We start from the raw sequence: 57,671 nt of genomic DNA, 5'->3' as shown, positions 1-57,671 counted from the left end.
AGGTCACGACCTGACGATTACCACCACGCAGGACACGAGCCAGAGCAGCACATTCCACGAGGAACAGACCACGGGGCTGTTCGCCATGAGCAACGCGGGCGCGCTCGCGAGCTTCGGCAAGGAGGATCAGAAGGAATGGACGAACAGTAGCAGTGTCACGAACAACGGCAGCACGGTCGGCAGTACGGACGGCAGCGTGAGTCTGTCGGCGGGTAACAACCTGCATGTGACGGGCAGCGACGTAATCGCGGCAAAGGACATTACCGGCACGGCGGCGAATGTCATCATTGACTCTGCCACCGACACGGCGCACTACGACGACAGACAGGAAGTCCGCGATACGGGGCTGACTTTCGGGCTCGGCGGCAGCGTAGGCGACGCCATCAACAGCGCCGCGACCGAAGCCGAAGCGGCAAGCAATGACAGCAGCACGGACGCACGCGCGAGCGCGCTGCATTCGATGGCTGGCGTGGGCGACCTCGGTATCGCGGGTACGCAGGTCGCGGGCGTGGGTCAGGCCAAGGGCTCGACGCCGGATATCGGCGTGCAGCTTAATTTCGCGTCGAACAAGTCCACGAACACCTACACGGAGGATTCGACCACGAGCAAGGGCTCGATTGTTACGGCGGGCGGGACGGCTACGTTCGTGGCAACCGGCGATGGCACGGCGGGTTCGGGTAACGTGAATATCGCCGGGTCGGACGTGAGCGCAAATGATGTGGTGCTCGCGGCGGCCAATCAGGTCAATCTGACAAACACGACGAACACGTTCAACAGCGCGAGCACGAATTCATCGAGCGGTTACAGCTTCGGCGGCTCGTATGGAACCAGTGGATGGGGCGGCCAGGCGTCGGTGTCGAATTCGCACGGCGACGCGAACGACACTGAAACGACCGTCAACAATACGCATGTGACTGGCACGAACAGCGTGTCGATTGTGAGCGGCGGCGATACGAACATCATCGGCGCGGACGTGAAAGGCGGCACGGTGTCGGCGGTGGTCGGCGGCAACCTCGACATTGAAAGCGTGCAGGACACGGCGTCAAGTGCCGCGCATCAAAGCAGTTCGGGTTTCAGCGTCTCGGGTAGCCAGCGCAGCGCGAGCGCGAGCGTCACGGCACAGAATGGACATGCCGATTCGTCGTATGCCCAGGTCAACGAGCAGGCAGGCATTGAGGCAGGCGATGGCGGCTTTAACCTCGCCGTGGCCGGTAATACGAACCTGAACGGGGCCGTGATTTCGAGCACGGCTGACGCGTCGAAAAACACGCTGACGACCGGCTCGCTGACGTTCGGGAATATCGACAACTCGTCGCATTACAGCGCCGTGAGCAACGGCATTTCGGCGGGTCTCGGCACGAGCAGCACGCCCGGGGGCAGCACGGGCAAGGCGACGGGCCCGGCATCGGTGGCGGGTGTTCCTGGTGTCTCGCCGATGATTTCGCAGGACGAGAACGGTGACGACAGTTCGGTGACGCGCAGCGCGATCAGCGCGGCTACGATCAACATCACGGATCAGGCCGCACAGACACAGGACGTCTCGACGCTGAGCCGCGACACGACGAACACGAACGGCAATGTCGCGAAAACGCCGGACGTGAACGCTATGCTGTCCGATCAGGCCGATCTCATGCAGGCCGCGCAGGCTGCGGGCCAGGTCGTGGCGCAGGGGATCGGAACGTATGCGGATGCCAAGCGTGACGCGTTGATCGATGCAGCGCAAACGGCTCTCGACAAGGGAGACCTGGCCACGGCTCAGGCGGATGTCGATGCGGCAAAACAATGGCTGGAAGGTGGAAGCTCGCGCGCGGAGTTGCAGATTATCGGCGGCGCGCTGATTGGCGGTCTCGGTGGCGGCAGCGGCTTGACGGCGGCGGGTGGTGCAGCGGGCGCGGGACTTTCCTCATTGCTTGCTGAGCAGATCAGGGCGGCGGGTCAAAGCGTCGCGGATGCCACGGATTCGCAGCTACTCGGCAACCTTGCCGGTAACGTACTGGCCGGTGTCGGTGGCGCACTGGTGGGCGGAACGGCGGGCGCGGCGACGGGTTCGGCCGTCAATCTGTACAACGAGAACAACGATAATGGCAACGAGGACGCGAAGAAGAAGCTGGACTCCCTGTCGCAACAGATCGTCACGGCGTATAACACCGTCCAGCAGTTCCGGCAGAACGTCAGCAACGCTATAAGCTCGACACTCAGCGGAGTAGTCGGGCAGATAGAGGCACAAAACGGGCAGAATCCGCCAGCTGACGCCAATCCGCTTGTGCAGGCGAACGACGGTGGGAATACACCTTCTGGAACGGCGGGCGCGGTTGTTACTCCGCCGGTATTTGTGTGTACTCCAGGGGGAGCGTGCGTAATATCGCCGCCGGTAACCTCGACTGGAATTTCCAGTGGCACGCCGTCTAACGCGACGCTCAATAACGGTGGTGACAGCAACGCACAAGGTAACATCAGTGTCGAATCCGGAGCTCAACCCGATTCGAATGAGGTCAGGGCTGGACAAGGGTTGGCTAGCCTTGGATATGACGTAGACCATCAAGCTACGGCATCGTCGCAAGGCATTCCCGATGTACGAACGGCGGATCTTTCGGTCACTGGGGTCGGTCAAGTTGACGTCTATACGCCTGTAAACACGAATCCAAATAGTATTGTTCGAAATATCGAAGCAAAATTCAATCAAGGCAACGGTGTTGTAGTTCAGGTGGATCTGTCAGAATCTGACATGACATCCATCGCGGCCCGCGTGTTTGGAAAGCCTAACGCACAGAATTTTAATACAATATTTTTTCAAAATTCAGCGGGCGAGATTTTTACATTTTCCCGTTCGAAGTGAGGATGATGATGGCAAAATTTATTTGCGTCTGCAACCACATAATTAATTTAAATAATCTGCCGGATGGCAGTGATTTGAGGCTAATAAGAGAGGATGCATTGGAAGGTATAATTTCTGCTCTAGATGACGGGAAAATCATCAGCGGCGAAACATTTCTCGAATCCCTCCGAGGAAAGGAAACTACGGTTTTCCGTTGCCCCTCGTGCGGTCGGTTGCATTTGGATGAGTCAAATGACGGAAAATTTACTTCCTATGTGAAAGAGCCTAGATAAACTAGGCGATATTAGTTGAGTCGCGGGTGTGATTTCAAGCCACACCCTTACCAATCTCATCTCCATGAAAATCCATAAAGGGCTGGCGGCTCTGCCGCTAACAGCCGCGATATCGCTCGCCCACGCGCAGACGCCGCCCGACCCGGTAGCCGAATAAGACGACGCAGACTGGTATACCTGCTGGAGTAAAAAACGGGTTGACGCACTACAACAATAGTGACACGATGAAATAAAGAGGTGCCGCAATGAATATGAATAAGTCAACGATTTATACGCTCGACGATGATGGCGTGGTTGATGAAGCGGGACCGATGCACAGGCTTAGTGGTGAACTGTCGGAGTGGCTATTTGCTAGTAAATTTTGGGCTAATTTCAATTCAAAAAATGGATCAATATTTGGTCAATTTGAGGAGGATGAGGCAGGGCCGGATATCGCTCGAAAAATTTCTCATGAATTGGCAGAGAAGCTCAAAGAGCTAAACGATGTTGAAGATGTCATATTTGCGTATCGAAAAACTCAGGCTGGTGATAAGGAATATATTCAAGTCACTGCATCGCAGTTAATTCATGAAATTAAGTCGCTTGCTGAGTTTTTGAGAAATCTTGGCAGTCGAATAATAAATTATGGCTTTCTTTGTGGCTTGATAGGAAATAGATAATATAAAAATGAGTAGCATGGAACGAATGGCGAAGAAAGCAAATGCAAAATAAACATGGGCTTTTCGTCGTGCCTCTCGGGTTCTCGCAGTTATGGATAGCCTAATTCAATACATCAATTCAAAGAGGATTAGGTAATGTTCACGTTCATAGTTATCGCAGACCCTATTGGTGTGAGCAATGTGCGCGAATGGATGACACACTTAGGTGAGACGAAGATTGAAAACGGTGAGCGACTTTTGGTTGAAGGTGAACGAGGGATGGCTGATGGATGGATCGCAATTCAAGTGGTTCCGGAAATAGAGTTTGATTATGAGGTGGATGAACTTGCGCGTATCAAGTCGAAAATTCACGATCCAAAGTTCATCCTTGTTGAGGGGCGTAATGAAAAAAAATGCTTCTCAAATGAATTTATATTGTCATTACCTGATGACCAACTAATTTTGGTCGATAACGATCATGGAGTCGTTGATTCTGTCGCAATGATTCAGAAGAAGATTCGATCTGGTGAGGATTGGTTTTACAGCGATAGATAATTTTCTAAATTAAGGGTGCGACTCTCGCGTCACACCCTTCTTAGTCTCTTTCTATGAAAATCCCTAGCAGACGTATTAAAATCAACGGAATTGAAAATATTATCCACAACACTTCCGGGCTGTGGATTACCGCATTATTTGACGGCATCCTAGTTCCGAATCCTGCGCTCACCTTCAGCGAACACAAAGAGGCTTTCTTTTGGTTGGTAGAGAAATTGCTTCAAGATGGGAAGATAAAATTTTGCCCGCCTAATGAATTATGGCGTGAGGGTTATGATATTTGGAATGTCGATATTTCCACAATTATGACGTATCTTCGATCCCATTGGCCGCAATCAGTAAATTCTAAAAATGATATTGCGTTGGCTGATTATTTTTATGCTATCCCATCGATCATTTGGATTGACGATAACGGCGAAATATTGCAACCTTAGATAATCGTGTCTATTTAATAAAAATTATGCATGGGCGTGATTTCGCAGGCCTGCAGGGGCTGACTCTCAGTCACGGCTACGTCACCACGCGGGTGCTGGTTCCGGTGCAGGATCTATCGAAAGGAACGCTGAAATTTGCGCTGATACCGGGCGTCATCCGGCACCTGAAATTTGCGGATGCGAACACGCGAGGCGCGCTCAAGAAAATTCAGGTAGAAGTATGACATCAAAAGATCGGTATGAATTTATAGTATCCAGTATCAACGGCATGGCCCTTGATGCCTTGTGGTTATATACAGAGGACGATAGGTCTACCTTTGATGATCGTAAGACAGTATTTCTTGAATTATTCAAACGCATGTTGGATGACAGAATTATTGTTGCCGGAAAGCGGGAGGGGATAGCGAAATCCTCTGGCGATGCTGTAATGCTGCTCAATGAGCGATTTCCTCTTGGCGAGTCCGAGCTTGATGGTGGTGTTTGGTTTTTCACAGATGCCTGTCCACTAGGGATCGGCTGGCGTAGAGAGGATGGTGTGATTGATTGGGTCTGATACGCCCACATTGAATCAATGTGGATTGGTGACCGTTTCCAAAAATATGTGAAGGGTGTGATTCTCGCCTCACACCCTTCTTAGTCTCTTTCTATGAAAATCCATAAAAGGCTGGCGGCCCTGCCGCTAACGGCCGCGATATCGCTCGCCCATTCGCAGACGCCGCCCGATGCGGCGGCGCGCGCCAATGCCGAACAGCAACAGCAGGTCCAGCAGCGTCGTGACGCGCAGCAGCGAGCGGCCACTGTCGCCGCGCCGGTCGTGCGTTCGGAAGCGCCGAAGGCTGGTGAGTGGCCCGTGCTGCCCGTCGAAACGCCGTGTTTCCGTATTGAGATTTTCGCGGTCGATGTGCCGGATTCGCTACCTGCTGCGACGCGCACCAAAGGCGCGTCCGCGCTGCCGATGGACCCGTTCGCGTTCGTCAATACCTGGCTGCAACACTACAGCGGCCAGTGCGTGGGCAAACGGGGGCTCGACGTGCTCGCGAAGGGTCTGCAAGGGCTGCTTCTCAGTCACGGCTATGTCACCACGCGCGTACTCGTTCCGGTGCAGGATCTATCGAAAGGCGTGCTGAAATTCGCGCTGATACCGGGCGTCATCCGGCATCTGAAATTCGCTGACGCGAACACGCGCGGCACGCTCAAGTCGGCCTTTCCCGCGCGCGACGGCGACGTGCTGAACGTTCGCGCGCTGGAACAGGGACTTGAGCAGTTAAAGCGTGTGCCAAATCAGGACGCAAGCATGGAGCTGGTGCCCGGCACGTCGCCGGGTGAAAGTGACGTGGTCGTGTCCGTCAAGCGGACGAAGCCGTGGTCGCTGGTTGTGTCGGCGGACAACTCTGGCACGCGCGAGACAGGCGGCTATATCGGTAACGTGTCGCTCGCGCTGTATAACCTGCTGGGCCTCAATGACGTGCTGTCGGGCGGTTATAACCAGGATTTGCAGTTCGGCAATCACACGCTCGGAACGCACGGCTGGAACGCGTCCTATGCCGTACCGTGGGGCTACTGGACCGGCACGCTTTACGGTTATACGAACACGTACTATCAGCAGGTCGCAGGCGTCAATCAGACATTCGTATCGAGCGGCAACGCCCAGACCGTAGGGCTCAAGCTGGAGCGTGTCATCTATCGCAGCCAGTCGGACGTGACGGGCGTCGAATTCCAGTTCATCAAGCGTTTTGGCGCGAGCTTCATCGAAGATACGGAGATCGCGCAGCAGTACCGAGACAACACCTTTGTCGAGATGGGCGTGACGAACCGGCATTACTTCGGCGCGTCGCAGTTCGACGGCACGCTCGCGTATCGTCAGGGCGTTGGCGGGTTTGGCGCGCAGGCTGATACGCCTGACGGCCCTACGTACCGTTTCCACATGGCGACGCTCGATGCGAATCTCGTCGCGCTGTTTGCGATAGCGGGGCAAAACTTCCGCTACGTCGGCACGCTGCACGGACAGTACACCGCCGACGAACTGAACTACATTGACGACCTCACGATTGGCAGCCGCTACACGGTGCGAGGTTTCAGCGGCGAAACGATGCTGGCGGCAGAGCGCGGGTTCTACTGGCGCAACGAAGTGCAGTATTCAATCGGGCAGAGTGGGCAGGCGGTCTACGCTGGGCTCGACTACGGGCATGTGTGGGGGCCGTCAGCGCAATATCTCGCAGGCACACAGCTCGCTGGGGCCGTCATCGGCTTCAAGGGGGCAATTCCGTCACGCTTCGCAACTGCCAGTTATGACGTGTTCGCCGGAACGCCCGTCTACAAGCCATCGAATTTCCCGGCATCGCGCGCGACGCTCGGGTTCCAGCTTTCGGCACAGTTTTAGTTGCCTTTCAGCAGCATCGGGCGCCTATGCTACCTACTTTCGACATCGCTTAGTGGCTGGGTGCGGTTGACTCGGTGCTGTTAGGTAATTGCGAACGGGCGGGCCTCAACGTTTCAGGTGATAGTGCTGCGCTATCGGCGCAAAAGGGGCGTTAGATCATCGCCACCTTGCGGTGTGAATTCGTTGACTGTCGGGCTCCCGCCGCTGAGCCCGGATCAGGTGTACATGTTCTGGTACTAATAAGACAGGCGGTCCGGTGGGGTCCATGTTCGCTGGCACAAGATTGTTCGTCGTATGAACAACTTCCAGTTCGTTGGTTGGGAATACCCGTGTCGTGAGCAGGACGGCGGACAGGTTTCTACGTAGAAACCAGAATTGGACGGGCAGTAGCCGCAGGACGGTCCTGTCGAACGGACGTCAGAACAGGTTCAAACGCAAGCATGATAATAACAATTATCATGCTTGAGGACGTTCGCTAACAGCCAAAAAAGCTGCCATGGGGCTGGAGATCCGAGCCTGCAGGGCAGGGCGCGCCGCCCCGGACCGTCGTCAGGCAGCCCGTCGGCCTGCTCACGAACCCGGCTGGCTGCCCCGCCGGGTTTGACGCCACCGGTGCCCCCGCTAGAATCAGTCCGTCGCCGTCCGTCGGCTCACTCCCCAACGTCCATGTCCGCTTCGAAGCCCACCCAGCCGGCACCAGCACCCGAACCCCCGCCCGGACTGAAGCAGCTGCGCGCCGAACTCGGCCAGGTGAACGACCGGCTGGCCGATGCCCGCGCGCGCGAGGCTGCTGCGGCACTGGCCCGGTTCCGCGAGGAGGTCGCGCTGCTCGGCATCACCGAACAGGAGGTACGCCGCGCGCTCGGTTACGACCGGCCCGCGCGGCTGCCCGCGAAATACTATGACCCGGTCACCGGCAGCAAGTGGTCGGGCAAGGGCAAGCGCCCGCGCTGGCTCGTGGGCAAGCGCCTCGAGGACTACGCGATCGACGCGCCTCAGCCACAGGCATGGTGGCCGGGCGAAAAATGACGAGCTTTCTCCCGCGCGGGCCGGGCCGCGCCCGCTACTCACGTATACATATAGGCGATGCGCTGGATGGCTGACCGCTTTGAACTTGTCGCGATTGCATTGCCGGACGGCTGCGCGCCCGAGGCGCTGCCAGCCGCCATTGTGACGTTCGTCGGCACCTGCTGGAACGGGATGAGCCGCGCCCAGTTGCTCTATCGTGCCCGGCGAGTCGGGTTGCATGTTTCGCTACGCAGGCTGAACGACTCCGCCGTTGACGGCGTGCAGCGTCATACACTGCAGTTGACGACGATGATCGGCCAGAAGGGCCCGAGGGACGGAGACGCAAGCGTCGAACTGGTGGCGCACGTGCGTCGGGTCGTGCGCCGTAGCGGCGCGCGTCGGGCGGAGGTGTCGTCGCCGCCGGCGAGGGACACACGGCAGGGCGGGCTTTTCTGACCACGCACGTTGGGAGGGAGGCCCGGCTCGCCGCGTTTCTACTCCGGCTGATGGCGCGACTTGACATCGCGTGCGAGGTGAGAGAATTGAGGCCGGTTCAGTGGTATGAGAATGGTGGATGATTCAATACATTAACGACGCGTTGCTCGCAGCACTCTTTCCGGCCGGAACGGCGTCGGAAGGGCAGGTGCACATTCGCGGCCCGGTCGCGATCGACCAGACCCTGGAAGCAAGCGGCATCGACTTCGACGGCGTGCGGCACGTCGTCTTTTTCGCTGACGTCTTCGCCTATTCGGGTAACGACCACCAGTTGGTTCGCGAGACGGCGGAGGCGTGGAACAACGGGTTTCTTCCGGCCCCGAATTCCCGGTTGGTGAAGTTTCTGCGCGCTGAGGCCGATGCGGAAAGCATGTTTTACCCCGGTGACTGGCCGTTGCCGGATCCGAACATGATCTGGCAGTTCAGTGAAGCGCTGAGTATGGCGCTTCAAGGGCACGCGCTTGCGTACCCGGAAACGTCGCAGTATTTCTACATGCCACAAACGGGCAAACTGGATGCGCTATATAATAGGTTGGCTAGGAAATTCGAGCGCGGCGAAGCGGGGCTGTTCTTTCGCTGTGTGACCCGGCCCGCATCTGACGAAGGAGGTTTTTATGGCTTTGAACGCATCTAGCAAGCTTCGCCCGAAGGTGATAGCGCTGCAGAAGCGCGGCATCGCCCTGATCCTCGAACGCGCAGAGGCAGCTGGCGAGAAGGGTGCATTGTCGGGCGTAGAAGCTCGTGAGACATACCGCGCGACTGTTCGGGTTCGCCCGCGACGAACCGCGGGAGCGGAGAGTTAAGCCGCCGCTTGTGACGAGCGATGAACGACTGATTGACGCCACCTTCGGGTGGCGTTTTCATTTGTGATCCGACGTGGATCCTACCGGCCGATAACAATTCCGCGAGGGCGCCGCGACGGCAAATCTGCCGATTTTGCTGGACACGTACATCCTGTCCGCTGGAAGGCTCGTTGGTCGCCCTCGCGCCGAATTTAGTCCACTATAGCGCGCAACAAGTTTGTCAAATTTAATGTCGCAACGGTGACACTTTTAATGCGGTCTATGAATGAGTAAAGTGTTTCCGCTAACATCGCCTGTTTCCAATACTTGAACGGATCAAAACGAACGATGCGCGGTAAGGCCGTTAAGAAGACCACTAGCCCGCGCTCAGCGCCTTCAACCAAGCGGATTTCGAATCCCACTTCTACTGGCGGTGGCGGCGTCACCTTCGAAGCGAGGGTGCAGGCCGTTAGGCTTCTTATGATGCTCTCCGGCGAGGCCGGCGTCGCTGAGATGATAGAAGGCCGTATTGTCGGCTTGACCTTTCAGGGGCGGATTCATGGTTTTCACACTGACGATCTAATCGTCACGATCCAAGGTCGTGACGGTGCTACATCGCGCGCATTGCTTCAGATGAAACGAAGTATCGCTCCAACCGTCTCGAATACGGCTTTTGTAGAATGCGTTGCTGCTGCGTGGCGTGATTACTCTGGCACGTTATTTTCGCCGGGTTCAGACCGGATCTGTATCGTCTACGACATTGCTAGTGCGGCAAAAATGGAGCCCTTACTAGCGATCCTGGAATGGGCACGGACTTCGCTCTCGCACGAGGAATTCAGCAAAAAGGTTCAAACGGAGCAGTTCAGTAGCAAGAAGAAGCGCGATGCTCTCGCCGCTATTGGGACCATCCTCAGCGACATAGCGCCCGGACCTATTACCAGCGAAGTGCTGTTTCGGTTCGCCCAACATCTTCAGCTTGTTGCTCACGACCTGTCCAGCGCGGGTTCGTCAGAGTCAATGCGTCATGTCGCCCATATTCGCGCGATCGCTACTGCTGCCATTCAAACGGTCGATGCCGCGGCTGTCTGGGCGCGCATTGAGACGACCTGCCTGAAACTCAACGGCGCCGCTGCGACATTGACGCTAGACAATCTTGCGACGAATGTTGACCCTTCGTTGGTCGCGCTTTTCGAAACGTATCGTGCTATCAGTGAACTGAGCGATCCAGCCACCGTATCAGTGCGACCAGAGCTTGCCGAGCTTAAGCGGATCGTGTCGGCAGAGTTTGCCAAGGCAAATGTCCCTGGCTTTGTGCTCAGCGGCTTCCTGCCTGCGGTTACGATCAGCGACGGCGCGTTTCCGATGGCGCAACCCGACTCGGCAAATGTCGTCATATCCCGCAGTCTCGATCACGTCTATGAGCGAATCCGAAGTGGTCGCTATGCTGATGGCCTAAGTGACCTTGCTGTCCTTGAGCAAGACCTTGTCGCGCTGGATCAGCATCAGCAGGGGCGCTGGTATTTCATGCGTGGCGCATGCAGGTGGCAGTTGGGGGAACGCGATGCTGCGACGAAGGACCTCCTGAAGGCATATGAAATCTGTGCCGATGATCCAAGGATTGCGGCAGGTGCAATTCGTGCCAAGACTGCGAGCGGTGACGGCGAGGGCGCGCTCTCGTTAGCTACAGCTGTTCACGCACGGTTTCCGGCGTCTGTGTCTGTTTGGGTCGCGCTCGCGCAGGCTCAACTCGCGTGTGGACGCGTCATAAGCGAAGACAGCGTCCCCGTTGGTGCACTCGACGATGCCGATGTGCTTCAAATTCTCGGCCAAGCCCGTCATCAAGCTGGGCGGATTGAAGAAGCGATCGACTTCACCTCGCGCGCTGCAGACCATGCCGATGCGACGCTGTTTCATAAGACCACAGCACTGTCCTTCGCGTTGGAGCAGGCGACTGTCGACACGTTCAGCGCAACTTTCAGGCTGTTGCCCGATACGATCCAGAATCGGCTCCAACGCGCGGTAAATCGTCTCAGCCCACGGGATGTCCACTTCTGGAATTGGCAGAGTGCCGAAGCGTTGCGTGAAGGCGTCGTGAATCTCGCTTACGCTTATGTGCTGATCGGCGAAACGGAGGAGGTGTTCACGTTAGCAGCGGAAGCTCGGAGTCGCAACGTCTGGCCTGTTCAGGCGTTGCGGGCCGAACTAATCGCGTTGCAGAGAACAGGCCGAGCCGATGATGCGTTGAAGCTTGGTTTGGAGACATCGTCCGAACTTCCGCGTGACGCTCTAGTCGAATTGGGTCAGATCGCGGCCAATCGTGGGGATGCACTTTCGCTTGATCGAGTGCGCAAACAGCTTGATGCGCTCGGCGTTGTCGACCGCATGCTAGCGGAGACATTTCGCTGTTTTGGCCTATTTGTGCTGGCCAATCAGGGATGTCTGCAAGACGCTGCAGCGCAAATCCTGAACGGTCCGGAATTCACCACTATCGCTGGCCTTACGGCGTGCGCCCGCCTGCTCCTTGGAAGCAAGCATACCGAGCGAGCGGGTCAGCTTGTCGCGCGTGCACAAAGCTTACTTACCCCGGATTCTCCGACCAGCGACCGCTATCAAATTGGCGAAGTTCTTTACGAAGCGGGACGCTATAGCGATGCGGCCGACATACTGACGTCGCTGGCTACCCCCGGCCGAATTAGCGAGCTCCACTGTCGGTTGATGCATTGCCTGATACAAGCCGATCGGCGAGTTGAAGGTAAGTGCCTTCTCGACTCGTTCCCAGTTGGATGGGAGGCTGACGGAGACACGAGACGGATCGTGATGGACTTTGGGCAGTTGTGCTCGGACTGGCCTCTCGTGTCGCGTCTTTGCGACCTCGAGCGCGCAGCCAGGCCGACCAATGCCAATGTTTGGATTCTCAGCATCCTCGCTCGCTCGCGCACCGAAAAACTTGATCACGGGCGCGACGAGCTCATGGCCCAAATTCCCGTCAAGCTCGACGGCGATGTCAAGCGAGTCGCCCAGATTGCTGCCCTTGAGATCCGGCACGGCTTCGCAGCGCAGGGGATGACACGCCTTTACGGCCTGCGCCGACAGCACATGGAGAGCCGCGAAGTTGGTTCGTTGTACTTTATGGGCTGCTTGACGCTGGCAGAGCACCTGCCGCAACTCACGGAAGTGTGTTCCTCGGGCGGTCCCGGAACTACGGTGACCTTGGAGGGCCCAACGGGAAGCTTCGTTATTTCCCTCGATCCGGAAGGTACAACCGGTCTGCCTGAAACGAATGAATTCAGGGGGCGTACATCGTCAGAGGCCAAGCTGATCGCTGGGAAGAAGGCTGGAGAGGAGATTGTCATAGACACGGGGTGGGGCGAGCAACGGAAGTTCATGATCAAATCGGTCGAACCCGTTTACCGGCGCCTGCTTGAGATAGCGCGCGAAGGAGTCACGGACGCCCTTATTCCCGACGCGGGCGTGACGGCGATTTCTATTCCGGAAAAGGACGGAAAGCCTGATTTAAGTCCGTTCCACCATCAACTCACGAAAACGAAAGCAGCTGTTTCGCAGACCATGGGCACATATGCCAGTCTCCCATGCACGCTAGGGTGGGTTGCGACGATGCTGGGACGAGATCCAGTTGAAGTTGTAGCCGGATGGGAACGCGGCAGCCCAGCGATGCGAGTCGACAATGGCTTTGCCCGCGACCGTGCGAGGGCTCTCGCACTGCTTGTGACGGGGGGCGGTGGTCCCTTCGTGATTGATTCTGCTTCGTTGGCGGAGCTCGAACGAATGGACGCGTCGCCTGCGCTTGATCAGCTCGATACGTTGCTTTTCACTCCTCACAGTCGTGACATCATTCTCAATTACTTGGAGGCGCGCCGCTCCGATCGATCGGAAGGCACCATGTTTGACGTGAACGGCCAAATTGCATATGTCAAAAATACTGATGCTGAACGATTAGCAGGTATCAGGCGGGCGGAAAGACTGGTTGCAATCGCCGCCTCGTGCTGCAGCGCAGTCCCGGTATTCGGTCCTCCGGACGTTGACAAATGGCCCAACAATCTGCGCGATGTTCTCTCTGTCGAGGAGTATGAAGGGTTGCTGCTCGCAGCTGAGCGTAGAGCAATACTGGTGAGCGTCGATGAACGGTATCGCATGTTCGCCGCCGTTCTTGGAATCGATGCTATTGGTCTGCAGCCACTGATGGTTGCTGCCGTGGAACGTGGAGACCTTGAGCCCGAAGTTTATGCGCAAGCCTGTGTCACTGCACTTGAGCGTAATCGCACATTCGTATCGCTTAGGGCCCCCGACCTGATCGCCGTATTCTTTCAGGGCGCCTCATGGGCGAGGCGTGCTGTGGACCAGTTGTGCATCCAGCTGCGGGCAAGCACGACCGAGATAGGATCGGCTATCACAATGGTCACGGAATTGCTGCGTGGCGTGCTTGAGCATATGCCGTGCGAAGTAGGTGCGTTTAAGGAACTTGCTCTTCTGCTCTTCCGGGCGATTTCGTCGAATCCTGCGTATCCGGCGGGAGCCATGGCTGGGGCGATGCTTGTGTTGAGAGAGCGGGGGATGGTATCGAAGCCGCTAGGGAACTGGCTGATCGGACTGGCCGCCGAAGCTGCAACCGTCCCGGTACCAGCTAACAATTCTGGTTCGTGGTCTGTGAAGGTCCTATACGCGACGGCAGTTCCGCGGTTGTGCGCGGATAGTACCTTGGCCGATCGAGAGGTCCTTCCGTCTGATGCGACGACGCCGAGCGGGGGGGACGTGACGCTAACGCGTTCCCGGGAGAAGGCCCCGTGCGCTGCCGAGTAGACGTTCGCTGTTGGCGTAGGACGCAATAAATCCGTCACCGGCGCCGGATCGACCGGACGGCTTCCTGAGTCGCCGAAGTGACAGTTTTGCTTCCACTCCAGGCGCAATAAAAAAGTCACTTCGCCTCAGTCCGCATTAAATCTGACTACATGAACGCCCCCCTTTGCGCTAGGCCTTCTGACGCTTTGGCAAACAGGATGGGCTGCAGCTCTACATTCGGCCTTGTTGCAGCCTGATTCGCTGCGGGCCCCTATGAAATCCGCAGACTCACGCCTCATTCACTTCGCGAGCTTGTTAGGCTCAGGCAGATTTTCGGGCCTGTCATTAATTTCGTGTTCAAGGCATATGATCTTTTCCAGGAGAACCTATGCCTCGCAAACCGAAGACCCCACCGATCGAACTGCCGGCCATTCCTGCCGAACTGCTGGAACAATTCGGCAACGGCCCGATGACGGCCGAAGCCATCAACGCCGCGACGCTCGCCCTCAAGAAGGCGCTGATCGAACGGGCGCTGGGCGGCGAGATGAATCATCACCTCGGCTACGCGCCCGGCGCTGCCAAACCGGCCAGCGTGACGAACCAGCGCAACGGCAGGGGTGCCAAGACCGTTCTGACTGAAGACGGCCGATCCGTATCGAAGTGCCGCGCGACCGCGACGGCAGCTTCGAGCCGTTGCTGATCCCCAAACACGAACGGCGCTTCACGGGCTTCGACGACAAGATCGTCGCCATGTACGCCCGGGGCATGACCGTGCGCGAGATCCAGGGCTTCCTGCAGGAGCAATACGCCACCGAAGTCTCACCCGAGTTCATCAGCTCGGTCACCGATGAGGTCATGACCGAAGTCACCGCCTGGCAGGCCCGGCCACTTGAGCCGATGTATCCGGTCGTGTTCTTCGACGCGCTGCGCGTGAAGATCCGCGAGGATGCCGTCGTGCGCAACAAGGCCGTCTATCTGGCGCTGGGCATTCTGCCCGATGGCACGCGCGATATCCTGGGCCTGTGGATCGAGAACACCGAGGGCGCCAAGTTCTGGATGAAGGTGTTCAACGACCTGAAAACGCGGGGCGTCAACGACATCCTGATTGCTGTGACCGACGGCCTCAAAGGCATGCCCGAAGCGCTGGCAGCCGTGTTTCCGGCCACCACGCTGCAAACCTGCATCGTCCACCTGATCCGGAACAGCCTCGATTATGCGAGCTGGAAAGACCGCAGATCGCTGGCCGCCGCGATCCGGCCGATCTATACCGCCCCGAGCGCTGAAGCTGCGCAGGCCGAGCTGGAGGCGTTTGCCGAAGGGCCATGGGGGCAGAGATTCCCGACGGTCAGCAGGTCATGGCGCAATGCCTGGGACCGCGTGATTCCGTTCTTTGCGTTTCCGCCAGGTGTGCGCAAGGTGATCTACACGACCAACGCCATCGAGAACATCAACTCGCAGCTTCGCAAGATCATCAAGACCCGAGGCCACTTCCCGACCGATGATGCAGCAACAAAACTGATCTGGCTGGCACTGCGCAACATCACGGCTGACTGGGGGCGTGCCGCCCACGATTGGAAGACAGCGATGAACCAATTCGCTATCCTCTATGCGGATCGATTCGTTCGACCATCCGTCTGAATCTCAACCCCGCCTTGAACACGGAAATTCTGACACCCCCAGATTTTCAGGCTTCGTGAGTCCCAAGTCCTACCTGTTTTGTCATCACACTCGAATGCCGCCGCAACTTTTGACGTTCCATTCCTTTCAGCACAACCTTCCGCCAGACCAAAGAAATCAGGCAGGTTTAACGCTTTCGTAGTCCTTCAGGTAGGGCCGTTGATGCGCCAGCATCGCCCAGATTATTCGGGCGAGCTTGTTGGCCATCGCCACGATGACTACGTTCAACGGACGCCGATCTTTCATCTGCGTTACCCATGGACCCAGCTCCTTCACGCGATAGATGATGCTCCGAGCGCCGTGAACGAGCAAAGTTCTGAGATAGGTGTCACCTCGCTTACTTATTCCCTGCAGCTCGACTTTTCCGCCCGAACCCGTCTGTTTCGGTACGAGACCGAGCCACGCGGCGAACTCGCGGCCGGATCTGAACGCTTTGGCATGCCCCATCGTAGCCACCGCCGCGGTCGCTGTTAGCAAACCTACGCCCGGAATGGCCGCAATTGCTTTGGCAGACGGATCATCTTTCATCCACGCGCGCAAACGGCGCTCGATCTCGCAGATCTGCCGGTCCAGGACATCGAGACCTTTCCATTGTTCACGCAGCGTCTCGATCAGTATCACTGGCAAGCGTCCCGACAATCTTTCCAGAACTCCCACGATCGATTTGTCCAGCGCGGCCCGACCGACGCCCATCACCTCGCCGTATTCAGTGAGCAATCCGCGGAGGCTGTTGATCTGCATCGTGCGGAACTTCACTAGTTGCTGCCGCATACGATGCAATGCGAGCACTGCCTGCTGGGCCTCGGTCTTTACAGCAACTTCCTTGCTCGCCATCTGCGTCGCCATCCAGATTGCGCGCGCATCGGCCGCGTCGTTCTTGTTTCGGATGTTGAACGCCTTGACGAATTTCGCTGGCATCAACTTCACTTTGTGGCCCATTTCGATCAATCGCCGCGCCCAGTGTTGGGATCCGCTGCAGGATTCCATTCCGATGAGACAAGGCTTGCGATTCGCGAAATATTCGAGAAACACCGCCCGTTTGATAGGTCTGTTCACGATCTCGCCGGTTTCCGGATCTGTTTACGCCGATCGGAAATTGAGCCACTTGTAGGGATCGCGCCGACTGAAAACTGAGCCGGGCAATCAACCTATCCTGCTAGTTTTTCAGGCAGGGTGTTTGGGGATGATCCCGATGACCATGATTGGCAAGGTGCGGCGGATGTTCCACCGCCAGAACAAGTCGGTACGCGAGATATCGCGTCTCACAAGCCTGTCGCGCAACACGATTAGCAAATACCTGAACATGGATGCTCAGGAAGAACCGAAGTATCAACGGCGCGCGCAATCGACGACCCGGCTGGCGCCGTTTCACGACGTGCTGGTGCAGGCGCTCAGCGTCGACGCACGACGGCCGAAGAAAGAACGGCGCACCGCCTGGATGCTGTTCCAGGAGATCAAGGCGGCCGGCTACGATGGCTGCTACTCGAGGGTGACCGATTTCATCCGGGCCTGGCGGCAACGCGAAGGCCAGGCGGTTTCGAAGTCGGCGTTTGTGCCGTTGCGATTCGAGCTGGGCGAAGCGTTCCAGTTTGACTGGTCCGAGGAAGGACTGGTTGTCGGCGGCATTTACCGCAAGCTGCAGGTGTCGCACATGAAGCTGTGCGCGTCTCGGGCGTTCTGGCTCGTCGCCTACCCGAGTCAGGGTCACGAGATGCTGTTTGACGCCCATACGCGCTCGTTCGCGGCCTTCGGCGGGGTGGCCCGCCGTGGCGTCTATGAATGAAAGGGACTTCCCCGTCCCGAATCAGGCGCCCATTGCGGGCCACGGCATCAAGGTGCCACGATGGGGTTCTCACGCTCCATCAACTCACTCGAAGGGGAAGTCCATGCCAATCGTAACGCTCGGAATTGATCTGGCCAAGAACGTGTTTGCCCTCCACGGGGTCGGGCCGTCCGGCAAGCCTGAACTGGTTCGCCCGGAAGTCCGCCGTAGCCGGCTGCTGGAGGTTGTGGCGTCCTTGCCGCCTTGCCTCATTGGTATGGAAGCCTGCTCGGGTGCGCACCATTGGGCGCGAGAGTTCCAGAAATTGGGGCATACGGTCCGTCTCATGGCACCCAAGTTCGTCGCGCCGTATCGAATGTCAGGCAAACGCGGGAAGAACGATGCGAATGACGCTGCGGCGATCTGCGAGGCAGTTACCCGTCCCAACATGCGGTTTGTTCCGATCAAGACACTCGACCAGCAAGCTGATCTGTTCTTGCATCGTGCGCGCCAGGGATATATTGAGGAGCGCACAGCGCTGATTAACCGGCTTCGCGGGTTACTGAGTGAACTGGGCATCGTGTTGCCACTTAAGGCCAGCGCAATGCGCAAGGAAGCGCACATGGTGCCTGAGGATTTGCCTGGCTGGTGTAACACGGCGGTCGGAGACATGCTCAGCCACCTTGGCCGACTCGACGAACGCATTGACGAATACGACAAGCATCTTTGCCAAATGGCAAGACGAAACGACAAGGCGCGGCAGTTAATGAAGCTCGCCGGCGTAGGGCCGACAACCGCGACCGCCATAGTGGCCAGCGTTGGCAACGCGCATGATTTCCAGAATTCGAGGCAGTTCTGTGCATGGCTTGGGCTCACCCCCGGCCAGCATAGTTCAGGAGGAAAAGCGAGACTGGGACGTATCACAAAAACTGGCGACAGTTACCTTCGAACCTTGTTGGTCATGGGCGCTCGATCACTGCTCATGAAAGCGGCGGCTCATACCGACCCAGTGAGCCGCTGGGCACTGAAACTGAAAGAGCGACGAGGATTTGGTCGCGCTGTAGTTGCGATAGCGGCCAAGAATGCGCGCATGTGTTGGGCTGCGCTGCGTCTGGGCGATGCATTCAAAATTCCGGCTTGATGTTCGAAACCGCCGGATCTCGTGGGTAGAAGTTCAGCAGTAAAGCCAGCGTCGCGTGATGTGCAGTTGTTGATGAGTAGAGGTTGGACCTGCGCTTAGGAATACTCGATCATATTGTTGGGACGAGAGGCCGATCCTCTATGCCCTTTCTACGACTGGAGTCCTTAGCGCGCGTCTTTCATCAGGGACCGCTGTGTGTTTAGCAGCACTATGTCCGTTTGTAGACACGCCGTCCGCATACCTCGAACTCGTTGCGAGCCGTGCAATCTGTGTCGAAGTTGCGTGCAAAGAACATCCGTGTTTGACTGAGGCTCAGTCCAACGCGGTGGATTCGCGTTTGCGAAATATGGGGAAGTCCTTGTAGACAATATGAAGACGGCGGTCGACAAGGTTCACAAAGGCCGTGGCCGCACCGTCAATTCGCGCTTTGCAGTGATGTGCGCGCACTACCTGTTTGACGCGGACTTCTGCAACGTGGCCAGCGGCTGGGAAAAAGGCGTCGTCGAGAAGAACGTGCAGGACAGCCGCCGGCGTATCTGGATTGAAGCGCGCGAACAGCGATTCGGCAGTTTCGCCGATCTGAATGCGTGGCTGGCGAGCCGGTGTCGGTCGCTGTGGGAGCAGGTGAAGCATCCTGACTATCGGGACCTGAGCGTTGCCGACGTATTCGAGCAGGAGCGCGCCCATCTGATGCCGATGCCGACACCGTTTGACGGTTACGTTGAACGTGCGGCCCGGGTGTCGTCGACGAGCCTGGTAGTCATCGGGCGCAACCGCTACTCGGTGCCATGCGAATTTGCAGGCCAGATGCTCAGCACGAGGCTCTATCCGGGCCGCGTCGTGGTAGTGGGCGATGACGCCGTGGTGGCCGAACACGACCGGCTGGCCGACGAAGGTCTGGTGCGCTACGACTGGCAGCACTACATCCCGCTGATCCAGCGCAAGCCCGGCGCACTGCGCAACGGCGCGCCGTTTCTGGATATGCCCGAGCCGCTGCAACGCCTGCGCCGGGCGCTGCTGCGCGAAACGGGCGGCGAGCGCGTGATGGCGAAAGTTCTGGCGCTGGTCCCGGAAAGCGGCCTGGGCACCGTGCTGATTGCGGTCGAACTGGCACTTGAACAGGCGCCGCCCTCCGGGCGCGTCAGCGTCGAGCATGTGGTGAACGTGCTGTCGCGCATGCGCGGTGTGCAGGTGCCACCGAAGATCGACACGGCGCTACAACTGACGACACCGCCGCTGGCCGACACATCGCGCTACGATGGCCTGCGCCCGGCACTGCAACAGCCGGAGGCCGGTCATGCGTGATCTGATCATCGAACTCAAACAGCTGCGCTTACACGGCATGGCAGCTGGCTGGGGCGAGTTGCTCGAACAGGGTAATGTCGAGGTGGCGTCTTCGCAGTGGCTGCTCGAACGGCTGCTGCAGGCCGAGAGTGCGGATCGGGCCGTGCGTTCGGTCAGCCACCAGATGAACGCGGCGAAGTTCCCCGTACATCGGGACATCGCCGGCTTCGACTTCGAGGGCTCGCCGGTTGATCGCCAACTCGTCATGCAACTGGCCAGCATGACGTTCACCGAAGGCGCACAGAACCTGGTTCTGGTCGGCGGCTCGGGCTCGGGCAAGACGCATCTGGCAACCGCCATCGGCGTGTCCGGAATCATGCATCACGGCAAGCGCGTGCGCTTCTACTCGACAGTGGATCTGGCCAACGCACTGGAGCACGAAAAGGCGCAGGGCCGTGCCGGACGGATCGCGGCGAGTCTGCTCCGCCTTGACCTGGTGATCCTGGACGAACTCGGATATCTGCCGTTCAGCCAGGCCGGCGGGGCGTTGCTGTTCCATCTGCTGAGCCGCCTGTACGAACACACGAGCGTTGCCATCACAACGAATCTGGACTTCGCCGAATGGTCCAGTGTGTTCGGCGACGCGAAGATGACCACGGCGTTGCTGGACCGGCTGACGCATCACTGCCACATCGTGGAGACCGGCAACGAAAGCTATCGATTCCGGCACAGCAGCGCCAGTGCAAAGAAACGCATCCGCACACGTGAAGCGGCACGCAGAGGCGATAGCGCGAGCGCTGCCGAGTCAGCCTGAAGTCGTTTGCCAGCGCAACGCACCCTCATACGCAGGAGGACAACGACCCCGGAAACCCATACACTTATCCACAACCGGTCCTGCTACAGACCGGTCTCCACCCCGGCTCAAAATCCAATCGGCCCGGTGGCTCAAAATTCCGTCGGCGCGGACAGGCGTGGCTGAAGACCAGTGGAGGGAAGGGGCTGCATGTAGTTGTGCCGTTGACGCCCCGACAGGGCTTTGACGCAGTCAAGGCGTTTTCGCAGGCGTTTGTTCGCCACCTCGCGAAGACGATCCCGGAGCGGTTCTCTGCGACCTCGGGACCGGCGAACCGGATCGGCAAGGTCTATGTCGACTATCTGCGCAACGGCATCGGCCAGACGACAGCTGCGGCGTTTTCGGCGCGCGCGCGACCGGGTATGGGGGTGTCGATGCCCGTTTCCTAGGACCAACTTTTCGAGCTGAAAAGCGGCTCGCAGTGGAGCGTCCAGACCGCGCGGGAGTACCTCAGCTTTCAGTCTTTGGACCCGTGGTCTGAATACTGGACCGCGCGCCAGTCGCTCACCGTAGCGACAAAGCGCCTCAAACAGGCACGCGGGCTGTAGTAACAATCGAGCGTTCGTTGCGAAGTGGGCAGCTCAGTTTCAGCAATGCACTGACGGCTGCCTATGCGCAACGCTGATTTGATGCGTACCGAGTACTTATTTAGTCCCCAGTTGACGTTCTCTTGCACACGTCGCGCATGCTGCGGCTGAAAATGGCGGTTGAGATTTCACGGCGAGAGGCGAGGGATGCTCCGGTATTTCATCCACGTAGGCGACAAGACGACCGCAGGCGGCACCGTCATTGATGGCGCCGACTCAACATTCGGGTTCGGCGGACAGGCGCTAGGGGGGGAAGGGTCACAGATCCAATGTCCCGCTTGCAACAGCGTCGGCGTGGGCGTTCCGGTTCAGCCCTATCGCAAACATACGATTCATGGAAAGCAGGCACTATTGAGTGACGATCTTTGCCGATGCAAGTGCGATCCACCCCCTAAGCTGATCGCGTCGCGCACGGACATGGCAATGTCATTCACGACTGATGAGGCTGCGGCCTTGAGCGCGGCGGGAGCCGCAGCTTCGGGCGGCGCGGTGACGTCGGCTGCCGCCTCCGCTTCATCGAGTAGCAGCACGCATCTTTCCAGTGCTGAGGCATTCAAATATGGAGACCCGACCGCGGGCGCGGGCACAGATACCGCCGCGCGGGGCGTGAATGAACAGCAGGAAGCTGACTGCTATGCTGAGTACGAGCGCAATCTGGACGAGTGCAACATGTATCGTGCGATTACGGGCGATCCGTATACGTTGATCGCTTGCAAGCAGAACGCATTCAAGATCTACAATCAGTGTCGAGGTTACTAACTATGGCCGCACCATCGAAGTCGTTTGTTCTGACATTCAACGAAGAACTGCAGCAGTTCGAAATGTGCTCTCTCAGTGACGCGGACCTTGCCGGATTGCGTGAGAACGCGTTGATAGCACCGTGGCCAATCGCATCGATTCCAGGCGGCGAACTCACGGAGAAAGTCGCGACCCGGATCGGCGCTGGCGCGTTAGGAATTCTCTCGATCTATCACCCCGAGGTGAAGCGTCGCCTGAAGGTCAAGCCCGACGATTACCCGCTCCCCTGAACGAGAGGCCACTGGCCGTGGCGTTCGCGAAGGTGTGCGCCGGATACGGCGAGCTCGGCCGTCAGACCGAGGAGCGACGCCAGGCGCTCAAGTGCCGGATCAGCGCTCTCGCATCGCCGCGCAGCTTGTCCATCAGCGACTCAAGGTGCCGTAGTGCCTCGGCGTGCGATGGATTGTTCTGGAGGCATCGGATGTAGGCGTTCGCCGCGTCATCGTACTCGCCGAGTTGTTCGAGGACCGCGCCGTGGTTGAAGGCAGCATCGTCGCTGTGCGGGTTCAATTCAAGGCAGCGCATATACCCGCGCGCGGCTTCTTCAAGCCTGCCGGCGTGCTCGAGCAGAACTGAGCGGTTGTAGTGCACGAGTTCTGCGTCATTGAAGTGTTTCAGCGCCTGTTCGAAGACGACGAGCGCATCGGCGCAACGGTCATCGCTTCTTGAAAGCATGGCCCCGAGATTGTTATACGCGTGATAGTGCGGTTGCGGTGACAGCTCGATGACCTTGCGATATGCGTGCTCGGCGGCGACAGGGTCGTGTTCCTGCAACTGCTCCGCTTTCGCATACCAGTCTGCGGCTTGTTTGGCGCGTTCCTGCAGACGCGCTGGCGAGGTCTCCATCTCGCTCACCACATGCTTAGTGGGCGTGTCTCCGAAGTCCAGAAGCAGTTGACCTGACGTCGCGTCCCACTGCGTCTCGCCGCTTCTCACAGCAATGGCATCGCCTACCGCACTGATCTGCACTCCTGATAGTGGCATGGTCGAAGGAGGGCTCTGCTTCAGGCGAGCCAGAGCGCACAGTATTTTTCGCGCCGGAACGTTCGACGTCCGCAGTTGGAGAGCGGTGCGCAACACCACCACGTCCCTGAAAGAGAATCGGAGCTCGTTCCGGTGCCCACGCGTCGGCATGACGAGCCCACTGTTGATCACGCCTGAAAGCACCCTGCGCGATACGCCGAGAATGGACTGAAGCTCCCGCACGGAATAGCCGTGTGCAGGTCCACGACGCATCACTTTCGCGCCTGCTTTTCCGGGGCGGCCGGAGGAGAGGCTTCCGCGCGTTTGACCGTGCGCGCCCGCTTCGTCGCTGGAAGGCGCGACACTTCCGCCGCGCTGGTGGCCTTGCCAGCCGGCGCCTTCTGCTTTCCGCCGCGCGTGAGGCTGGCCCGCAACGCGTCCATAAGGTCGATGACCTGGCCGCCGGCGGGCGCGGCTTCCTCGGCGGGCGCGACAATCTGCTGGCCTTCGATTTTCGCGTCGATCGCGGCGAGCACGCGCTTTTGTTCGACGTTTTCGTACTGGTCTGGATCGTAGTGATCCGATTCGCCCTGGGCAATGATCTGGAGCGCCAGTTTCCGCTCGCCATCGGACACCGGCACCTGTTCGATGTCGAGTCCTTGAGGGAGCGAACTTCCGCGCCCCATAAAAGCTGCTGGAACACGAGGCCGTCCTCCGTCGCGCGGATCTGGACCATATACGTTTTGCCCTTGTTGTTCCAGCTTGCGAGCGCGCAGCGGCCGCTCGCGAGCAGGGCGCGTTGCAGCAGGCTGTACGGCTTGCCGCCGCGTTTGTCCGGAGCAATGAAATATGCCTTGTCGTAGTAAACGGGATCGATCTCCTTGTCGGGAACGAACGCGAGAATTTCAACGAGATGACTGGGGCTTTCTTCCAGCGCCTTGAGCTCGTCCGGGGTGAATACCACGAACCTGCCTTTCTCGAACTCGTAGCCCTTGTTCATTTCCGCGCGCTCGACCTTCTTTCCGGTGGCCTTTGACACGTACCGCTGCTCGACGCGTGAGCCATCGGGCGCAAGCATATTGAACCGGACGGTTGCTGAGCTCTCGGTGGCGCTGTACAGCCGGACCGGTATCGAGACGAGACCGAAGCTCAACGACAGGGAGGCGATGGAGCGGGCGGTGGCCATGATCATTCCTCGCAGTGCGACGCGCACACCACGGGTTCTGCATCGTCGCGCTTTCAGGGTAGCAGGCTCGGAGAGCCTCCGTCCGATTTTCCCTCGCAGCACAAACCGTGCCGTCGGCGGTGTTTTGTGGTGTGCCTCACCGTGCGAAAATGCAGGGCGAATTCCACTGAGGAAACGACATGTCGATGGACCCGACCGAGATCGAGCTGGCCACCCTCCAGGCTGAAAAGAGCAGGCTGCTCTTCGAGTTGCGCGCGGCCCACCAGATCATCCGCAACGCCTTGAGCGTCATGACGACGGACGAGCAGATACGGTGGGCCGAAATGAACGCGCGCGACGGCGTTGACGGCGATGGCGCGACGAGGGCCGTGGAGCGCGACGCGCTACTGGCCAGTCCGCGGATGGCAATCGGCTCCGCATGAGCGCGACCTTTTCACCGACTCCCGAGCAGGAACAGGTGGTGGAGCTTGCGCGCCGTGGCGGTGACCTCAAGATCAAGGCGTACGCTGGAGCGGGCAAGACTTCAACGCTAAATCTGGTGGCCGAACGGTTTGGCGCGCGGCGTGGCATCTACCTCGCATTTAACCGGGATATCGCCGCGGCTGCCGCGCGGAAGTTTCCACCCCACGTACCAGCGCGGACGATGCACGCGCAGGCGTGGGCCGCGGCCGATTCGGCGCTCAAACGCCGCAGCAGTCTGGAAGCCGAGCCGCCGCATATCCTGGCAGCACGGTTCGGGATCGGATCGGTGCAGGTGCGGTCCGTGACCGGCAGGGCGATCGAACTCACGCCGTTTGAAACTGGACGGATGATCACCGACGCGCTCGGGCGCTTTTGCCGTTCATCCGAGCTTCAGCCCATCGCAACGCATATCGTCGTCGACGAGAAGATCGACATTGGTGACGCCGCTCAGCTACAGACCTGGCTTCTCCCGTTCGTGCAGCGACTTTGGGTGGAGTGCGCTGGCCCTCGTGCGGGAGCCGCCGTTTCGCCCGATGTGGTTCTCAAGCTATGGGCGCTGTCGAAGCCATGCATTGAGACGGATTACATCCTGTTCGATGAAGCCCAGGACAGCGACGGGGTAATGCTCTCGGTACTCGAGCGCCAGCGGCACGCGCAGGTGATCTACGTCGGCGATCCATACCAGCAGATCTACGAGTGGCGGGGCGCGGTGAACGCGATGGCGCAGATCGATGCGCCTGAATGCGCGCTCACGGAGTCGTTCCGCTTCGGGCCGACGTTCGCGGCGCTCGCCAGCCGTCTGCTTGTTCGTCTCGGAGAGCGCACGCCGCTGCGCGGGCAGGGCTCGATCGGCTCAATCCTGGTCGAAGATCCGGCGATCGCGCCTCCGGTTGACGCCGTACTTTGCCGCAAAAACGTGACGGCAATCTGGCAGCTGGCCGCAGGGCTGGAAGCGGGTGACCGGCCCGCGATCCGCATGAGCGCGGTGGAAATCGCAGCGTTCGCGGATGGCGCGGACCAGTTGCTGGCCGGGCATCGCACGTTCCGGCCTGCGGCGTTCTCGCTGTTTGAGAACTGGGCGGAGGTGCAGGCCTTTTCGCGCACCCCGTTCGGCCAGGATCTGCAGCCAATCGTGCGGATCGTTGACGAGCTCGGCACGGGCTACCTGCGCGCGCTCGCGCAGCGGTGTGCGCCGGAGCAACAGGCCGACTATGTGGTGTCAACCGTCCACCGTGCGAAGGGCCTCGAGTGGAAGCGGGTGAGAGTGGCGAACGATTTCCGGTTTCGAGGCGCCGACGGGAGTCCGGTGCCCGATGACGACGAAATCCGGTTGCTCTATGTGGCGATTACGCGCGCGCAGCATGTCCTGGACATTTCGGCCATGCGCGATGACCTGGTGCGGCTTGTCAGCCGTGGCCACTGACGCGACGGACGCGGGCAAAACTTGACACGGCAAATAGCCGGATAGGATGGGCTCACGTGCGCTCAGGAGGCAGGTCGGAAACGATTGTGAAATGAAAGGGCCGGAGGCGTCGATCCGCTGTGGCCTTCCACACCAGTCAGAGTGTAATTAGCGCCATATCTCTGCGAACATCTCAACGTCGAAGCAACGAACTTTGCACGTGCACAACACTGAATATTCGCCCAAGCGCACGGACATAACAAACGCCTTTCCAGTCATTTCCGACCTGAAAGAATTCGGGGCGGTTCTGGTGCTATTTTTACTATCTTCACGGTCTGCGGCCGTCAATTACAAGAGGCAAGAGTTTTCGTATCGGAAAATTATTCTACTTTGCTACAATAAGAAGGTAAGCGGCAAGCAAAAATGGGGGCGCAAGAAGTATGAAGGAACATGGCGATAGAACAATACCTCGCGAGGTACCGGGCGGGACGCTTTCAGAGACGTTAAGGCGATTGCGCACCGACGCCCGATTGACCTTGCTGCAGTTGAGCGAACGCACTGCGATTTCGGTATCGACGCTGTCAAAAATCGAAAACGGGCAGCTCTCGCCGACGTACGAAAAGATTGCTGCACTTGCGATTGGTCTGGACGTCAACGTCAGTGATCTTTTCAGCCAGGCTCCCAAGCCTGTGCCATTGGGGCGCCGGAGCATTACCAGCGCGGGCGGCGGCGTCGTTCACGAGACGGAACAATATGTGTATGAGGTTCTGAACGCTGATCTGGCAGGTAAGCGATTCGTTCCGCTCGTCACGACGATCAAGGCGCATAGCATCGGCGAATTTCGAGATCTTCTGCGGCACGACGGTGAAGAATTCATCTATGTTCTGGAAGGTACCGTCATAGTTAATACCGAGTTTTATTCGCCCAGTACGTTAAATAAGGGCGACGCGATGTATTTTGACAGCACAATGGGGCACGCGTGCCTATCCGGTAGTGATCAGGATGCAAAGGTCCTATGGGTTTGCTCGCATGTCACATTGAGATAATTTGCAGTGCAAAATAAGCGACTGCGGACGTGCCGTCGCTTATTTCATTGATCAACTTGGAATAGTGGCCGTCAAAGCAGGCTTACCTGACGGTCTTGAGCGGCGTCCATTTGCCGTTCGCGACCTGATAGACTGTCGTGGAGGGTTGAGCCAGTGCGCCGGAAGCGGTAAAGCGAATGTCTCCGGTCATCCCTTTGTAGGTTTGCGCGCGCAATTTGGGTAAATAGTCAACGGGCCTCGTCGAATTGGCCGCCTGCATTGCCTTAATCGCGGTCCAGGTAGCATCGTACGCGAACGGAGAGTAAGACAGCATCGGCGTACCGTATTTCTGTTGGTATCGGGCTTCGAAGTTCTTGCCGCCGGGCATGGCATCGATGGGCGCACCATATTCCCACGCCGTAGCGCCGTTCGCGTCGGCACCGGCGATGTCGAGGAAAGTCGGCTCGACTACTCCTCCTCCGCCGACGAACTGCGCTCGCATACCCAACTGTTTCATTTTCTTTTTGACTAGGCCCGCCTGCGGATTAAGTCCTGCAAAAAACAGCAGGTCAGCGTTTTCTCCTTTGATATGTGTGAGCTGAGCGCTGAAATCGACAGCTTTGTCGTTAGTGAATTCACGCGCGACGATCGTACCGCCTGCAGCCGTGACTGCCTTCACGAACTCGTCCGCTTCGCCTTGTCCGAACGCCGTGCGGTCATCGATCACGGCAATGCGCTTCGCCTTGGTCACTTCGACTGCGTAGCGGCCAGCGGCACCAGCATTCTGGGCGTCTGTTGCAATGATGCTAAAAATAAATGGACTGCCTTGCGCCGTGATCGTCGGATTTGTTGCGCCCGGCGTGATCATCGGAATATGGGCATTCGAATAGATTTTCGATGCCGGGATCGTCGTTCCAGAGTTGAAGTGGCCGATAACGACCGAGACGCCCTCATCGACCAGTTGCTGTGCGACCTGCACGCCCGTTCTTGGGTCCGCCTGATCGTCTGCTGATTGCACAACAAGCTTGAGCGGCTTTCCGCCGATCAAGATATTGGAGGCATTGGCTTCTGCGACGGCAAGCTTAACGGCATTTTCAATGTCTTTGCCGTATGCCGCGTTATTGCCAGTAAGTGGTACCGCGACACCAATGCGCGTGACATCGTCAGCATGCGACGTTCCACTCATTGCCAGACTTATCGTTGCCAGCGCGGTGAAAATAACGCTTTTCTTCAGAATAGACATAAATAGCTCCATTTTTACTTCGACAGATTTGTGCCGGGGATCATGTCTCGACGCGAACAGGCCGATGCCTGTCTTGTACCGGCTATGGGAAGTGCAGAGTTAGACAGTAGCTGTGTCGTCGTAGGCAAGCGATGCCGCGGCGAGATCTTCGAGCGCTGTGCCGACCGCCTTGAAAACGGTGATTTCCTGAGGGTTCTGCCGCCCAGGGTGCTCGGCACGACAAAGTTGCGCAAGCGTCGCACGGGTCAGCGCCCTGTCAAATGCCCCGGATTGCATCGGTGACAACAGATCACCCGCTTTCATCAGCGCTTCGTCAGTATCGACGAACACTGACGTTCCGACGTAACAATCGTCGTCTGATTCACGCATCGTCGGCGTGAAGCCGCCAATGAGATCGAGGTGCGTGCCGGGGCGCAGCCATGCGCCCCTGATGAGCGGCTGCGTGGAGAGCGTCGCACACGAAATGATGTCGGCGTTGCCTGCAGCACTCTCCAGATCGTCAGCAAGCTTCGCGGAAAAGCCACGTGCATTGAGCTTATCTACCAGTAACTCAGAGTTGCGCGCGTCGACATCCCATACTGAGATGCTTCTGATCGGCCGCACTGCGGTGTATGCATCCGGGATCAGCGAGCCTACTCGCCCTGCTCCAACCAGGAGCAGATTGCTCGAATCATTTCGACTCAGGAAACTGGCCGCCAGTGCAGACGCCGCAGCGGTGCGTCGGGACGTGATGACGTCTCCGTCGAGCATGGCAAGCGGCGCTCCGGTCGTTGCGTCGAGAAGAATAAATGTGGAGTGAAGTCCCGGTAACGAACGACGGCTGTTAGCTGGAAATATCGAGACAGTCTTGATACCGATGCGGCCGCCCGCCTGCCAAGCCGGCATCAATAGCAGTGTTCCCGATGGCTCCCCGTGTTCTCCCTCTATCGAATGACTGTGACGTAGGGGTACGGAACAGCCGCTAACAAACATGCTGTTTATCGCAGCAATCAGCTTGTCAAATGGAAGCCGGCTGGCAGTATGGTTTGAATCAAGAGTCAACACGTCAAAAATGCTCCATAAGGAGGGGCGGGTTTATGCAGTGATCGCGACTTTGAATTTCCGTGATGCAAATCTGGATGGCGAAAACGGCGCGAGATTAATGTCCGGTTGCTTGCCTTGAATGGCCTGGGTTATCAGGCGCCCAGTCTGTGGCCCGAGTGTGAGTCCAAGATGCCCGTGCCCGAAGGCGAGAAAGCAGTTTGCATGACGCGTCGATGCTCCAATCACGGGAACCGAATCCGGCATCGATGGCCGGAATCCAAGCCACCGTGATTGAACCGGCAGTTGCGCCAGTTCTGGTGCGATGCGCCGGATGGTGGTCAGGGTGCGATCAATATTGCGGTAGCGCGGCGGAGCATTCAGTCCGGCAAATTCGACGCTACTTGTCATCCGCAGCCCACTATCAAGCTGGGAAAGGACCACGGATTTTTCATGCCACAAGAGCGGTGCGTGAAGTAGATCGCGAGGTCCGGTGTCGAGCATGACGTGATATCCCCGCTCAGTGTCGAGCGGCACCGCTTCGCCGACTGCTTTGGCGAGATTCTTCGACCACGCTCCACCTGCGATGACGAATACATCACCCTCAAGCGCGCGGGTGGTTGTGCGCGCGGCAGTAATGCGGTCATTGGAAAATTCGAATCCGTTGCAGGTGTCATGGACAAATTCCACGCCTTGCGCCGTACATGCCAGGGCGATACGCGCAAGATATTCGCCGGGATTCTTTATTTGAAGGCAGTCGGTAAACAACGTGGCCTTCGCGAATACTTGCTTGAATCCGGGGGCAAGCGCGTCGATATCCGAACGGGTGAGCGCTTGCATCGACACGCCCATGTCCGCGAGAACTGCGAGTTCGTTGGACTGCCGCTGATACGCGTCTATTGATTGATATGCCTTGATCCATCCGGTCTCCGCGAGCAGATCAGTTGCCCGGCACGCGGTAGCCAATTCGATATGCGCACTAACCGCAGTCTGCAAAATAGTGCGCATGGCGTTGGTGGAGCGATCGAACGGCTCGCGAGCGCTTGAGCGGGCAAAGCGAACCAGCCAGGGAGCGAGTGCGGGAAGGTAGCGCCAGCGGATCTGAAGCGGACTGCTCTGCGATAGCAGGAGCGATGGTAACTGCCGCAGTAATGCCGGTGTTGCGAGCGGGAGCGTTTCGCAGACCGCTATTACCCCCGCATTGCCAAAGCTGGCCCGTCGGCTCTCAACCTCCGGGTCGATGACGCGAACGTGATAGCCGGCACGACGTGCAAAAAAAGCACAGCTGAGGCCGACGATACCGGCACCGATGATGACTACGGTTTTGGGATGCTGCATCGCGTAGATCCGTGGATTCCAGGGTTGGGTCTTCGCGAGCAATGTACTCCAATTTTTCTCTTTTGCGAAATTATTTATCGCATACGAAAATTATTTGTGGAGGTGGTGGCGTTGGGCAATCTGTCTTATGAAAGCTGCTTCTCAGCTTTGAGGATCGATACGCCGTACCTCGTGCGCGTAAAAGTCGGACACGTACAGCCGGCCGTCCGGACCTTGCATGGGTGATTCGGCGAAGTGCAGTCCAGTATGAGCAACGGTGGTATCGGTCATGAAGTCTTTCGGACATCGGTTGACGCGGTGCGCTCAGAACATCTTGCTGATGGCGGGCACGCTGAGCACTGCGACGTAGTAGCCCATGAACTGCACGCCTGCATTGAACGCGAACAGGCGCGCGAGCAGGCCGCCGACGAGACCAACCGTCAGAATCACAGCGAGTCCCAGAAGTTGCCCCTCCCAGACACTGATGACGACGATCAGCCCCGCGAAGGTCGCGATGATCGCCTCGTGACTGAGCTTGCGTGCCACGAACGACGCCGCGCGATGTGCGTAATTCATCGCGAGCGGATAGGCCACGAGCGCGGCGATCGCAATTGACAGCAGCCCATACTAGAAGAATTGCGCGCCGGAAAGCAGCGTATGGAGATTGTCGATATGGCCCGTCGCGGCATCAACGGTAAAGCGCGGCGGCGCGTTGAACAGCGGCGCCGCGGGCCCGGCGGCGACTGGGCTCAGTGGCAAGCCGAACGCGATCAGCGGAATCAGCGCCTCGGCGATATAAGTGGCCTCCGTCACGCCGTTACGCGCGGCGATCACGGTCGTGAGCCGCTGATACGCATGACGAATGCGCGCGCCGACGAGTTCGCCCATCACCACAGTCATCGCCACCGGACTGAAAACGAAGGTCGCGCTGGAGACTGCTGCGGTAGCCACTGTCCACGCCGTCTGCTGGCGGTCGAGCACCTTGAGCGGATTCGGGAAGTAGCCGCTCCAGCCTTTGACGTCAGGCGCGAGCGAAAACTCGGCCGGGCCTGTGCGACGCATCTGCGTGCGTCCGGCGGGCGCGAGTATCAGGAATAGATCCGCGACCAGCGGCCCGATGGCGATGCCGAGGAAATAGCTCACGCTCAGCTTTACGCCATACCGGCCCGTGAGCGCCTGTAAGCCGAGGATCAGCAGCACGAACGGCACGAGCAGCGCGACGCTCGCCCAGCGCCCTGCGGAAAGCCACGCAATGCCGATGGCCGCGCACAGAAAGACCCATGGTGCTGCTTTCGCGATGACGCTGCCGAACGGCGCGAGCAGCACGGCGAACAGCACCGCGAGCGGCAGCGCCACGAACGCCGCGACGAGTGCGCCGGAAATCATCTTGCGCAGCGCGATATGCGGCACGCCGAGCGCGCGCAGCAGTGTGGCCTGCTGGAGCAGCGGTGCGGCCATCGTGTCACCGGGAATGCCGAGCAAGGCGGTCGGGATCGCATGGGTCATGTGTTTCGAGACCGCGCCCGCGAGAAAGAATGTGAAGACGCCGGCGGGCGGCACACCAAGCAGCGCGACGAGCAGGGTGAGCGGCGCAATGGTGGTGGTTTCGTCGGTGCCCGAGATGAGGCCCACGCCCGCGAAAACGAGCGCGCCGATCAGACCCATTGCGGCGGTCACGAACCACGGATTCTGGAGCAGTGTCATCATCGCGCTCCCGGTTGGAGGTGAGTGGCGTGCGCATCCTGCGCCGCCCGCGCTTCATACGCGGTGAACAAATCGAGCAGGCCGAGTTCGGCCAGCTCCGCGCGGGTGCTGTTGTTCAGGTCCGCGAGCGTGCCCAGTCCGCCAGGCTCCGCAGCGAGTTGAGCAAGCACGCGCAGGCGCTCGGTGTCGTCGGAGGCGCGCTCGACCACGACGCGCTTGGGCTTGAACAGCCGCGCGCAGAGTGCGCCGGCGAGCAGGCAGCCCCCAAGGCCGACCAGCATGCCGTCGGCGCGCGCGATGGCGGCATCGTGGATGAAAGAGGCGAGCACGGCGTGGCCCGCCTCGAAAGCCACGAGGCTGATCGCGATGCCGAGCACGACCGAACACGCGAGATGGCGCACGTCGACCGTATCACCCCAGACTTCGATGAGTGTGCTGGTGCCGTCCGCGGATAGATGCGCCGACGCTGGCGCGCCGGTTTGCCTGTCGTGTTTCATGTGTCTCCTCCAGTACTGGAGTGGATATATTGGCTTGAGTGGGTAGGCGGCGAGCGCTACAGTGCGCTCTCCGCTGCCAGACGCGCGGCGCGTGCCTGCCATGCGCGCGACGTGCGTGACGCATTCGGCCTGCCGAGCGCAGCGCAGATCCAGGCGCCAGTCTCGACCAGTGCGGCGAGATCGACACCCGTTTCGATGCCCAGCCCTTCGCAGAGCCAGACCAGGTCCTCGGTCGCGACGTTGCCGCTCGCGCCCGGCGAATACGGACAACCGCCCAGCCCGCCCACCGACGCGTCGAACACCGACACGCCGGATTCAAGCGCTGCGTAGACGTTCGAAGCGGCCATGCCCCAGGTGTCGTGGAAGTGCCCGGCGAGCCGCTCGAGCGGCACATCGTGCGCGCATGCCGCGATCAGTCGCTGCGTCTTCAGCGGCGTGCCCGTGCCGATCGTATCGCCGAGACTGATCTCGTGGCAGCCCATCCGATAGAGCTGCGCCGCTACCGAGGCGACGGCCTCGGGCGCGATCTCGCCTTCGAACGGACAGCCGAGCACACAGGAAACGTAGCCGCGCACCGGTATTCCCGCTTGACGCGCATGTTCGATCACGGGCTCGAAGCGCATGAGGCTTTCGTCGATAGAGCAGTTGATGTTCTTGCGCGAAAACGACTCCGAGGCCGCCGCGAACACCGCGATCTCGCTGACGCGCGCGCCGAGCGCCGCGTCGAGTCCCTGTGCGTTGGGCACCAGCGCCGAGTACGTGACGCCCTTGCGCCGCTCGATGCCGCCCAGTACCTGGGCGCCGTCGGCCATCTGAGGAACCCAGCGCGGCGAGACGAACGCGGCCGCCTCGATATGCGCGAGGCCTGCGTTGGCGAGCCGCTCGATCAAGGCGATCTTGTCGGCCGTAGCGACCAACGCCGCCTCGTTCTGCAGGCCGTCGCGCGGGCCGACCTCGACGATGCGCACCGATGCGGGTAAGGCGGCCGAGGTGCCGTCCTCACGCATCGCGCGGCCCCGCGAGCTGCGCAATCGCGAAGTCGGTGCGCACGTCCTTCGCTTCAATCATCTTCTTCACGACCCAGTCGATGTCGGTACCGCTTGCACCTGCGACCAGCGCGATATTGCGCGCGTGCAGCGCCATGTGACCGCGCTGGATGCCCTCGGTCGCGAGCGCACGCAGCGCGCCCATGTTCTGCGCGAGTCCGACTGCGGCGGCGATTTCGCCGAGTTCCTGCGCCGAGCGCACGCCCATGATCTTGAGCGCGAGGCGCGCGAGCGGGTGAGTCTTCGTCGCGCCGCCGACTAGCCCGACCGGCATCGGCAGCTCGATGGTACCGACGAGATCGCCGTTCTGCGCCTTCTCCCACGTCGTGAGTGAGGTATAGCGTCCGCTGCGGCTCGCGAACGCGTGGGCGCCGGCCTCGACGGCGCGCCAGTCGTTGCCGGTCGCCACGATCACGGGATCGATGCCGTTCATGATGCCCTTGTTGTGCGTGGCCGCGCGGTACGGGTCGGTGGCTGCGAACAGATACGCGTCGATCACGCCGTCGATTACTTCCTCGCCCGAGTATTCCTTCGTCGCGAGCGTCTGCGGCGCGTAGCGCACCTGGGCGCGCGCGACGCGCAGATCGGCGAGATTCGAGAGGATGCGCAGTCGCACCTTGCCGCCTGTAATGGCTTCGATGCGTGGCGCGACCGTCTCGGCCATCGTGTTGACCGTGTTTGCGCCCATCGCGTCGCGCACATCGACGATCAGATGCGCGACCACCATCGCTCCGCGCGGCGTGTCGGGGAACACGTGTACCTCGATGTCGCGGCAGCCACCGCCCAGACCGATCAGTACCTTGTCGCGTGCATTCGCGAGTTCGAGCAGCTCGTCCTTGTGCTTGAGGATCGACAGGCGTGCACCATACGGGTCGCTCACATTCACTACCTGGACCTGGGCGCGCATAAGCGGCCCGGTGCTCGACGTGACGAAGCCGCCCGACTCGCGTGCGAGCTTCGCCATGAACGATGCAGCCGCAACGATCGACGGTTCTTCGACCGCCATCGGCACGATCACGTCCTGGCCGTTGATCTGGAAATGACCGGCCACGGCGAGCGGCAATTCAAAGGTGCCGATCACGTTTTCGATCATGCCGTTGGCGGTCTCGATGGGCAGTGCGCCGGGCTTCGCGAGCTGTGCATATTCGCGGTCGTCGAGTCCCAGCGTCTGGCCCAGATGCGCGAGACGCTGTTCGGGCGATAGCGAGCGGAAGTTCGGAAGTGCCGAGGAAATCGTCATGGTTCGTCCTTAGGTGATGCGCCGCCGCGCGAAGGTGTCCGCGCTTGCGGCTGTCTGTGGATGGACGAATAATAGGCACACTGTACCCATTTAGAAGGCACAGTTCGGCGCGACAGTCCATCAACTGTACCTAGAACAGTTTCTAACTATCCGGAGCAACAACGATGAATCTGCGCGCGAAAGGCAGTCGCTCAGGCTCTATGGCGGACAATCTCGCCAGACAGATCGAGGAGGGTCTGCTGGCGCCGGGCGCGAAACTGCCTTCCATCAGGGAATACGCTGATGCGAACGGCTGCTCGAAGAACACGGTGATTAGCGCGTTCGAACTGCTTACGGCAAACGGCCTGATCGAGCCGCGGCGCGGGTCGGGTTTCTTCGTCACGCGCCGCGCACCGGTCGTGAGCGAAGTGGATGAATCGACCTCACTCGACCGTGCCATGGATATCGTCTGGCTCATGCGTGAGCAGTTGCAGGTGAAGCCCGACGTGCTCAATCTGGGCGAAGGCTTTCCCCCGATCGACTGGCTAGAAGAGACGCGTCTAGACCAGTATCACCAGCGCGTGGTGCGCACCGGCGTGGCCTCGCTGTTTCGCTACGGCAGCCGATTTGGCTACCTGCCGCTGCGCCAGTCCTTGCAGCAAAAGCTGGCGGGCTACGAGATCGGCGCGCCCGCCACGCAGATTGTCCTCACGCACGGCGCGAACCAGGCAATGGATCTTGTGCTGCGCTATTTCGTGCAGCCCGGCGATACGGTGCTGGTCGACGATCCCGGATATTACCCGCTGTTCGGCAAGCTCAAGCTCAGTGGTGCGAATATTGTCGGCGTGCCGCGTGAAATCGACGGCCCCAATGTACTGAAGCTGGAGGAACTCATCGTCGCGTTGCGGCCCAAGCTGTTTTTCACGCAGTCCGTGAGCCACAATCCGACTGCGACCGACACGAGTGCGGCGAAAGCGCATCGCATCCTGCAACTGGCCGAAGCGCACGATCTCATGATCGTGGAGGACGATGCGCTTGCCGATTTGCGCCCGCGCTCGCTCACGCGCATCGCGACGCTCGACCAGCTTAGGCGCACTATTTATATCGGCAGCTTTTCCAAGTCGGTCTCGGCGGCTTTGCGCGTGGGCTTTCTCGCATGTAATGCGGCGCTGGCCAGTGATCTCGCTGACATCAAGATGCTCACCCACGTCAGTAGTTCGGAGTACTGTGAACGCACGATCGACGCCATTGTCAGCGACGGACACTTTCTGCGCCACACCAATCATCTCCAGGAAAAGTTGCGACGTGCCACCGACGCGGCGATTCATACGCTGCGCAGGATCGGCGCGACGATTTATCGAGAGAGCGAGCAGAGCCTGTATTTGTGGGCGGCGCTGCCCGGCTGGGACGATTCGATGAAACTCGCCAAGGCGATTTTCGAACAAGGCGTGATTCTCGCTCCCGGTGCCGTATTTTCACCGAATCTGGCGGGGCCGTCGCCCTGGTGCCGTTTCAATGTCGGCTATCTCGCCGACAAGCGCCTGAGCCGCGCACTCGCTTCTGTTCTTTAGACACCAAGGTGAAAGGGGTTTGTGCCAATCCAGTAATATGCTGAAACTAAATGTTGTAATGCTCCGCGCGCTGCTATGAACGCTATTCTATGGGCGTTCGGCTACCAAGTGCGTCGGACGCGAAGATCAAAATCGGATTCACGGTTCATTCCGCGAGTTCCATAATTTTCGTACCCAGTCCCGCATCATCAAAGACTCCAGCCAGCGATCGATCGTGTCATTGCCATCGCGACCGATTATCGCGTAAGGCTTTGGTCCAAGTTCGCAGACGAACGCGAGCGATTCGTCTTCACCGGCCCTTCGACGCCAGGATGCAAAGCCATATCTCCACCACTCAAGAAACAGATCGACCCAGATTCGATGTGGTTCAAAAGAAATCTCAATCTGAACCTGCTCGCGACTGGCGACCCGGCCGTGGAGAGCCCAGGAGTTATCGAGTATCCTGTGAATTAGGGCGTGATTCTCATCGGATACCGGCCAGGCGAATTCACGACCGACGAGGTAGTGCGAAAGATCAGCAAGCAACCTCAGATTGGGGCGTTCATCAAGTAGATCCAGGGTGAAATGAAGATCAGTCGTCATCCTGTCCCGATGCGTTTCAATGTAGACAGGGAAGTCGACCTGTTCTGCGAGCCGCTGCCATCCATCGAGGATCTTGATGCATTCCTTGATGTTACGCAGGCGAACATCCGGCTGGATATCGAGGTGATGGAGTCCGAACTCGGTGGCGATTTCCAGAACCGGTTGAAGATCGTCAACCGTGGCTGGAAAGCATTGTCCTTCTGCATCGAGCCCGAATTGGGCACGTAGTTCGGCGAGTCGCCGGTAGTCTTCGCGATTCGTGCAGTGTGCGCTTACACCGTCGAAGCCGGCGTCCGCAATCATCTGCACGTTCTCTTCGAGCGAGCGCTCCCACCCATCTGTATTCCGGCGCTCCATGGCCCACAGGGACTGGAAGACGAGGAGTTGCTGGCTCATAGCTTTTCCGCGACGAGGAGCGAGCGCAGCTTGACCGTCCGGTCCATCAGCGCCATGGGCGATACTCGTAGTTGTTTCGCGATCAGTTCCTGCGAAACCCTGATGTCTTTAGCGATATCGGACAACGAGCCCACGCCGCTCGCTCCCACCAGAACTCCGTCGGCAGAGATCGCAAAGTAGATGTGTGACGATTGTCCAATCTCCCGTATGACCGTGCTGGCCCCCAGCGAAGGTACGCCAGCAATCTGCACCGTTATATCGTAATGGTCAGACCAAAACCATGGCACGTCGAGTACAGTTTCATGATGTCCTAACATGTTTAACGCTGCGATGCGCGCGTGGTCGTTAGCATTCTTCCAGCACTCCAGGCGCATGTGCTGCTCGAACAAAGCGTGGTGGAATGAACAGGCGTCGCCCGCGGCAAAGATCGATTCGTCCTTGGTGCGCAAGTGTGCATCAACAACAATTCCGTCCGAAATATCAAGGCCTGCCTCAGCCGCTAGCGCGGTGTTAGGCGTAACACCAATGCCAACGACGACCGCGTCGCACGTGATCAACTCCCCATCGTTCAGTTCCACGCCACGAACAGCTCGGTCGCCGACGAATCGGACGATGCCTGTGCCGAAGCGGAAATCAACGCCCATCGATCGGTGCAGGGTGACAATCCGCTCTGCTACTGGTCCTGGCACTGCTCGCATGAGCGCACGCGGCGCGGCTTCGAGCACCAGGACTTCACAGCCCATCGCAATGGCAGATGCCGCGACCTCAAGCCCTATGAAGCCGGCCCCTATGATCGCTATACGCTTTCCGGTGACTAGCGTTCGCGAGATTGCTTCAGCGTCAAGCTCTGTGCGCAAGGTGTGCACGCCTTCCAGGGTACAACCGGGGACGCGAAGCATGCGGGGCGTAGCGCCTGTCGCAAGAAGGAGCTTCGAGAATTCAACGGTCTGGTCATCGTCCAGGCGAACCGTCTTCCGGAGACGGTCAAGAGCGACAACACTTGTTCCTACGCGAGTCTCGATACATTGATCTCTGTAGAATGACTCGCCATACAGGCAACACTCAGCTGTACTGGACTGTCTGGTAAGAACCGACTTCGAAAGAGGAGGCCGCTCGTAAGGTAGTGCTCGCTCGCTACCAATTAGTGTTATCTCTCCACTCCATCCATTTGCTCTCAGAGCGTGCGCGGCTCGCGCACCACACTGTCCTCCTCCTACAATAACCATCCTTTCAACGCGACTCATCGTGGGTCTCCAATAACTGTCAGGTTGCGTTCAGGCGCCGCTTTTTCTTCTCGAAACGTTCGCGCATTAGCCGGTCTCCTTCTGGCGAGCCATCGTGCCAGGAGCCGAATAGCTGGTCGAGCGGGAAGGTTCCATTGTCGCTATAGTTGACTTCGAAATACTTATGATGCAGATAGTGAGCATAGGCGTGACTGCTCATGGCGGAACGATCGGTTATTTTGAGCTGGTCAAATCCGATGTGCCCGACAATTGCGCCGAAGCCGGCGATGTGAACGAGATACACCGCGATGAACGGATGCGACGGGATTATCAGACACCATAGGGCAACGCCAAAGTACAGCATTGACTCAACCGGGTGCATGGACATGGACGACCACGGCGATGGATTGGTCGAATTGTGATGAACCGAGTGAACAAAGCGATAGAGTGGGCTCCAATGCAGAATTCGATGAATCGCAAAAAAGTGGACTTCATGAAGCGCTGGTGCAAGCAGTACCAGGCACGCCAGATAGACTGGGTGATCAATCCACGATACGTGGGGCACGAAACCGTTTGAGAACGACCAAAGAGCGAAGATTTCTATTGCGGTTCCGATCGGAACGCTAATAAAAAGGCTACGAATAAAATTGTCAATATTCTGATTCCTAAACCAGAATACATCCGATGGCTGTTCGGAAGGAAATTTACCGTTGTACTTGAATCGATTTTCCTGAATGCGCAACACGTAATATCGCAATTCAAACGCACTGTAAAACAGGAATATTCCGACCCAGTTCGCAACGAGAAGCCTGATCGTCCATGTCCAGTCAAGCACCCGCATGGCGCTCATGCCCGGAAGCACAAAATTCCACCAAAGTGCAGCTGTCAGCAAGAAGAACAGGTTCCATGGCCAGATGTATCCTTTGATCCATCCTGCGACCCGTGAAACGCTTTGAGGCCGAGTCCAGAGCGGAGCCGAGTCTAGGGGGGTGTTCGGTGCCCAGTCGCCGCGTTTGTTGCGTTTTCCAAATTGCAGGTCGTCCATATGGCTTACCATCCGTAACGATACTTATAGTTCGATAAATACGACGTCGTTCTCGACACGTGCCCGATACGTTTTCAGGTTTTTGCACGGCGGCATGCGCACGGTTTCACCAGTTCTGTAGTCGAATTCCCCCTGGTGCTTGGGGCACTCGACAACAAAATCCATTACGAAGCCATCGGCGAGGTGTACGGCTTCGTGCGTACACAGACCATCCGTACAGTAGAACTCATCGTCAGGACCTCGGTAGACAGCGAATGTGCGTCCCGCATGGTCGAACCGTTTGACATCTTCCTGTTCAAGATCTTCTGCGCTACAGACGCGAACCCATTCGGTCATGTTCGTCTCCTTTCTGATTCGATACGTATAACTTCAACGCCATGAATGTACTCAATCTGGTTTCCTGAACCTCGATCGCGAAATTCCAGAGTTCTTCGAGTCATTTTTTACGGCGGCGTCTATCCGAGCATGCTTTCTTTCTCTGGTTTTTCGAGCGTGGTTTGACATTCAGCCGTGACCGTGAGGGAAATATCGATATGGGCTTTCGCCCATATCGCCCACCGAAAGACCAGTGGCAAGCTCCGGCAGGTGGAGATGCCGGATATTTAGTAACCTATGAAGCCGAATTTGACATCGCGACGGGATATGCAAGTCGTAGATCTTGGGCCAGTCCGCTTGCATTCCCTGATACAAGTCTTCTAGCGATACGATCCCGCATACTGCTGAACCACGGCGAGATTCTCGCGCGTGACGAAGCTAGGGCCGGAACTTACAGTGGAGCCGGTATAGACGGGCTTAAGACCATACTTGTCGAGCCGTGCGGCGACCTTCTTCTCGCTCTTAAGTGCGGCAACGATATGTGCCGGATCGTTGGTCTTGTCACGCACAGCAATCGCCATTGCGGCCACCGACAGATAACCCTGCAAATACGGCTGTTGATCGATTGCAAAGGCGATCTGCCCGGACTGGATCGCCTTGAGAATATCGGGCGAGAGATCGAAGGTCGCGAGGTAGAGCTTGCCGGCCTTGCCTGCGTCATTTACCCCACGCAGCACGCCCATAGCCTGATCGGGGCCGAGTGCCAGAATCGCCTGCGTATCGGGATGCGAGCGCAGATACGCGGCCACTTTGCTCTGGATTATGGTCGGGTCTTCGCCACTGTCCATCGTCGACTTCTTGTAGTCTGCACCTATGGCGTCGGCAAAACCCTTGCAGCGATCCCACAGCGCCTGAATATCGGCGCCGTGGTTGACGCACAGGAAGTTGTGGATGCCGGCGGCTTTCGCGCGCTCGCCTGCAGCCTTGCCGGCCTCATACTCGGGCTGGCCAACATGCAGGATCGCGCCGAGTTTCATGCCGTCGGCAGGGCCGCCGTTGATCGTGATTAATGGAATGTGTTTGGCTTTCACGCCGCCCAGGCCTTTCTGGATCATCTCGAAGTTCGGCACGGTCGTGATCACGCCCGCGTAGTTGCGCGCGGCGGCCTGTTCGAGAATGCGAACCATGTCGCCGGTGTCGCCCGTGGGCGGATTGCGGTAATCGACTGGCACGTTGAAGTCTTCGCTTGCGTCACGCATGCCGTTCTTGACAGTGTTCCACCAGACGTTCGAGTCCGAGCCGTGGCTGACCATCACGAAACGCTCTTGCGCCATTGCGGTGGTCGGACTGAAAACGCCTATTGCACTGATGAGTGCGACGGTCGCTATTGCTGAGAGCGCGGCGAGGGCGCGCCGGGCCTGGCCTGAACCGTTCGTGTCCATGATGCTGTCTCCTGTTGATTTATCGTGTGCCGTCATTGTGCGAATGACGAATAGAATGTAGTTGAAGGAGATCCATCGCCCAATCGATAAATTGAGGAAGTTTCATCAGTTTCCTCGATCACGAGGTATGCATGACAGCGAGAAGAAAGCCGACCATAGGGGACGTTGCGAAAGCCGCGGGGGTCAGCTATGCCACAGTTGAACGCGTGTTGAACGGGCGGGGTGGGGTATCGCGTGCCAAGGAGGCAAGCGTGTTAGAGGCGGCACGCACCCTCAAGATCGATCGGGCGCTGCATGAGGTCTCGGTGCGATGGCTGCGCATCGCAATCGTCACCCAAAGTCCAGCCGCTGCGTCTCCATATTATGCTGCGCTGCAACATGGATTCGAACTTGCGCAAAAGTCATTCGAGACGAATCGCGTGCTATGTGCAGTTACGTTCTTCGAAGACCTTGAACCGCATTCGGTCGCGAGGGTCATTGAGCGTGCTGCGCAGAAGGCCGATGCAATGATTGTTGTGGCTTACGAGCATCCACTCGTGGTCGATGCGGTTTCGCGCATTGCCAAAAGGATGCCGGTGGTGACGCTAGCGAGCGATCTGCCGGATAGTGGGCGCATGGCATATGTCGGTATCGATAACCGTTGCGCGGGGCGTATCGCAGGCGAATTGATGGGGCGCTTCGTCGGTCGCGAAGGTGGCCAGGTTATCGTGATCGCGGGACTGCGTACATACTTAGGCCACGAGGAGCGCGATGGCGCGTTCCGCTCGGTGCTGCGTCGACGCTTTCCCGCATGCGACGTAGTCGCGACGGTTGAAAGCCGCGAAGATGCGCGTTCGACTGAGCGACTTACACGCGATGCAATTGCAAAATATCCCGAACTGCGTGGTATCTATAATCTTTCTGTTGGAGATGAAGGCGTGGCGAGCGCACTCAAAGCGACGAAGCGCACCCAGCAGACAGTGTTGGTCGGCCATGAACTCACGGCCGTGAGCCGCGCGCTGCTGATTGACGGCGTGATGGACGCGGTGCTCGATCAAAGTCCGTTCGTAGAGGCCGTGCGCGCGGTCGAAGTCATATTGGGTTACTATAAGCGGGGCACGCCGTCGGGGCTGCCTTTGCAGACGCCCATTTCCATCTATATGCGCGAAAATCTACCGGTTGTTCTCTGATGAACTGCGTTTAGCTGGCGCAGAGATTGTTTGTGCTCACGACGCTGATCTATCGCAATCAAGCGGCAGGGTTAGCCCAGTGGGGCGAGGTTCCGTCATTAGCCCGTGTCCAGACGGATGGGGCACCAGTCGTCGCTCTGGAGCGCTGGCAGCTATTCGATGGGGGCGCGGTTGGATCTTCGCGCGTTCGTTTCAGGGGCATTGGCCGCCGTATCGAGCCACGTGATGTCTACTTTCCATTCTTCGTGGCTCATGAAATCTGCAAGCTTTCTTCGCAGCATTTTCTCCCACGCCACTGCGAACCTTGAAGGTGCGCTTTCGCGCAAAGTGGTTATCGCTACCGTCGAACGAATTGCAGGGCGTCCTATATTGATCGCGATAAAGTCGCCGCGCGCAACCTCGTCGCGAATCGCCACATAAGTCAGTATCGAATGCCCGACGCCGTCCTTGACGAGCTGTTTCGTCAACGCCACGCTATCGACCTCTAACGCGATGCGTAAGCGGACCCCATTTTGTACTGCGGCATGCTCGATCAAGCGGCGGTTACTATGGGGCAAACCCGGCAAAATCAGCGGAATTGCAGCGAGATCGCGGATTTGCAACTGCCGCTTGGCCAAAGTCGATCCGGGCGGAGCAATCAAAATCATCGGTTCGCTGAATAGCGGTTTCACTTCGAACGCATCAAGCGGCGGCTGGTTGTAGACAACCGCCATATCTACCCGACGGTCGGCCACCCATTCCTGAAGTGAACTGCTTTGGCCTTCGCGGATATGCAGGGAGACGCGCGGAAAGGCCGCGCGGAACTCGCGAATGAGCTCAGCGCCAATCAGCGCGCCCAATGTGGGCGGAAGCCCGACCGCCAGATAGCCGCGATCCTCATCGGGGCTGGCCCGCACGTGGTCACCCGTGTCACTCATCATCTGGGTGATCATTTCCGCGCGCTCCAGCAACCGTGCCCCTGCGGCAGTCAATCGCACGCCACGCCCATGCCGGATCAGCAAGGGCACACTCATTTCCTCTTCGAGCTTCGCAATCTGACGACTTAACGCTGGTTGCGCGATATACAACTCCGACGCGGCCCGGCTGAAACTGCCTGCCCGCGCGACGTGGATGAAGCTCTTCAGTTCGCGAATGTCCATCGTGAGCCGTCCTATGCCGTAGTGGCATAGCTTTGTATATTTACAAGGTCTTTGTCAAGCCCTGGCGTCTCTCCTATGCTTCTGGAACAAGACGGAGCCAAAGATTCATACGCTGTCGCTCAGGCGCAGCCGGGCAACCCAATTCAAATCGTCAGCCCTAAGGGTTGCAGGAGACAAAATGAAGCGTCTAAGGCAGTTGCATGTCCAGGTACTGATTGGCCTTCTTGCGGCCATCGTATTGGGGACGCTCAAGCCCGACTGGGCCATCGCGATGAAACCGCTGGGTACGGGCTTTATTGCACTCCTCAAGATGATGCTGGCGCCGATCATCTTCTGCACGCTCGTGCAGGGTATGGCGCACGTCAAAGATCTGAAAACGCTGGGGCGCATGGGCGTCAAGTCACTGGTCTATTTCGAAGTCGTCAGCACCCTCGCCATGATCGTTGGCTTCGTGATGGTCAACGTCTTCGCGCCGGGCGCCGGCCTGCACGCAACCAACATTGCGGAAAGTGCAGATGCCCTTAAAAGCACGGCGGATGCCGGCCATATTTCTGCCGTCTCCTATCTGTTGAGCCTGATTCCGCACACGCTCGTCGACGCGTTCGCCAAGGGCGATATTGTCCAGGTGCTCATTATTTCGATTCTCGCCGGGCTCGCGCTCAATGTCTCGGTAGGAGCCGATTCGGTACTGCTGCGTGGTATCGACGAAGCGCAAACCGTCCTGTTTCGCATGCTCGCGTTCATCATGCGGCTCGCTCCGCTTGGGGCGTTCGGCGCGATGACTGCTGCGATTGGCAGTTATGGCGGCGGCACGTTGTTGTATCTCGCGAAGGTGATCGTCGTTTATTACGCGGCGTGCGCGATCTTCGTGTTCGGTGTGCTGGGCGCCATCTGCTGGTCGATCGGGCTGTCGTTTGTCGGCGTGTTACGCCTGATTCGCGACGAGATTCTGCTGACCTTTGGCACCGCGTCGAGCGAAGTGGTCTTTCCGCGTCTCGTTGAAAAGCTCAAACGCGCGGGCTGCGACGAGCTCGTTGTCGGATTCGTGTTACCTGCGGGCTATAGCTTCAATCTCGACGGTACGGCGATTTATATGGCGATTGCCATCGGCTTCATCGCGCAGGCAACCGACACACCTTTCTCGCTCATGCAACAACTCGGACTGCTGGCAGTGTTGAGCCTGACGTCGAAGGGCGGCACCACGGTGGCGGGCGGCGCGTTCGTAAAACTCGCAGCGACCTTGCAGTCGATGCGCACCTTGCCGATTGGCGGGCTGGGTTTGCTCTTCGGTATCGACCGGATCATGGCAACGGCCAACGCACTGACCAATATCGTCGGCAATACGATCGCCGTCTTTACGGTGGCCCGTTGGGAAGGGCTGTTCGATGCGTCGGCATTCGAACGCGAAACGGGACACGCGCCGCGCCTCAAGCAACGTTCGCGTCAGTCGGGAACGAGCGAGCGCGTCGTTCGACATCAATAAATTCTTATTCGAAGGTGAGTTTCATGGCACGCATTTCCGCTCCCGATCCGGACACGATGACCGCCGAGCAACGCGCGGTCTACGAGGAGATTGCCAACGGCCCGCGCAAAGGCGTGCGCGGCCCGCTCGCGGTCTGGCTGCATCGTCCGCAACTCGCCAATTGTGCGCAGGCGCTGGGTCGCTACTGCCGCTACGACAGTAGCTTGCCGGCTCGGCTTTCGGAGCTTGTGATTCTCTCGATGGGGCGGCATTGGCTGGCGGAATACGAGTGGGCGGCGCACAAGCCGTTCGCGCTGGAGGCCGGCCTGTCCATCGAGGTTATCGATGCGATTCGCGATGGCGTGCCGCCGCCCTTCGCCAGCGAGGACGAAGCCTTGGTTCACGCGTTCGTGATCCAGTTGCACGAAAACCATCGCATCGAAGACGCGCTGTACGCCGATCTCGTGAGCGCATTGGGCGAACAGGCGGTGGTGGATCTGGTGGGAATCGCCGGCTACTACACGCTGATCTCCATGACGATCAAGGTCTTTGAAGTGCCGCCGCCGGCTGGCGTGGCACCGGAACTTCCTCAAGTCTAAGGTAGGGAACGAAAGTGGAATCAACTCATAGCACTGTTCAGAACGTCAACGCAGGACGTCTGCAAGGAAAGGTCGCCATTGTGACGGGCGCGGGTTGCGTGGGCCCGGGCTGGGGCAACGGTCGAGCGGTGGCCGTGCTGTTCGCGCAGGCGGGGGCGAAGATCTTCGCTGTCGACAAGAACGTTGAGGCCATGGAAGAGACGATCCGGCGCGTCAAGGAGGCAGGCGGCGAGATTGTTGCGTACGGTTGCGACGTGACGGATTCGAGCGCTGTCGAAGAGATGGTGGCTGTTTGCAAGGCGACGTACGGCCGGATCGACGTACTGGTGAATAACGTGGGCGGTTCCGCGGCCGGTGGACCCGTTTCGTTATCCGAAGAAGCGTGGGACAAACAGATCGCCTTCAACCTGAAGAGTGTGTTCCTGACCTGCAAGCACGTATTGCCTGTGATGGAAGAGCAGGGTAGCGGTTCGATCGTTAATACGGCGTCGACCTCGGGCATTCGTTTCACCGGTTCCGCGCAGGTTGCCTATGCCGCGTGCAAGGCTGGCGTGATCCAGCTCTCGAAGGTGGTCGCGGTCGAGTACGCGAAGAAGGGCATCCGCGTGAACACAGTGGTGCCTGGCCAGTTGCACACGCCGATGGTCGAAGTGCGGCTGGCTGGCCAGCGCACGGGTGGCAATGTCGACAAGTTGCTGGAAAGCCGTGTCGCGCGCATTCCGCTGGGCTTCATGGGCGACGGCCGGGACACGGCAAACGCGGCACTGTATCTGGCATCCGACGAGTCGCGTTTCGTGACGGCCACGGAAATTGTGGTGGACGGCGGCATGACCGCGCGGTGTGATTGATGTCGCACGTCGAGCTTGATAACGCGCGGTGGGACTGCCATACCCACATCTACGGGCCCTGGGATGCATTCCCGCTGCCCGCCGACGCGGTCTACCGGCCGGGCGCCGCCCCAATGTCCAGCCTGCTCGACGTTCACCGCGAGCTCGGCATCTCGCGCGGCGTCCTGGTGCAGGCGGCGTGCTATCAGAGTGACCATTCGGCGCTTCTCGATGCAATCGTCCAGACCGGTGGGCGTTATCGCGGTGTCGCGCTGCTGGACGGATCGGAAACTGATGACCAGTTGCACGCGCTGCACGAAGGGGGCGTTCGCGGAATCCGCTTCAACTTCATGGGGCATCTTGCGGCCGAGGTTGATCTCGGCCGGCTGAGATCGCAGGCTGAGCGCGTCGGGGAACTGGGCTGGCACGTCTTGCTACACGGCCGGCTCGCGCAGGTGCTGCCCGTGCTGAACGAATGGCGCTCGCTGGAGACGGTGCTCGTTGTCGATCACATGGGGCGTCCCGACGGCGTGGACAGCAACGACAGCGTACAGCGCGAGCAGCTCTGGGCCCTGCATGCGCATCTGCAAAACGAACGTCGCTGGATCAAGCTGTCGGGCGTTGACCGCATGATGAGTAATTCCGCCCACCCGTGGCCGGATGCGGTCCCGCTGGTGCGCGATCTGCTTGCCGCCGCTCCTGATCGAGCCATCTGGGGCAGTGACTGGCCGCATCCCAACATTCAGGGCGATGTGCCGGACGACGCAAAATTGCTCGCGTTCATCGAATCGGTGTGCAGCAACCCGGAAGCGGCGCATGACGTCCTCGTCCGCAATCCGCTTCGCTTGTATGGCTGACTGTCACGATCATCATGCGCACGACGACAATGATTCAGGAGACGACGTACAACGCGGAAAGCGCAGCTTGTAGAAAGGCTGCGTGGCGGTTCATTCCGCTGCTCGCGTTGGCGTATTTCATCAATTATCTCGATCGCACCAATGTCGGCTTTGCCGCATTGACGATGAACCGGGACTTGGGACTCACGGCGTCGCAGTTCGGTTTTGCTGCTGGCATATTCTACGTCGGTTATTGCGTCTTCGAAGTGCCGAGCAATCTTGCGCTCTACAAGTTCGGCGCAAGACGGTGGCTCGCACGCATCATGATTACGTGGGGCGTTTTCGCCGCCGCCACGAGTCTCGCGCGCGGTCCGGCGAGCTACGCCGCATTGCGGATGCTCGCGGGGATAGGCGAGGCCGGATTCTTTCCGGGCGTGATCTTCTATCTCACGCTCTGGTTTCCGCCGCAGTACAGGACGCGCATGATGGCGTGGTTTCTGTCAGCAGTGCCGCTTTCCTCGGTGTTCAGCGGCCCGTTGTCCATTGCCATGCTCAAACTCGACGGCGCGCTGAATCTTCACGGCTGGCAGTGGCTTTTCATTCTCCAGGGCTTGCCGGCCTGCGTACTGGGTCTGCTTTGCCTCTACGTGCTTACCGATTCGCCGGAGAAGGCGCGCTGGCTGTCGCCGCAGGAGCGTGAAGCGCTGTGCGCGGCCATCGCGCGCGGCAGCGCCCGGAATGCGGAACGGCATTTTGGCAACGCCTTGAAAGACTGGCGAGTCTGGATGCTCACGGCCATCCTGTTCAGCTACATCATCGGCATTTTGGGCATCGGTGTCTGGCTGCCCACGATTCTGAAAGCACATCACCTGTCCGATTTTCAGATCGGTCTCCTTTCTGCACTGCCTTATATCGTCGGCAGCGTGGCCATGCTGATCTGGGGCCGCGTCCTCGCGCGTTCGCAACGCTATGTGAAGCACCTCGCATGGACCTGCGGCATCGCGGCGGTCGGTTTCTTTTGCTCGGTGGCGTCCGGGTCCCTCGTTCCGGCGTTGCTCGGCATCACGGTCGCCGTGATCGGCTTGTCCTCGGTGCGAACGTGTTTCTACAGTGTGCCCTCGACGTTTCTTGGCCGGGAAGCTGCAGCGGGAGGGCTTGCGGTGATCAACGCGGTCGGCAGTCTGGGTGGATTGATCGGACCTTATATGGTCGGCTGGTTGCGCGACGTCACGGGCTCTTTCAACGCGGGATTGATCGGCATGGGCGCCATGCTCGCAGTGGCCACGGTGCTCACGATCGTACTCAGTGTATTGACGCAGGAGAAAAAAGCATGAACGACGTATGGCAGCCCAGCCTGCGAACCCCTGATCCCGCTGTGCGGATTCTCGACCCGCGCTTCGAACATTACCGTCTGGCGCATGCTCGAGTTGAGCGGCTATGGACCGGCTGCCGATGGGCCGAAGGACCGGTCTGGTTCGGTGACGCCGGCGCGCTCTACTGGACAGACCTGCCCAACGAGCGGATCCTGCGTTGGGACGAGGCGAGCGGGCAGGTCGCGACATGGCGCTATCCGTCCGACAAGGCCAACGGTTTGACTCGCGATCGCGAGGGGCGCCTCATCGCATGCGAACACGGCGCCCGACGCGTCACTCGTACCGAGTACGACGGGAGCATCACGGTGATCGCAGACAGGTACGACGGCAAGCCGCTCAACTCGCCCAACGACGTCGTCGTGGCGAGCGATGGCGCGGTCTGGTTCACGGACCCGCCGTTTGGTCTTGTCAGCGACTACATGGGGCAGGTGTCCACGCCGGACCTGCCGGCGAACATCTATCGCGTCGATCCGCAGAGCGGTGTCGTCGAGTGTGTGATGGGCGATGTCGAAGGGCCGAACGGCCTGGCGTTTTCTCCCGATGAGCGGACGTTGTATGTCGTTGCGTCCCGTGCGCGGCCGCGCACGATCATGGCGTTCGACGTGCACGAGCGCCGGGTGCTGAAGAACGGCCGCGTGTTAATCGATGCGCAGGACGGCACGCCCGACGGCTTCCGGGTAGATGTCGACGGAAACCTCTGGTGTGGTTGGGGAACCGGCAGCGATGAGCTGGACGGCGTGCGCATTTTTGCACCGGACGGCAAGGCGATCGGCCACGTCGCGCTTCCCGAACGCTGCGCGAATCTGTGTTTCGGAGGGCGTCACAAGAATCGCCTCTTCATGGCGTCGACTTCGTCGCTCTATGCCTTGTATGTGAATACAAGGGGGGCAGTGTAGTTTCTGCGCGGTTTCGTTGTAGCTTCAATCGACAATAAGTCAAATACTCAAGGAGACAGTGTTTATGACACTCAGTAAGTTATACGTATCAATGTGCGCGGCCGCATTGCTGGTCCCCGCCGTCGTCAGCCAGGCCGCGAATGCAGCCGATGTGCATGTGCTCGCGACCGGCGCGCTTTCCGCCTCATTCAAGCAACTCGTGCCAGCCTTCGAGAAGCAGACCGGCGATCACCTGATCATCTCCTGGGGGCCGTCCTATGGTGCGTCGACCGATGCGTTGCCGATGCGCATCGAACACGGCGAGCCGATGGATGTGTGCTTCATGATCGGCGCGGCGCTCGACAATCAGATTAAAAACGGCGTGTTCGCTCCCGAAACGAAGGCCGATATCGCTGAGTCGGGCGTGGGCGTCGCGGTGCGCCCCGGACTGGCGGTCCCTGACGTGAGTACCGTGGACAAGCTAAGGGCCGTGCTTCTCGCCGCTCATTCCGTTGCGTTCTCCGAAGGGGCTAGCGGGACCTACATCACAGGTACGCTGTTCACCAAACTGGGCATTGCAGACCAGATGAAGGAAAAGAGCGTCCTGATCAAGGGTAAGGAGCTGGTCGGTAACGCATTGGCGCGTGGCGATGCCGATGTTGGGCTTCAGCAGATCAGCGAGCTTCGTGCGATTCCGGCGATTCAATACGCGGGCCCGCTGCCGCCCGAAGTGCAGAAGGTCAGCGTGATTTCTGCCGCTATCGCGAAGAACGCCGCGCAGCGCGCCGAGGCGCAGAAGTTCGTCGATTTCGTGAAGAGCCATGAATCGCAGGCTGTCATCGAAAGCACGGGGCTCGGGATCCCGGCGTCGAAATAAGCGCTTTGCTGCTGAAATGAATGTTCAGACAACACTGTTAAAACCATGCCATTGACTATCTCCAGACAACGCATCACCCGCCTCGTGGCGGCGGTGATGCTGGCCAGTGCAGTGGGTGCTGCGCAGGCGAATCAGGTGAGTGATCGCGCGACGTTTCTCGTCAAATACGACGGCGTGCAGATCGAAACCATCGCCCAGGGAAAAGGCCCCGTGATTGTTCTGCTCCCGTCGCTCGGTCGGGGTGCGGAAGATTTTGACGTCGTTGCCGCGCTACTCGCCAGTGATGGCTTTCGCGTACTTCGTCCTCAACCGCGCGGTATTGGCGAAAGCAAGGGGCCGATGAGCGACATCGACATGCATGCGTTTGCCGCCGATGTCGCCGCCGTTCTCGACCATGAAAAAACCGGTCCCGTCGTGGTCGTCGGTCATGCGTGGGGCAGCCAGCCCGCGCGAATGCTCGCGGTCGACCGGCCGGATCTCGTGCGAGGCCTGGTGATGGCCGCCGCTTCAGCGGGCAAGTTGCCGCCCGGCTCGAAAGAGAAGCCGTATGGGCATTTGCGTGACGCAATCGACGGGTCTGGCGACTTGAGTCTGCCGCAGGCGCAGCGCCTGGAGTATCTGCGTCAGGCCTTCTTTGCGCCGGGCCACGATCCTCATGCCTGGCTGAACGGTTGGTATCCGGACACCCACCGCGCGGAAGCGCACGCGCGAGACGTGACGCCGGTCGATGCCTACTTCGCGGGCGGCAACGTGCCGATCCTCGACTTGCAAGGCCAATACGATGCAGTTGTCGTTCGCGGGGTGTTCAAGACGATGTTGCCCGAGCGCGTATCGGTGGAAGTCGTTCCGGACGCCGGACATGCGATGGCGCCCGAACAGCCGCGTGCCATGAGTGATGCGATCGCGCGGTTCGCCCATCGTGTCTATGCAAATTAATCGAAAGGAATTGCCTGAGATGAGTACGTTTGTAAAAGTTTCGAAGCAGGGTGGAGCGGCGTTGATCGCGTTGGCTGTCGCGTCGTTCGCGTTTGCGAACGGTAGTCCGGCGGCGGTGCAGGACACGGTCATTCTGCATGGCGACGTGCGCACGGAGGTGTTCAGCCAGGGTAAGGGGCCGACTATCGTCATCCTGCCTTCGTTGGGACGGTCTGCGCGCGATTACGATCAGGTCGCACAGATGCTCGCGGACGACGGGTTCCGCGTCCTGCGGCCCGAGCCGCGCGGAATCGGCAAAAGCGAAGGGCCGATGGAGAACCTCAACATGCACGACTTCGCGGCTGATGTCGCCGCCGTGATCGAGCAGGAGCATGCGGGTCCCGTTGTCGTGGTGGGGCATGCCTGGGGTAATTTCCCGGCGCGTCAATTGGCGGTCGACCGTCCGGAACTGGTGAAAGGTGTCGTGCTTGTTTCGGCGTCGGCGGGGAAGGTGCCGCCGGGATCGAAAGAGAAGCCCATCAGTGCGGAAATGCGCAAGGCGATTGACGGCGCGGGCGACCTTTCCTTGCCTGAATCGACGCGTCTTGCTTACCTGAAGGAGGCGTTCTTTGCGCCGGGCAACGATCCGCGTGTCTGGCTGGATGGCTGGCATCAGGCCACGCATGATGCCGAGTCGCACGCGCGCGAGACAACGCCGGTAGACGACTATTTCGCAGCTGGCAGCGCACCCATTCTTGATCTCCAGGGAGAAGCCGATCCGGTTGCGCCGCGGCGTTTCTCGCAGGTCCTGAAGTCAATGGTGGGCGATCGTGTCACCGTGGTTGTGGTTCCGCACGCTGGCCATGCGTTCGCACCGGAACAGCCGAAGGCGATGGCGGACGCGATTGCGGCGTTTTCTCGGAAACAGTTCGCGCAATAACTGGCGAGTGCGTTGCCTGAGATCAGCTCATATCTGAACATCTCAATCCGCGCTTCTGGTACCTAGGTTCCACGAATCGCGAGGAGGAGCTAGCGGGTAGTAGGCGGGTTTCACCCACGTCGGCTCGCGTTCCGCGTCTTCGTGAGTCGTTCGCCCGGCTGTGCCGGGCATTTTTTCGTCTACGCGGGCTTGATGTTCCACAGCGACCAGGGCGGTCAATATGGTAAGCATCTGATTTGTACCGTTCCCCGCCTTGCGTAGAAGATGCAATCATCGGCTGCGACGGACACGAGTGACCGACTCTGTCCACAAACAGCGAGAATGGACACAGTGACTCAGACAGTCGAGTTACCCGCGAGGCGCCAGAATCGACGGCATCCATTGGAATGGAAACGATCGGTCGTCGAGCAGACGTTTGAACCCGGCGCCTCGGTCGCCCGGGTCGCCCGCGACAACCACGTCAATGCCAATCAGGTGTGGGCCTGGCGCAAACTGTACGCTCAGGGTCTGTTGGTCGAAGATGCGCAGACGGAGACCATGTTGCCTGTCGTTGTAGATGGTCAGTCCGATCGACCGGCCGGCCATGCGCTGGAGGCGACGGACGTGCCGATACCTCCGGTGGCTACAAACGGCAGCATTCAGCTTCAGCATGGCAATACTTCGGTCCGGATAGAAGGCGTGCCCGACGCGACGATATTGCGTCTGGTCCTCGAGCGGATTCTCCGATGATCGGTATGCCGGCAAACACACGGATCTGGATCGCAGCTGGCGTCACTGACATGCGCTCCGGCTTCAATTCGCTTGCTGCAAAGGTACAGACGGTGCTTGAGAAGGATCCCTTCGGCGGGCATGTTTTTATCTTCAGGGGACGTCGTGGTGATCTTCTGAAGGCGTTGTACTGGAGCGATGGTGGCCTATGTTTATTTGCGAAGCGTCTTGAGAAGGGGCGTTTTGCATGGCCTCGTGCCGACGCTGGCGTCGTGGCGCTGACCACCGCTCAGCTCTCGCTCCTGCTCGAGGGGTTTGACTGGCGACAACCGGTCGAGGCAGCACGCCCGCGTAGTGCTTTGTAAACGTCTGTTACCCGATGATCCGCATGCGGCAGAAGGTCGTAAACTATGGCCATGGATCTGACCGATGCCGACCTGCCCGACGACGTTGATGCGCTGAAGGCGCTGGTGCGCGCACATGCGGCGTCGGCTCATGCAAACGCGCGGCGGGTCGTTGAATTGCAGGACCAACTCAGCTCCCGCGTGATCGAGATCGAACATCTGAAGCTGATGCTCGCCAAACTGCGCCGCATGCAGTTCGGTCGCAAGTCAGAGAAACTCGATTGTCAGATCGAACAGCTTGAACTGCGGCTTGAGGATCTGCAGGCCGACGAAGGTGCGGCTGCCCAGGCTGACGCAAAGAAGGCGCAGCAACGTCGTGAGATTGCCTGTCGCAAACCGCTGCCCGATCACCTCGAACGCGAAGAGCGTGTGTATCAACCCATCGAGGAACACTGCCCGGGATGCGGCGGCGTGCTCAAACAGCTGGGCGAAGACGTATCCGAGCAGCTCGAATACGTACGCGCACACTTCCGCGTGATCCGTCATCGTCGTCCCAAATTCGCCTGTTCGTGCTGCGACTGTATCGTGCAGGCCGCAGCGCCAAGCCGCCCGATCGATCGCGGCCTGCCGGGTCCGGCTTTGCTCGCCCACATCACGACATCGAAGTTCGCGTACCACATTCCGTTCTATCGCCAGTCCGTCATGTACGCGCGCGACGGCGTTGAGATCGAACCGGGCACCATGGGCCACTGGCTGGGCAGTCTGACATGGCTGCTCAACCCTCTGGTCGATGCGGTGCGCCGCCACGCGCTTGGTGGCACCAAGGTTCACGCCGACGACACCCCGCTGCCGGTGCTTGCGCCGGGCAATGGCAGAACAAAGACCGGCCGGCTCTGGGTGTATGTGCGCGATGGTCGGCCCAGTGGTTCGGAGGAAGCGCCGGCGGTCTGGTTTGCCTATTCACCGGATCGTCGCGGCGAACATCCACAGCGTCACCTTGCCAACTTCACGGGCGTACTGCAGGCAGACGCCTTCGCCGGTTATGCGGATCTGTACCTGGGCGGTCAGATTCACGAAGCAGCGTGCATGGCGCATGCACGTCGAAAGTTACATGATCTGCATGCTGTTCGGGCATCGCCAATCACCAGCGAGGCACTTGAGCGCATCGGCGCACTCTATCGCATCGAAGAGCACATCCGCGGCAAGCCGCCTGAAGAACGACAGCGCGTTCGCCAGGAGAGGGCTGTGCCGCTGCTTGAAGACATGAAGCGGTGGTTCGAGGCGACGCTTCTCACACTCTCCGCGAAATCGGATACCACCAAAGCGATCCAGTATTCTCTGAATCGCTGGCCGGCGCTGGTTTATTACTGCAGCAACGGTCAGGCCGAGATTGACAATCTGATTGCCGAGCGCGCATTGCGCGGTGTAGCAATCGGAAGGCGGAATTTTTTATTTGCCGGTGCGGACTCAGGCGGCGAACGTGCGGCTGCGATGTACAGTCTGATCGGTTCTGCCCGCCTGAACGGCATTGATCCCGAAGCCTACCTGCATTACATCATCGAGCGCATTGCCGATCATCCGGCGAATCGAATCGATGAACTGCTACCCTGGAACGTCGCTCCTCTGCTGCCCGCCGCCTCACACATCGATCCCGTTCGCTAGCCGCCGACCGTCTCGCGCGTCAACACAATTTGCGACGGTGCAGATCGAATGCTTACTCAATATGCCCGCCGGAAGTTCCATCAACGGTTGTGGCGCTATCGAATCAGGCAGAGCATGAGTCGGCGTGGAAATTGTTGGGATACTCAGTCTAAGATCCCTTCCGAACGTCGGACCGATCTGACAAGTGTTGGGACCGGCCGAACTGCCTTGGTGTTGCACTTGCGGTCCTTTCGGGGAGAGCTACGGCTATTCCAAAGGAGCAGTCCGGTGCCGCCGAGGCGATGCGAGCGGTCTGCGTTGCTAGGCGCATCGCGGTGAAGGCGAAGATGCAGCCTATCAACCAGTTACGGGCCTTGCTCGTGAGCGCCCCCCACGAAGTCCGTGAGCGCCTTCTGAAAGCGAAGGCTGCAGAATGCGTTGAGGGTTGCGCCCGACTTCGCTCGTTGGGCAAAATGAACCGCGCCGGGTTTGTCGGAGACCGCCGAGTTTGGCGCTACGCCGCGCGAGCGGGGAGCGCCAGGTTCCGATTGTAGACTTCCTCTGCTTCTGCCGGCGATACGTACCCAAGCGGGCTGAGCAGCCGATGGTGGTTGTACCAGTGAACCCATTCGAGCGTTGCAAGTTCGACATCCTGGAGCGTACGCCATGCGCGCCGATGCACGACTTCGGCCTTGTACAGTCCATTGATCGTCTCGGCCAGCGCATTGTCGTACGAATCGCCAACACTTCCGGCCGACGGTTGCACGCCAGCATCCACCAAACGTTCGGTGTACCGAATGCTGAGATATTGCGACCCGTGATCGCTATGATGGATGAGCCCGGGCGCCGGCTGGCGATCGTGTAACGCCTGGTTCAGCGCGTCCAGCACGAAGTCAGTTCGCATCGAGGCTGACACGCGCCAACCGACAATACGCCGCGCAAACACGTCGGTCACGAAGCCACATACACAAAGCCAGACCATGTCCAGCAATAGGTAAAATCCGCGACCCACAGCGCGTTGGGCCGATCGGCCCGGAACTGACGCTTGACCCGGTCCAGCGGGCACGGCACCGCATCGTCGCGCTGCGTTGTCCTGATCCGGCGCCCACGCCGCACACCTTCGAGGCCCATCGCGTTCATCAGGCGCGCAACCATGCAGCGCGCGACCTTCACGCCATCGCGCAGCAACTGGCGCCAGACCTTGCGCACACCATACACGCCAAAGTTCTCGTCCCACACCGCCCGGATGAGGACCTTCAGTTGAGCATCGCGACGCGCTCGCGCTGGCCATTGCTCCGGATCGCTGCGCCGTCCGGCGTGCCGGTAATACGTCGACGGCGCGATCGGCAGCAGGCGGCAGATCGGCTCGACACCGTAGACGTCGCGATGCTCGTCGATGAACGCAATCATGGCTTTGATCGGCGGTCGAGCTCCGCCTGCGCGAAATACGCCGAGGCCTTGCGAAGAATCTCGTTGGCCGTGCGCAATTCGCGGTTCTCGCGCTCCAGTTCCTTCAGGCGCGCCAGCTCGGAAGTCGTCGCCCCCGATCGTTGGCCACGATCACGCTCAGCCTGAATGATCCAGTTGCGAAGCGTCTCACGCGACATCCCCATCTTCGAGGCGATCGAGCGGATCGCCGCCCCCTGCGTCTCATATTCGTGTTGGTGCTCGAAGACCATCCGGACCGCCCGCTCACGAACCTCATCCGAATACCGCGTCCCGGTGGGCTTCCTTACCTTGCTTTCGTTTTCCATACTTCAAATCTCCTGTTACAGCCAAGATCCAAAGTCTCCTACATTTCCGGGGCGGTTCAAAATGCCAATGTTGCAAACGCTCACGACCACACTACGTTTGCTGGCGAAATGTTGGCTGACGCTGGCAGAGGAGCTCAAAGCACTCGACGCCATGCTTGACAGCCTGACCAGTCAGTATGCAGGGCGAATTCGGACTGACTGACTTCCACCGCAGTCAACCGAAATCGCCGGTCGATTACGATCGCCGCGACGCGG

44 protein-coding genes, 10 pseudogenes and 1 other annotated feature (1 of these 55 running past the window's edge) are annotated in these 57,671 nt (G+C 59.2%); of the genes and pseudogenes, 37 read left to right on the top strand and 17 right to left on the bottom strand.

The window, feature by feature from the left end; genetic code table 11:
- From U4Y88_RS29180 to U4Y88_RS29125, 12 genes and pseudogenes are all read left to right on the top strand, one after another.
- Positions 1-2,836, top strand: the 3' portion of a protein-coding gene (locus tag U4Y88_RS29180) for a hemagglutinin repeat-containing protein (protein ID WP_321788086.1). It extends 5,684 nt beyond the left edge of the window; only the last 2,836 of its 8,520 coding nucleotides appear in the window; the start codon falls outside the window, past its left edge; the stop codon is at positions 2,834-2,836.
- A gap of 517 nt (positions 2,837-3,353) precedes the next feature.
- The gene (locus U4Y88_RS29175) at positions 3,354-3,767 is read left to right on the top strand and encodes a hypothetical protein (RefSeq protein ID WP_321788084.1); all 414 of its coding nucleotides are present in this window, start codon (positions 3,354-3,356) and stop codon (positions 3,765-3,767) included.
- Positions 3,768-3,902: 135 nt separating this feature from the next.
- Entirely contained in the window at positions 3,903-4,301 is a 399-nt protein-coding gene (locus tag U4Y88_RS29170) for a hypothetical protein (RefSeq protein WP_321788082.1), read from the top strand.
- A 53-nt stretch (positions 4,302-4,354) separates the two neighbouring features.
- Positions 4,355-4,735: a hypothetical protein gene (locus U4Y88_RS29165; protein WP_321788080.1), complete on the top strand. Its 381-nt coding sequence runs from the start codon at positions 4,355-4,357 to the stop codon at positions 4,733-4,735.
- Between the two features lie 47 nt (positions 4,736-4,782).
- Positions 4,783-4,938 (top strand): annotated as a pseudogene (locus U4Y88_RS29160) (POTRA domain-containing protein); the annotation flags it as partial.
- A gap of 17 nt (positions 4,939-4,955) precedes the next feature.
- Positions 4,956-5,288, top strand: a complete 333-nt coding sequence (locus tag U4Y88_RS29155) for a hypothetical protein (RefSeq protein ID WP_321788076.1) — start codon at positions 4,956-4,958, stop codon at positions 5,286-5,288.
- Positions 5,289-5,381: 93 nt separating this feature from the next.
- Positions 5,382-7,115 (top strand): ShlB/FhaC/HecB family hemolysin secretion/activation protein, encoded by a 1,734-nt coding sequence (locus U4Y88_RS29150; RefSeq protein ID WP_321788074.1) that lies wholly within the window; start codon positions 5,382-5,384, stop codon positions 7,113-7,115.
- Positions 7,116-7,781: 666 nt separating this feature from the next.
- Positions 7,782-8,144: an H-NS family nucleoid-associated regulatory protein gene (locus tag U4Y88_RS29145; RefSeq protein WP_321788072.1), complete on the top strand. Its 363-nt coding sequence runs from the start codon at positions 7,782-7,784 to the stop codon at positions 8,142-8,144.
- Positions 8,145-8,210: 66 nt separating this feature from the next.
- The gene (locus U4Y88_RS29140; RefSeq protein ID WP_321788070.1) at positions 8,211-8,579 is read left to right on the top strand and encodes a hypothetical protein; all 369 of its coding nucleotides are present in this window, start codon (positions 8,211-8,213) and stop codon (positions 8,577-8,579) included.
- Between the two features lie 118 nt (positions 8,580-8,697).
- Positions 8,698-9,252, top strand: a complete 555-nt coding sequence (locus tag U4Y88_RS29135; protein WP_321788068.1) for a hypothetical protein — start codon at positions 8,698-8,700, stop codon at positions 9,250-9,252.
- Positions 9,253-9,880: 628 nt separating this feature from the next.
- Complete coding sequence (locus U4Y88_RS29130; RefSeq protein WP_321788066.1) at positions 9,881-14,218, top strand: PIN domain-containing protein; 4,338 nt, start codon at positions 9,881-9,883, stop codon at positions 14,216-14,218.
- Between the two features lie 367 nt (positions 14,219-14,585).
- A pseudogene (locus U4Y88_RS29125) lies at positions 14,586-15,835 on the top strand (IS256 family transposase).
- 156 nt (positions 15,836-15,991) lie between these two features.
- On the opposite strand, the pseudogene U4Y88_RS29120 reads toward U4Y88_RS29125, so the two are convergent.
- Positions 15,992-16,951: pseudogene (locus U4Y88_RS29120) on the bottom strand (IS110 family transposase); the annotation flags it as partial.
- A gap of 115 nt (positions 16,952-17,066) precedes the next feature.
- On the opposite strand from U4Y88_RS29120, the pseudogene istA reads away from it, so the two are divergent.
- From istA to U4Y88_RS29085, 8 genes and pseudogenes are all read left to right on the top strand, one after another.
- Positions 17,067-17,654: pseudogene (gene istA, locus U4Y88_RS29115) on the top strand (IS21 family transposase); the annotation flags it as partial.
- A gap of 106 nt (positions 17,655-17,760) precedes the next feature.
- On the top strand, positions 17,761-18,777 hold the full coding sequence (locus tag U4Y88_RS29110; RefSeq protein WP_321788064.1) for an IS110 family transposase: 1,017 nt from the start codon (positions 17,761-17,763) through the stop codon (positions 18,775-18,777).
- Positions 18,778-19,110: 333 nt separating this feature from the next.
- Positions 19,111-20,082, top strand: a pseudogene (locus U4Y88_RS29105) (Mu transposase domain-containing protein); the annotation flags it as partial.
- Entirely contained in the window at positions 20,075-20,875 is an 801-nt protein-coding gene (gene istB, locus U4Y88_RS29100; protein ID WP_321788062.1) for an IS21-like element helper ATPase IstB, read from the top strand. The pseudogene U4Y88_RS29105 and the gene istB, both read left to right, overlap by 8 nt.
- Positions 20,872-21,462, top strand: a pseudogene (locus tag U4Y88_RS29095) (DNA primase small subunit domain-containing protein). Before istB ends, U4Y88_RS29095 begins: the two are co-directional and overlap by 4 nt.
- Positions 21,463-21,648: 186 nt before the next feature.
- Positions 21,649-21,870 (top strand): annotated as a pseudogene (locus U4Y88_RS37800) (PAAR domain-containing protein); the annotation flags it as partial.
- A 54-nt stretch (positions 21,871-21,924) separates the two neighbouring features.
- On the top strand, positions 21,925-22,260 hold the full coding sequence (locus U4Y88_RS29090; protein WP_321788060.1) for a hypothetical protein: 336 nt from the start codon (positions 21,925-21,927) through the stop codon (positions 22,258-22,260).
- Between the two features lie 2 nt (positions 22,261-22,262).
- Positions 22,263-22,529, top strand: a complete 267-nt coding sequence (locus U4Y88_RS29085) for a hypothetical protein (RefSeq protein ID WP_321788058.1) — start codon at positions 22,263-22,265, stop codon at positions 22,527-22,529.
- 61 nt (positions 22,530-22,590) lie between these two features.
- Here U4Y88_RS29085 and U4Y88_RS29080 read toward each other — a convergent pair whose 3' ends face one another.
- Together U4Y88_RS29080 and U4Y88_RS29075 are read right to left on the bottom strand one after the other, a co-directional pair.
- A complete protein-coding gene (locus tag U4Y88_RS29080) occupies positions 22,591-23,535 on the bottom strand; it encodes a tetratricopeptide repeat protein (protein ID WP_321788056.1) in 945 nt (314 codons plus the stop codon).
- Positions 23,535-24,448: pseudogene (locus tag U4Y88_RS29075) on the bottom strand (Ku protein). Before U4Y88_RS29075 ends, U4Y88_RS29080 begins: the two are co-directional and overlap by 1 nt.
- A gap of 179 nt (positions 24,449-24,627) precedes the next feature.
- Here U4Y88_RS29075 and U4Y88_RS29070 point away from each other — a divergent pair.
- The 3 genes from U4Y88_RS29070 (at position 24,628) to U4Y88_RS29060 (ending at position 27,358) form a co-directional block, all read left to right on the top strand.
- Positions 24,628-24,870 carry a hypothetical protein gene (locus tag U4Y88_RS29070; protein WP_321788053.1) on the top strand — a complete coding sequence of 81 codons (243 nt, stop codon included), beginning with the start codon at positions 24,628-24,630 and terminating at the stop codon, positions 24,868-24,870.
- On the top strand, positions 24,867-26,333 hold the full coding sequence (locus U4Y88_RS29065; RefSeq protein ID WP_321788051.1) for a UvrD-helicase domain-containing protein: 1,467 nt from the start codon (positions 24,867-24,869) through the stop codon (positions 26,331-26,333). Before U4Y88_RS29070 ends, U4Y88_RS29065 begins: the two co-directional genes overlap by 4 nt.
- 419 nt (positions 26,334-26,752) lie before the next feature.
- Complete coding sequence (locus U4Y88_RS29060; RefSeq protein WP_321788049.1) at positions 26,753-27,358, top strand: XRE family transcriptional regulator; 606 nt, start codon at positions 26,753-26,755, stop codon at positions 27,356-27,358.
- Positions 27,359-27,440: 82 nt separating this feature from the next.
- On the opposite strand, the gene U4Y88_RS29055 is transcribed toward U4Y88_RS29060, so the two are convergent.
- The 7 genes and pseudogenes from U4Y88_RS29055 to U4Y88_RS29025 form a co-directional block, all read right to left on the bottom strand.
- A complete protein-coding gene (locus tag U4Y88_RS29055) occupies positions 27,441-28,580 on the bottom strand; it encodes a branched-chain amino acid ABC transporter substrate-binding protein (RefSeq protein WP_321788047.1) in 1,140 nt (379 codons plus the stop codon).
- A 99-nt stretch (positions 28,581-28,679) separates the two neighbouring features.
- Positions 28,680-29,624, bottom strand: coding sequence for an ornithine cyclodeaminase family protein (locus U4Y88_RS29050; RefSeq protein WP_321788046.1), 945 nt, complete (start codon positions 29,622-29,624; stop codon positions 28,680-28,682).
- Positions 29,625-29,654: 30 nt separating this feature from the next.
- Complete coding sequence (locus tag U4Y88_RS29045; protein WP_321788044.1) at positions 29,655-30,938, bottom strand: FAD-binding oxidoreductase; 1,284 nt, start codon at positions 30,936-30,938, stop codon at positions 29,655-29,657.
- Positions 30,939-31,241: 303 nt separating this feature from the next.
- Positions 31,242-32,624: pseudogene (locus tag U4Y88_RS29040) on the bottom strand (tripartite tricarboxylate transporter permease).
- Positions 32,621-33,118 (bottom strand): hypothetical protein, encoded by a 498-nt coding sequence (locus U4Y88_RS29035; protein ID WP_321788042.1) that lies wholly within the window; start codon positions 33,116-33,118, stop codon positions 32,621-32,623. The pseudogene U4Y88_RS29040 and the gene U4Y88_RS29035 overlap by 4 nt, the downstream one beginning before the upstream one ends.
- A gap of 56 nt (positions 33,119-33,174) precedes the next feature.
- Positions 33,175-34,125: a hydroxymethylglutaryl-CoA lyase gene (locus U4Y88_RS29030; RefSeq protein ID WP_321788040.1), complete on the bottom strand. Its 951-nt coding sequence runs from the start codon at positions 34,123-34,125 to the stop codon at positions 33,175-33,177.
- Positions 34,118-35,404 carry a hydroxymethylglutaryl-CoA reductase, degradative gene (locus U4Y88_RS29025; RefSeq protein WP_321788038.1) on the bottom strand — a complete coding sequence of 429 codons (1,287 nt, stop codon included), beginning with the start codon at positions 35,402-35,404 and terminating at the stop codon, positions 34,118-34,120. Before U4Y88_RS29025 ends, U4Y88_RS29030 begins: the two co-directional genes overlap by 8 nt.
- A 164-nt stretch (positions 35,405-35,568) precedes the next feature.
- On the opposite strand from U4Y88_RS29025, the gene U4Y88_RS29020 reads away from it, so the two are divergent.
- Positions 35,569-36,954 carry a PLP-dependent aminotransferase family protein gene (locus tag U4Y88_RS29020; RefSeq protein WP_321788037.1) on the top strand — a complete coding sequence of 462 codons (1,386 nt, stop codon included), beginning with the start codon at positions 35,569-35,571 and terminating at the stop codon, positions 36,952-36,954.
- A 138-nt stretch (positions 36,955-37,092) separates the two neighbouring features.
- Here U4Y88_RS29020 and U4Y88_RS29015 read toward each other — a convergent pair whose 3' ends face one another.
- From U4Y88_RS29015 to U4Y88_RS28995, 5 genes are all read right to left on the bottom strand, one after another.
- Positions 37,093-37,932 (bottom strand): sugar phosphate isomerase/epimerase, encoded by an 840-nt coding sequence (locus U4Y88_RS29015; RefSeq protein ID WP_321788035.1) that lies wholly within the window; start codon positions 37,930-37,932, stop codon positions 37,093-37,095.
- Positions 37,929-39,158 carry an NAD(P)/FAD-dependent oxidoreductase gene (locus U4Y88_RS29010; RefSeq protein ID WP_321788363.1) on the bottom strand — a complete coding sequence of 410 codons (1,230 nt, stop codon included), beginning with the start codon at positions 39,156-39,158 and terminating at the stop codon, positions 37,929-37,931. The genes U4Y88_RS29015 and U4Y88_RS29010 overlap by 4 nt, the downstream gene beginning before the upstream one ends.
- A gap of 37 nt (positions 39,159-39,195) precedes the next feature.
- A complete protein-coding gene (locus tag U4Y88_RS29005) occupies positions 39,196-40,200 on the bottom strand; it encodes a sterol desaturase family protein (protein WP_321788033.1) in 1,005 nt (334 codons plus the stop codon).
- Positions 40,201-40,224: 24 nt separating this feature from the next.
- Positions 40,225-40,536, bottom strand: coding sequence for a MocE family 2Fe-2S type ferredoxin (locus tag U4Y88_RS29000; RefSeq protein WP_321788031.1), 312 nt, complete (start codon positions 40,534-40,536; stop codon positions 40,225-40,227).
- Between the two features lie 359 nt (positions 40,537-40,895).
- Positions 40,896-41,957 carry a sugar ABC transporter substrate-binding protein gene (locus tag U4Y88_RS28995; RefSeq protein WP_321788029.1) on the bottom strand — a complete coding sequence of 354 codons (1,062 nt, stop codon included), beginning with the start codon at positions 41,955-41,957 and terminating at the stop codon, positions 40,896-40,898.
- A 131-nt stretch (positions 41,958-42,088) separates the two neighbouring features.
- Here U4Y88_RS28995 and U4Y88_RS28990 point away from each other — a divergent pair, with 131 nt between their 5' ends.
- Positions 42,089-43,126, top strand: coding sequence for a LacI family DNA-binding transcriptional regulator (locus U4Y88_RS28990; RefSeq protein WP_321788027.1), 1,038 nt, complete (start codon positions 42,089-42,091; stop codon positions 43,124-43,126).
- 152 nt (positions 43,127-43,278) lie between these two features.
- Here the strand turns inward: U4Y88_RS28990 and U4Y88_RS28985 are convergent, their stop codons facing one another.
- On the bottom strand, positions 43,279-44,265 hold the full coding sequence (locus U4Y88_RS28985; protein WP_321788025.1) for a LysR family transcriptional regulator: 987 nt from the start codon (positions 44,263-44,265) through the stop codon (positions 43,279-43,281).
- A 178-nt stretch (positions 44,266-44,443) separates the two neighbouring features.
- Between U4Y88_RS28985 and U4Y88_RS28980 the strand changes: the two genes are divergently transcribed.
- The 12 genes from U4Y88_RS28980 to tnpC all read left to right on the top strand — a co-directional run bounded on the left by U4Y88_RS28980 (position 44,444) and on the right by tnpC (position 55,683).
- Positions 44,444-45,748 carry a cation:dicarboxylate symporter family transporter gene (locus U4Y88_RS28980; RefSeq protein ID WP_321788023.1) on the top strand — a complete coding sequence of 435 codons (1,305 nt, stop codon included), beginning with the start codon at positions 44,444-44,446 and terminating at the stop codon, positions 45,746-45,748.
- Positions 45,749-45,771: 23 nt separating this feature from the next.
- On the top strand, positions 45,772-46,326 hold the full coding sequence (locus U4Y88_RS28975) for a carboxymuconolactone decarboxylase family protein (RefSeq protein ID WP_321788021.1): 555 nt from the start codon (positions 45,772-45,774) through the stop codon (positions 46,324-46,326).
- 14 nt (positions 46,327-46,340) lie between these two features.
- Entirely contained in the window at positions 46,341-47,174 is an 834-nt protein-coding gene (locus U4Y88_RS28970; protein ID WP_321788019.1) for an SDR family NAD(P)-dependent oxidoreductase, read from the top strand.
- A complete protein-coding gene (locus tag U4Y88_RS28965; RefSeq protein WP_321788017.1) occupies positions 47,174-48,010 on the top strand; it encodes an amidohydrolase family protein in 837 nt (278 codons plus the stop codon). The genes U4Y88_RS28970 and U4Y88_RS28965 overlap by 1 nt, the downstream gene beginning before the upstream one ends.
- Before the next feature lie 14 nt (positions 48,011-48,024).
- On the top strand, positions 48,025-49,323 hold the full coding sequence (locus tag U4Y88_RS28960) for an MFS transporter (RefSeq protein WP_321788015.1): 1,299 nt from the start codon (positions 48,025-48,027) through the stop codon (positions 49,321-49,323).
- Entirely contained in the window at positions 49,320-50,258 is a 939-nt protein-coding gene (locus tag U4Y88_RS28955) for an SMP-30/gluconolactonase/LRE family protein (protein WP_321788013.1), read from the top strand. Before U4Y88_RS28960 ends, U4Y88_RS28955 begins: the two co-directional genes overlap by 4 nt.
- 64 nt (positions 50,259-50,322) lie before the next feature.
- Positions 50,323-51,114, top strand: coding sequence for a substrate-binding domain-containing protein (locus U4Y88_RS28950; protein ID WP_321788011.1), 792 nt, complete (start codon positions 50,323-50,325; stop codon positions 51,112-51,114).
- A 45-nt stretch (positions 51,115-51,159) separates the two neighbouring features.
- On the top strand, positions 51,160-52,050 hold the full coding sequence (locus tag U4Y88_RS28945; RefSeq protein ID WP_321788010.1) for an alpha/beta hydrolase: 891 nt from the start codon (positions 51,160-51,162) through the stop codon (positions 52,048-52,050).
- Between the two features lie 19 nt (positions 52,051-52,069).
- Entirely contained in the window at positions 52,070-52,969 is a 900-nt protein-coding gene (locus tag U4Y88_RS28940; protein WP_321788008.1) for an alpha/beta hydrolase, read from the top strand.
- Between the two features lie 264 nt (positions 52,970-53,233).
- Positions 53,234-53,698 (top strand): IS66-like element accessory protein TnpA, encoded by a 465-nt coding sequence (gene tnpA / locus U4Y88_RS28935; protein ID WP_321788006.1) that lies wholly within the window; start codon positions 53,234-53,236, stop codon positions 53,696-53,698.
- Entirely contained in the window at positions 53,695-54,042 is a 348-nt protein-coding gene (tnpB, locus tag U4Y88_RS28930) for an IS66 family insertion sequence element accessory protein TnpB (RefSeq protein WP_321788004.1), read from the top strand. The genes tnpA and tnpB overlap by 4 nt, the downstream gene beginning before the upstream one ends.
- A 51-nt stretch (positions 54,043-54,093) precedes the next feature.
- The gene (tnpC, locus tag U4Y88_RS28925; RefSeq protein ID WP_321788002.1) at positions 54,094-55,683 is read left to right on the top strand and encodes an IS66 family transposase; all 1,590 of its coding nucleotides are present in this window, start codon (positions 54,094-54,096) and stop codon (positions 55,681-55,683) included.
- Positions 55,684-56,176: 493 nt separating this feature from the next.
- Here tnpC and U4Y88_RS28920 read toward each other — a convergent pair.
- Positions 56,177-57,416, bottom strand: a pseudogene (locus tag U4Y88_RS28920) (IS3 family transposase).
- Positions 56,998-57,114, bottom strand: a sequence feature (AL1L pseudoknot). (Overlaps the previous pseudogene by 117 nt.)
- Positions 57,417-57,671 lie beyond the last annotated feature (255 nt).

Origin of the sequence: Paraburkholderia sp. J94 (assembly GCF_905220285.1) — a bacterium.
GTDB classification, from domain to species: domain Bacteria; phylum Pseudomonadota; class Gammaproteobacteria; order Burkholderiales; family Burkholderiaceae; genus Paraburkholderia; species Paraburkholderia tropica_A.
Note: the sequence above shows the minus strand (reverse complement) of the source record. Positions and strands in the feature narration are given on the sequence as shown.

Coding starts and splice junctions, on each gene's coding strand:
- U4Y88_RS29000 (WP_321788031.1), bottom strand. CDS start 40,536: ATGACCGAATGGGTTCGCGTCTGTAGCGCAGAAGATCTTGAACAGGAA.
- U4Y88_RS28985 (WP_321788025.1), bottom strand. CDS start 44,265: ATGGACATTCGCGAACTGAAGAGCTTCATCCACGTCGCGCGGGCAGGC.
- U4Y88_RS29135 (WP_321788068.1), top strand. CDS start 8,698: ATGATTCAATACATTAACGACGCGTTGCTCGCAGCACTCTTTCCGGCC.
- U4Y88_RS29015 (WP_321788035.1), bottom strand. CDS start 37,932: ATGAGCCAGCAACTCCTCGTCTTCCAGTCCCTGTGGGCCATGGAGCGC.
- tnpA (WP_321788006.1), top strand. CDS start 53,234: ATGCAATCATCGGCTGCGACGGACACGAGTGACCGACTCTGTCCACAA.
- U4Y88_RS29005 (WP_321788033.1), bottom strand. CDS start 40,200: ATGGACGACCTGCAATTTGGAAAACGCAACAAACGCGGCGACTGGGCA.
- U4Y88_RS29025 (WP_321788038.1), bottom strand. CDS start 35,404: ATGACGATTTCCTCGGCACTTCCGAACTTCCGCTCGCTATCGCCCGAA.
- tnpB (WP_321788004.1), top strand. CDS start 53,695: ATGATCGGTATGCCGGCAAACACACGGATCTGGATCGCAGCTGGCGTC.
- U4Y88_RS29155 (WP_321788076.1), top strand. CDS start 4,956: ATGACATCAAAAGATCGGTATGAATTTATAGTATCCAGTATCAACGGC.
- U4Y88_RS29065 (WP_321788051.1), top strand. CDS start 24,867: ATGAGCGCGACCTTTTCACCGACTCCCGAGCAGGAACAGGTGGTGGAG.
- U4Y88_RS28940 (WP_321788008.1), top strand. CDS start 52,070: ATGAGTACGTTTGTAAAAGTTTCGAAGCAGGGTGGAGCGGCGTTGATC.
- U4Y88_RS29045 (WP_321788044.1), bottom strand. CDS start 30,938: ATGCAGCATCCCAAAACCGTAGTCATCATCGGTGCCGGTATCGTCGGC.
- U4Y88_RS29060 (WP_321788049.1), top strand. CDS start 26,753: ATGAAGGAACATGGCGATAGAACAATACCTCGCGAGGTACCGGGCGGG.
- U4Y88_RS29055 (WP_321788047.1), bottom strand. CDS start 28,580: ATGTCTATTCTGAAGAAAAGCGTTATTTTCACCGCGCTGGCAACGATA.
- tnpC (WP_321788002.1), top strand. CDS start 54,094: ATGGATCTGACCGATGCCGACCTGCCCGACGACGTTGATGCGCTGAAG.
- U4Y88_RS29085 (WP_321788058.1), top strand. CDS start 22,263: ATGGCCGCACCATCGAAGTCGTTTGTTCTGACATTCAACGAAGAACTG.
- U4Y88_RS29080 (WP_321788056.1), bottom strand. CDS start 23,535: ATGCGTCGTGGACCTGCACACGGCTATTCCGTGCGGGAGCTTCAGTCC.
- U4Y88_RS29070 (WP_321788053.1), top strand. CDS start 24,628: ATGTCGATGGACCCGACCGAGATCGAGCTGGCCACCCTCCAGGCTGAA.
- U4Y88_RS29030 (WP_321788040.1), bottom strand. CDS start 34,125: ATGCGTGAGGACGGCACCTCGGCCGCCTTACCCGCATCGGTGCGCATC.
- U4Y88_RS28990 (WP_321788027.1), top strand. CDS start 42,089: ATGACAGCGAGAAGAAAGCCGACCATAGGGGACGTTGCGAAAGCCGCG.
- istB (WP_321788062.1), top strand. CDS start 20,075: ATGCGTGATCTGATCATCGAACTCAAACAGCTGCGCTTACACGGCATG.
- U4Y88_RS28945 (WP_321788010.1), top strand. CDS start 51,160: ATGCCATTGACTATCTCCAGACAACGCATCACCCGCCTCGTGGCGGCG.
- U4Y88_RS29090 (WP_321788060.1), top strand. CDS start 21,925: ATGTCATTCACGACTGATGAGGCTGCGGCCTTGAGCGCGGCGGGAGCC.
- U4Y88_RS28965 (WP_321788017.1), top strand. CDS start 47,174: ATGTCGCACGTCGAGCTTGATAACGCGCGGTGGGACTGCCATACCCAC.
- U4Y88_RS28950 (WP_321788011.1), top strand. CDS start 50,323: ATGACACTCAGTAAGTTATACGTATCAATGTGCGCGGCCGCATTGCTG.
- U4Y88_RS29150 (WP_321788074.1), top strand. CDS start 5,382: ATGAAAATCCATAAAAGGCTGGCGGCCCTGCCGCTAACGGCCGCGATA.
- U4Y88_RS29035 (WP_321788042.1), bottom strand. CDS start 33,118: ATGAAACACGACAGGCAAACCGGCGCGCCAGCGTCGGCGCATCTATCC.
- U4Y88_RS29130 (WP_321788066.1), top strand. CDS start 9,881: ATGATGCTCTCCGGCGAGGCCGGCGTCGCTGAGATGATAGAAGGCCGT.
- U4Y88_RS28980 (WP_321788023.1), top strand. CDS start 44,444: ATGAAGCGTCTAAGGCAGTTGCATGTCCAGGTACTGATTGGCCTTCTT.
- U4Y88_RS29170 (WP_321788082.1), top strand. CDS start 3,903: ATGTTCACGTTCATAGTTATCGCAGACCCTATTGGTGTGAGCAATGTG.
- U4Y88_RS29140 (WP_321788070.1), top strand. CDS start 8,211: ATGGCTGACCGCTTTGAACTTGTCGCGATTGCATTGCCGGACGGCTGC.
- U4Y88_RS29165 (WP_321788080.1), top strand. CDS start 4,355: ATGAAAATCCCTAGCAGACGTATTAAAATCAACGGAATTGAAAATATT.
- U4Y88_RS29010 (WP_321788363.1), bottom strand. CDS start 39,158: ATGGTTATTGTAGGAGGAGGACAGTGTGGTGCGCGAGCCGCGCACGCT.
- U4Y88_RS29175 (WP_321788084.1), top strand. CDS start 3,354: ATGAATATGAATAAGTCAACGATTTATACGCTCGACGATGATGGCGTG.
- U4Y88_RS28995 (WP_321788029.1), bottom strand. CDS start 41,957: ATGGACACGAACGGTTCAGGCCAGGCCCGGCGCGCCCTCGCCGCGCTC.
- U4Y88_RS28975 (WP_321788021.1), top strand. CDS start 45,772: ATGGCACGCATTTCCGCTCCCGATCCGGACACGATGACCGCCGAGCAA.
- U4Y88_RS29110 (WP_321788064.1), top strand. CDS start 17,761: ATGCCAATCGTAACGCTCGGAATTGATCTGGCCAAGAACGTGTTTGCC.
- U4Y88_RS28960 (WP_321788015.1), top strand. CDS start 48,025: ATGCGCACGACGACAATGATTCAGGAGACGACGTACAACGCGGAAAGC.
- U4Y88_RS29145 (WP_321788072.1), top strand. CDS start 7,782: ATGTCCGCTTCGAAGCCCACCCAGCCGGCACCAGCACCCGAACCCCCG.
- U4Y88_RS28955 (WP_321788013.1), top strand. CDS start 49,320: ATGAACGACGTATGGCAGCCCAGCCTGCGAACCCCTGATCCCGCTGTG.
- U4Y88_RS29020 (WP_321788037.1), top strand. CDS start 35,569: ATGAATCTGCGCGCGAAAGGCAGTCGCTCAGGCTCTATGGCGGACAAT.